The following is a 53,272-nucleotide window of genomic DNA, read 5'->3' on the forward strand; positions in this document are numbered from 1 at the left end:
TTCTTTGCGCAGGGCACCCAAGACTTCCCCGGTCGGGATGTAGGTGTAACGCTCGGATCGGCTCTGGTGCTTCGCCTCCGCATAGATGGAGGGAGCTACCCGGTAAATCTGGTCATCCGATAACGGATGGTCAGCACGTAAGAGAGGGGTCGCATTTGCGAAACGGGAACTGAGTTGCATGGTATTTCTCCAAAAGTTACAAGTTGTGGTTCAAAGCTGACCGGATTCCAAGATTCGGAGCCCGGTGTGGCTTCGGTGGGTTCGGCGCAACGACCTGGGCTGGTCGCTGTTGCCGCCGTCTTTCCTGAGTTCATCGCCCGCGAAGACACCGGCCAGCGAGGGACTGGCTGTCAAGGAAGCGAGCGCAGGGTGGGTGCGGCCCGCAGCCAAAGGCGAGGACACGGCCCTGCGCGCCTTGACGGCCAGGCACTGCGGGCTACGGTCGCGGGTTCAGTGATGAAGGAAGGGAAAGACGGACAACCGGTCAACGGCCATAGATCACCGAGGATGCGACGAACCCACGCCGCGCGGCGAGCGCCACTGCGTGCCGAAGGCACGCCTGGCTGGAGGTGAGCAAAGCGCACAGCGCGAAATCGGCACCATGAACAAGCCGATCAGGCATCGCCTGTTCGGCGGTATTGCGGGGCGCCAAGCCTGCGCGGCGGGGTGGGCTGCAAGCCGACCCCTGGAGGCAAACGCAGTGCGCAGTCTTTCCCCAACACCAAGGGCGAAGCAAAAGGGGGCGATACCCCCTTGGGTCACATCAGCCCGCGCTCCGCCATCGACAGGATGTCGTTGCCCGCCACGATCAGGTGGTCCAGTACCCGCACATCCACCAGCGCCAGTGCAGCCTTGAGCGTCTGCGTCAGCATCTCGTCGGCCCGCGACGGTTGGGTCGAACCGCTCGGGTGGTTGTGCACCAGCAACAAGGCGGCCGAATTGTGTTTCATGGATTCCTTGACTACCTCACGCGGATAAACCGATGTCTGGCTCACCGTACCGCGAAACATTTCGACGTACTCGATGACGCGGTTCTGCGAATCCAGATGCACCACCGCGAACACCTCATGCTCCAGCGCCCCCAGCTTGACCCGCAGGAAGTCGCGCACCGCCTGCGGCGAGGCCAGCACGTCACTGCCCCGCACCCGGCTCAGCAACACCTGCTGCGCGGCCTGCAGCACCTCGTCTGCATCAACCTGACGGTAGTCGCCCGCAACGTCACGAACGAGAAGGACAGAAGAATTGGAAGAATCGAAGGAAGCGAAAGAAGAAAAGAGATCGTGTGACATGGTCAGCTCCGTGCATCGGGCGGGATTGCCCGAGACCGGCAGCAGCACGGCGCAGCGCAGTTGTCACAGGTTCAAAGACGGCCGCCAGGACGCAAGCGCACAAGGTGCGCGCAGACCTTGACAGCGAGAACGCCGTGGTACGGTAAAGGGAACAGCAAGCCAGCCCCCCCCCCCCCCGCCAATCTCCCCCGGCAAGCGCAGCGCGCAGGCCCATCGGGCCGGAGGCGTGAGGGATCAAAGCCGGATGGCCGCGACTCGATACGAGGCGCGGGGCAACGCCCAAGAGCCCGACGGCGCTATCGCGCCGGGACGCATAATGTTTCTATCTGCAACCACGAACATTGCTATAAGCAAATTCGGCGGTCAGATATTGAGCACGTTCGGAAGAAATAAAACAATGCCAACAAGTGGAGGAGCCTCATGTCGATACTGCAGGAAATACTGGTTTGGACACAGGGGTTGCCCCTGTGGCAAAGTGATGCCGTGGCGCGCTTGCTGGCCAAGCAGACTTTGACGGCGGAAGACCAAGACGATCTTTTCGCGCTGCTCAAGGCCACGCATGGCATTTCCGATCCCAAGGACCGCAAGCCCAAACCGCTAACGGCAGACCAAATCCCGGCGCCAGTCAAGGTAGCGACGCACGTCGAGCTGCGCGCCATGAAGAACATGCTGCACGTCAACGCGATTGCCGAAAACCAGCGCCTGCCGTTCGGCGCTTCCGGAATAACCGTCATCTACGGCGACAACGGCTCGGGCAAGTCGGGATACTCGCGTGTGCTCAAGCGCGCTTGCCGTGCTCGCGACCAGATGGAAGCAATCCATCCCAACGCCAACCTGCCGACAGGCAAGGCAGGCGTTCCAGAGGCCTCCTTCGAGATTGCCGTCAACGGTGTAGCGCGGGACGTGCATTGGACCAACGGCAAGGCGGCACCACCCGAGCTGTCGTCCCTTGCGATCTTCGACTCGCGCTGTGCTCGTGCCTATCTTGACAGTGAGGACGATTTTTCCTACGTACCCTACGGGCTCGATGTGTTTGAGGGACTGGCGAAGGTCTGCAAGCAGTTGAAGGCTCTGATCGACACCGAGTATGCGCAGTCTGCACCAGACCTCACGGCGTTTGCACTGTTGCAGGGCGATACACCCGTCGGCAAATTGATTCAAACCCTGTCTGCCAGGACGACAAAGGTCCAGATAGAGGAGCTGGCCACGCTGACGCCGGAAGGTCTGGTTAATCATGCCGAACTGGGCCAGAGCCTGAAAGAGAACAACCCGAAGGAGAAAGCCACACAATTGCGTCTGCGCGCCCGCCGTGTCGCTGCCGTCGCGACGAATGCAACCAACAAAGAAGCGCTGGTGGATCAGGCAGTAGTCGCCAAGCTGCGTGGCCTGGCAGATGCCTATCGTACGGCGAAGGCTGCGGCCGCGCTCGCAGCCGAACAGTTCAAGGAATGCGAGAACCTGCTGCCCGGTACTGGCGGCGAGGCATGGCGTGATCTGTTCGATGCCGCCCGCAAATTCGCAGTCGAATCCCACCCGGACAAGGTATTTCCCGAATTGGGCGCGGACGTGCCTTGCCCCCTGTGCCAGCAGCCACTCGACGAAGGCGCCGCTCGCCTGCTGCGCTTCGAGGCGTTCATCCAGCAGGAAGCGGAGAAAACTTCCCAAGCGCGTCGTGCCGCCCTGTACGCCGAGTACAAGCCGTTCATTGCACAGGTCCTGACGCTAAATCTCGACGATGTGACCCACGGAGAGATAGAGGTTCTGGATTCACAACTCGCCGCCGATGTCAAGGCCTTCGAGCTGGCGCTGGCCGCCCGCCAGGAAGCCCTCAAGGCGGCGGTTATTTCACACCAGTGGGACGGCACCGATCAGGCCTTAATTAGCCCGGCGGCGCGGCTCCAAGCGCTGGCCGACAAGCTGAATGCAGAGGCTACGACCCTCGAAAAAGCGTCAGATGAGAAAGCCCGCGCCGCACTTCAAAAGCAGTTCGATGAACTTGATGCGCGGGTGCGACTGAGTCAGGTCAAGGATGCGGTGGTCACAGCGGTGAGACGACTTATCCGTCAGGCCAGGCTCTCGCAATGCATGTCGGCTATCAAAACCAACTCCATTTCGCTGAAGGCATCAGAGCTTGCCGAAAAAGTGGTCTCCAAGGAACTGGCCGACGCGCTCAATCGCGAATTCAAGGCACTGGGCGTTGGTACGCTTCGCGTTTCACTCCAGAGCCGCTCTGACAGGGGCAAGGCCTTGCACAAACTGAAGTTGGAACTGCCGCAGAGCCGCAGTCCTGTCGAAATCCTGAGCGAGGGCGAGCAGCGCGCGGTCGCTATTGGCTCTTTCCTGGCAGAAGTCGGGCTGAACGGCGGCAAGGACGGCATCGTGTTCGACGACCCGGTGTCGTCGCTCGATCATCGCCGCCGCGAACGCGTGGCGAAGCGCCTGGCGGTCGAAGCTGCACAGCGTCAAGTCGTCGTGTTCACCCATGACATTTATTTCCTTTGTCTCCTGGCAGAGGAGGCAAAGCTGGCTGGCGTGCCGGTTGCCACGCAGAGCCTGACCCGCCGTGCCGAAGGGTTCGGGGTTGCAGATCCAGACCTGCCGTTCGAAGGTAAAAATGCTAGCAAGCGAATCGGCGCCTTGAAGGCCCAGCACCAAGCCATCGCCAAGCTACACAAGGATGGCGAAGAACAGGAGCACCGCAAGCAAACCGTCGAGGCCTATTTTCGATTGCGCATGACGTGGGAGCGCGCTGTCGAGGAGGTGCTGCTGCGTGAGGTCATTCTGCGATTCCGTAAAGGCGTGGAAACACAGCGACTTGCCGGAGTCGTGGTCGAAGACGACGACTATGCCCAAGTAAACGCGGGCATGACGAAATGCTCGAACTACGCGCACGACAAGGCGTTCGTAGGTGGTGTCGCAGTCCCCGAACCCGACGAACTGCTCGCCGACATCATGGCGTTGGAAACCTGGCGTGCGCAGATCGACAAGCGCAGCGGGGAGACAGCCAAGAAGCGCAAGGCTGGGCCGACCGTTGCGGCATCTGCCGCGATGGCGGCACCTTAAATCGCTCGCCTCAGCGAGGCTCCGGACACGCTCATAGCACCGTGGTGTCCGTCCTTTGCGTGCGGTCCAGTTTTCGATGAATGAGCGACACCAGCGTCAGGATGTCGAGGGCATCCTGCTCGGACATTGGCCAGTTATTTTAGGGCGCGTGAGCAAGCGGATTGCGCACGGCACCGAAAAGGCCCGTGAGTAGATGGGCGAAGCCCTTTTGCTCGCTCTTTTCAGATTCGGTAGCGAGTGAGCCAAGAACCAGGATTGGGTTCTGCGTCGAGAAGGCCCGGTTCACCAGTTCAGAGCCATCCGTGGTGAGGCCCGGCAACGAGCGGATGCGTTCGGCAACACCTTTGGTCGATTCGAAGACGGCGTGAAAGTAGTTTTCGTCCAACAGTTCGGCGCGACAGTAGTGGAGCACTTCGGCGTGGACGTTGCGATTTTCCAGTGCGGCCTTCAGCCGACCGGCACGGGCGCGGGCTTCGTCCAACGTCGTGGCCTTGTCGGCATAGCCCACTCTGCCATCGTCCCGCACGAAAAATCCGGAAAAGGCGAGCACCACATTCAGCTCATCGCGCCGCCACCGGAAGGCGCCAGGATCACGGGCGTAGTTGACCGGCTCCATTGCGAGGTTGATGAGCAGGATCAGGTGGTTGCCGATCTGGTGCTTGTTCTGCGCTTCGGCCAGCGCGTTGAACAGGCGTTTCCATTTGGTAATGCCAGGAGACACATCGACGATCTTGATTTCCTGCAGCAATCGCTCGATTTGCGTTCCCGTCAGACCTCGGTCGGTATCCGCAAGCACGCGACAGGCGGCCTCCTGAAGGGAGTTGAGATAAACAAACCCAAAACGGCGCGATAAATTGGGATTTAGTGGCCCGTATCGGCCTACAGTGGGATACGCCGGTGTAACGGCGTTGCAATGGGTGAAATTAAGAAACCGCCTCTGCTTGGCGGATAAGTGACTCAATCAGCGAAGCGGGGACCGCCGTTTTGATGACCACCACTTCACCTGTGATCCGGTCCACCACAGTCACCACAGTGTGCTCTTCGGCGCTAGCGAGCATCTGATCTCGGGCGTTGAGCTTCGACAGCATCCTATGGACAGCGGAGCGAGAGATGTCCAAGTCCTCAGAATCAATTAGCGCCGCCCGGATATCGTCGATGGATTTGTGGCGGTGGGCCCGCATCAACGCTAGGGCCTTGGCCTGTTTCTCCGGTTCGAGTGACTTAAATGCAGATTTGCGGCCCATCGCCTATACCTCTTCAACTTCGGCGTGGCCGAACGCATCCATCTGACCAGGCGCAGCTTCTGCAGCGCGTTGTGCCTTGATTCTCGCATTGATGCGGTTGACGAGCTTGCGCATGCCACGAGGGGTCATACCAAATTGGCGAGCAAGCTGGTCGTAGTTGTCGCCCTGGAACAGGCTCAGGACCTCCAGTTCCTTGAGGGTCAGCTTGTAGAAGGCGTCCTTGGGGAACGACACCACCTGGCCTGCCCAGTAGGTGCTGAGGTAGTCCACCAAGAAAGCCGCCACCAACGCTGCAGTGTCTGCGGCCACGCCCATGTCCGACAGCTGGCGGGCGACCACGTCTTGCAGCTCGGCGAGCAGCTCGTGCCGCTTGAGCAGAGCGCGTGCGCTTTCAGTGGCCATTGGTTTCCTCCGCAGGCTTTAAAGCGGCCAAGTCGGCCAACACCGGCCGCCCAAGGACCTGCATCAGGGCTTCCCATGCCCACCAGTGCATGTCGAAGCCCTGGCCACGGTGTAGGCATAGCTGGGCGTACTCCACACGCTCGATCTGTACCGCTGAAAGCGGATTGGCCTGGTGCAACTGCACTACCTCCCGGCGCAACGCCATCACTGCGTCCGGCAGGAAGCGCATAGCCCACTTCTTGAGGGTCTCGATCAAGGTGTCCGTGACGCTGCCACGCACCCAGCGAAGGTCATCTACCTTGGCAATCCGCTTGACGTAAGCAGCCAAGGCCCGTTCGGACGGATCGTTCACCACGCCAAGCGCATGCAGGAACAACCACAGCGCCCGCACCTTGCTGGCGTCAGGGTTGATGGTCTGCGACCGGTCGCCAGCCTTTGGACGCACTTGGAAGCCCTTGGTCTTGAGGTGCTCCAGCACATCCACCATCCCTGGAACGCCCATAGTCGTCAGTGACGCGGACTTTCCAACAGACAGCAGGATGGACCGATAAGTCGGCTCATCCAGGCCGTGCTTCTGGCCGAGTTCGCGCTTCGCCACATGGATCAGCTTGATCAGCGTGGCGCGGCGATTGTTGGCGGGGATTTTGGCGGTGGTCATAAACGGTGCTCCAGGTGGCTCACCAGAGCCCCCAGGACGGGGACTCCAGAAAGCCGACTGGATCAGTTCAGTGCATCCTTGAACGCCTTGCCGGCCGAGAACTTGGGTGCCTTGCTCGCCTGGATTTGCACCGGGTCGCCCGTGCGCGGGTTGCGGCCGGTGCGCGCCGCGCGCTTGGTGACGGTGAACGAGCCAAAGCCCACCAGCGTCACAGCGCCACCCTTCTTCAGGGTGGACTTGATGGCCTCGGTGGCCGCGTCCAGGGCAGTGCCTGCGGCGGTCTTGGAAATGCCGGCCTGGTTGGCCATACGTTCGATCAATTCGGACTTGTTCATGGTTTCTTGCTAGTGTTCTGTCCTGCAAATAAATGGCATTAGTCTTGCATGCCGGTGCAGTATCTTTGGAACGGAGATACCGCGATGAGAACAGGCAGACCGAAATCTGAATTGGTACTGAGTGACGACGAGCGATCTCAATTGCAGTCGTTTGCGCGCAGCCGCTCGTTGCCGGCGGCATTGAGCAGCCGGGCGCGCATTGTTCTTAGCAGCGCAGAGGGCGAGCCCAACAACGCGATCGCCGCGCGGTTGCAATTGACTAACGCCACCGTGGGAAAGTGGCGCTCGCGCTTCATTGAGCGGCGCATCGCCGGTCTGTACGATGACATTCGCCCCGGTGCTCCACGCACCATCGACGATGAGCGGATCGCGGAGTTGATCAACACCACGCTGCACACCAAGCCGGTAAATGGCTCGTCGCACTGGAGCGTGCGCGGCGTGGCCGCAGAGACGGGCATCTCCAAGTCCAGCGTGCAACGCTACTTCCAGCTTTTTGGACTGCAGCCGCATCGCACCGAGGGCTTCAAACTGTCCAATGATCCGTTCTTCGTGGAGAAGTTGCGCGACGTGGTGGGTCTGTACCTGAGCCCCCCGGACAACGCCTTGGTCATCTGCGTGGACGAGAAAAGCCAATGCCAGGCGCTGGAGCGCACGCAGCCGATGCTGCCCATGGGCTTTGGCTACGCCGAAGGTGTCACACACGACTACAAGCGCCATGGCACCACAACGCTGTTTGCCGCGTTGAACGTACTCAACGGCGCGGTGCTGGCCAGTTGCAAACCGCGCCATCGGCATCAGGAGTTCCTGTCGTTTCTGCGCGAGATCGAGACCGCTGTGCCGCCCGAGCTCGACATCCATTGCATCGTAGATAACTACGCCACGCACAGTCACCCGAAGATCAAGGCTTGGCTGGCCACCCGGCCGCGCTGGCACATGCACTTCATTCCGACCTACAGCTCCTGGCTGAATCAGGTTGAGCGCTTCTTTGCACTGATCACCGACAAGGCCATCCGGCGCGGATCGTTCACCAGCGTCAAGCAGCTCGTGCAGTGCATCGATCAGTTCGTCGCTCACCACAACGCCAACAGCCAGCCGTTCAAATGGACGGCCACCGCAGATTCGATTCTTGAGAAGTTGCATCGACTTTGCTCACGTATCAGCGGGACAGGACACTAGTGTGGTGTCTCAAAAGTAATCATCAAATAATGGTACTCGCTGCCCGCGCCACAGATGCCAAGATGGTGTCCGCACTTTTATGCCACACGAACGGCTTGGGATCCTCGTTGTGACGATCAATGTATTCCCGTATGGATTGCTCCAGCTGAGCAACGCTGGTGTGGGCGCTGCGCTTGATCCACTGCTCGCTGATCTGGCTAAAGAAACGCTCGACCAGATTGAGCCAGGACGCTGAGGTGGGCGTGAAGTGAACGTGGTAGCGAGGATGGGCTGCTAGCCAGGCCCGCACTGCCTGCGTCTTGTGCGTGCCGTAGTTGTCCATGATCAGGTGGATGTCTTGTTCGCCAGGCACCGCTGCATCGATGGCTTTGAGGAACTGCAGGAATTCCACACTGCGGTGACGGCGCTTGAGCTGTCCTATGACTTTGCCAGTGGCCACATCCAGCGCTGCAAACAGCGACGTTGTGCCATGGCGCTTGTAATCGTGCGTGCGCGTGCTGGGTTTGCCAAACGTCAGTGGTAACCCTGGTTGGGTGCGATCCAGAGCCTGGATCTGGCTCTTCTCGTCCACGCACAGCACCAAGGCGCGATCGGGTGGTGCCATATACAGCCCCACCACATCCCGTACCTTGTCCACGAAATGGGGATCCGTCGATAGCTTGAAGGTTTCTTGCAGGTGCGGCTTCAGCCCAAAGGCATGCCAGATGCGCTGCACCGTCGCGGGCGATACGCCAGCGTGCCGACTCATCTGGCGCACGCTCCAGTGCGTGGCGTTGTCAGGCTTGCTCTGGCGAACCTTGTCCACAATGAGCTGAACCTGCTCGTCGCCCACACTGCGCGGGCGGCCAGCGCGCGGGGCATCGGTCAAACCCGCCAGACGATACGCCCGGTAGCGCCGCCGCCACTTGGAGACAGTTTGCACCGTCGTGCCCAAGCGTTGGGCAATCATGGTGCCCGACTCCCCATCTGCGCAGCCCAGCACGATTCGCATGCGCAGCTTCTCGTCCTCGGGCGCTTTGCGTACGCGCAGTCGCGCATGCAGCTCTGCGCGCTCGGCATCGGTGATCTGCAGCTTCGTGGCGGGGCGTCCAGGGTGGGCCATCAGCGTAGTCTCCTATAAGGAAGCTGATTCGACCAACACCGGTCAAAATAGTTCTATCTATTTTTGAGACACCACACTAGATTGAGATTGAGAAATTCCGGTGATAACGGTCACCGGGGCCGGGGATTTATCGAGCGCTGGCTCACTTTCTTGACTGTTTTTGAGTCAGCTGCGCCGTGCAAAGCAAACACATAGTTCCCGTGGCTATCAATGCCGTTGGGCCTCAACGTGCCATTGCTGGCCAGCTTCAGGGCCTCTGCCTGGTTGATCGCCAGGTCCTGGCTGCGTTGAACAATGAAAAACCGGTGAGTGCGCGGGCTGCACTTGAGCGCGCCACCTGCCTTCAGTGTGGGAACAATGGGGACGCAACTGCTCATGCCGCACCGCCTTCCTCGTCGCTGTCATCGTTGACCGTCACTTTGAAAGGCAAGGTGCCCAACTCCATCAACGTGACTTCAATCCCGATTTTGAAGAACTTGGCTTCGCGATCAGTAAGAGGAAAACCCTCGTCGTCGTCGCCCAGCTTGAGCAAGGTTCCTTCCTTGGAAGCCTCTTGGACGTCACGCAAATTGCTCACCTTCTTGCTATGCCACGCGGTGAGCATTTCAACGAAATCACCCAATTCGTCGTTCATGCTGCGCTCCCTTCCTTACGCTCCACCAGAGCCAGGGGATAGCGGATGTTGTCTACCGAGGTGGAATCGCCCATGGAGCGGTAGTGCACCGTGTCGCCAGCGCGCAGCCGGTCGTAGCCCAACACGTACTTGCCTTTCCAGACAAAACCTTGGAACGGCTCACAGCCAATCACCTTGCCCTTGGCGTCCAGTTCCCAGCGCAGGAAATCCTGGCCGAAGTCGGTGAAGTGCAGCACGGTAGCGACCTTGTCGAAATAGCGCAGGCGGCGCTGCACCGCTGCCGCGACGGTCTTCTGCAGGCCGGGTAGCTTGAGGGCTGCCTCGCACTGCGCGCGGTCGAACCATGCAACAGCCCGAATACGGTCCTCGGCCACGCCGTAGTAGGTCTGGGTGCCACCGTGAACTCCGGCCTTGAACGGGTTGATTTCTTCCACGCTCATACCGCCACCATGTCCAGCGAGATAGGCGCATAGCGGTCTGAGTCACCCACGCGCTCGTAGAACCGCACGTACTGCTTGGTGCCGATCACCTGCACAGATTCGCCGATGGCCTTCATGGCGTTCTGCCAGCGCTCGTCGGTGATCTCCAGGCGACGCAGCGCCAGAATGCGGCCCACGTTGACGTTGCCCTCCTTGTCGGTCTGGAACGCCTGCTGTACCAACACCATGATCTCGGGGCGACTGCCCTGGGACCATTCGGTGATGCACTCGTCCACCAGGGCCTTGGCGGCTTGCAGACGCTCGTCGAATGTCACGTTCTCTGCCGTGGCGATCTGCAGCTTGAAGGCGCCGTCGTAGGTGTGCAGCGTGATGTTGCCTTTGGCCCCGCCGCGCTTTACACCGTACTGCTCGGCACTCAGTTCGGCGAATGCGGCCACGTCCCCGAAGATCTTGGTCTTGCTCGCCACCAGGCGGGCATTCAGGTCCTTGGCAATGGCCACCAGCTCGCGCACCAGGCGGTCGCGTTCCTGGTCCACGGGCTTGACCAGGTCGAGGGGGACAAGATGGCCTTGCGCGTTGCGCATGTAGCCATCGGGAACTTTGGGTTGATCCATGAGGATCTCCTTTCAGTGAACGGCGGAAGATCCGCCAAGGGTGGGAGGGTTGGACAAGGCGGCGGACTTCTGCATCAGCTCACCCGCGTACGCAGCCATTGCCACGGCCACTTGACCTACCGCATCGGGCGGCAACTGCAAAGCCGTGAATCGATGGACTCGGCAGAGCGCCTCCAGGAGCACAAACGGGTATTGAGGCCCTTCAAGGGCCTTGACGATCTGGCTGGCCAGATCGTTGGCCTGCTGGTGAAACTGCGCCCGCTGTTCAGGCGTCGGTTCAGTGGTTTTAGGCATGGGCTTCTCCTGATCAGCACCGAAAGCCACGGCTCTCAATGCTCATGTGGTTGAGGGCACCGGCCCGAACGGGCGCGGCAGGTATCGCGGTCCAGACCGGTGCTCGCATCCGGTCGTACTGAGCAGCGGGCACCACATTGGTGGGCCGTGCATGGGGCTTGGGCTTGTTGAGCGAGCCCAAGGGGCGGCCAATTGGCGCGCGGGTAGCGTGGTTGCTCATGGACGGCCCCTCTTTCCCAGCAGCTCAGCCACCTTGGCGCGCACGTCCGAGGGCATCGGTGCGGCCTTCTGGCTGCGCGCGTCGATCTCGGCCAAGGCAGGCTCCTTGCCCGCATATGCCACCTGCAGGGCCTCGCCAATGGGCAGCGTCTGCCCGCGCACCTGCACCGTGTCGCGTTGCGGAACAACGCGGCGGTCCTGCTCGCGCTGCGCCTCCTGCTCGGCCTCGGTCCTGTCGGACTTGCGCAGCAGCACGCTATATAGATAGGCATTGCCGTTCTTCAAAGGCACTTCAAGCGATCCCTTGTCCACGGCGGCAAACACCGCCGCAAAGGCACCCTTCCAGTCCTCCGCGCTGACCATCCAGTTGCGCCCGCTGCGCTCAATGGCACTGCGCTGCATATCCGGCACCAGCTCCGCGAGCAGCGCAGCAACCTTCTCCATGCGCAGGCGCTGCTTGGCAGGCTTGTGCAAGCGCAGGTAACGCACCACAAGGCCACCAAGCGGGAGCGACATGGTCACCACATCGGCGATCAGCCGGCGCACCGTGTCGTCATCGATCATGCGGTGCAGAACGGAGTCCAGCGACTCCTCCGCACCACAGGTCTGGCATGCGTTGACAAACTCAGCCATCAGAGCAGCCCTCCGGATTGGCGCGCGGCGGGCTTGGGCGCTGGTGCACGCTGCAACTCGCTGCGAAAGCCCAGGCACATCTGCTGCCCTAGCTCCATACCGGCCATGTGCACGCGGTCCAGCTGCACATCGGCAACGTCGCGCTGCGAAACCACAAAAACCAGGGCGAACACCCGTGACCGCAGCGCCTTCATGCGCTGGGTGCTGCTGCTGGCCATGAACATCAACCGGCCCACGCATTCCACCCTGCGCTTCCTGCTGCAGGTGGTGCGCGGCGAATACGATGACGCCACCGAAATGCAGGTGCGCCGTGAGCTGGACTATCTGGAAAGCCGCGACCTGGTCAAGGTGTTCACCGACCCGTTGGGCCAGGTCAGCGCAGACCTCACGCGCCATGGCATCGACATCGCTGAATACACGGTGGACGTGGAGCCGGGCATTGCCCGCCCACCGAAGGTGTGACGTCCATGGGCCGAAAAAGCAGCATTGACCGGCTGGACGCGGAGATCAAGGCCTACATCCAGGCCATGCTCGCCCTGGGCAGCATGACACTCGATGAACTGATCGCCGACCTGCAGGCCCGCTACCCAGCCGCAGCCACGGCGGGAGACCTGCCGAGCCGCTCGGCGGTGGGGCGCTATGGCCAGAAGCTGGAGCGGCGCCTTTCCGCCATCCGCGCCAGCACCGAAGCCGCCAAGATGATCCAGGCCCACGCGGGCGACGACAAGGACGCCCGCAGCGAGGCTCTCACGGCCATGGTGCAGACCGAGCTATTCGAGGCCATCCTGGCGTTGCAAGAGGCCGACGAGATCGGTGAGGACGGCGAAAAGCCCGACCCTGGCGAGCGCGTGGCCCTGCTCAGCAAGGCCGCCAAGAACATTGCCACCCTGACCAGGTCGAGCATCAACCTCAAAGAATTCCAGGCCAAGGTCGAAGAGGCCACGCGGAAGAAGCTGCTGGCCGAGCAGCAGGCCAACCTGGAGCAGATCGCCAAAGCCCAGGGCATGGGGCAAGAGCAGCTTGATTTCTGGATGAAAAACTTCCTGGGCATCAAGTAAATGGCCTCCGTCATCCAGCCCCTTGCCTCAACGCTGCGCGTCCTTGAGTGGGACGACCTGCCCGCCACCGTGCGCAGCATCCCGGCCAACCTCAATCTGTTAACCTCCTGGGCCTGGCCAGCAATGCCAGCAGCCTGTACTCCGCAGCCACGGGCAACGGCATTTTGGGCAATGCGGTCAGCACGGTGGGCGGCTGGCTGGGCTTTGGCGGTGCTGCGGCCAGCGGCCTTGGCCTGACGGCCGCAGCTGGTGCCGGCACCACGCTGGCCGCCGCAGGCACCGGCCTGGGCCTCACGGGCGGGCTGGGCGCCGGGTACGGCCTGGCCGCTGGCGGCGGCCTGGGTATCACCGCAGGCAGCGCCGGCGCCGGTGCCATCGGCGCCGGCCTTGGCACGAGCGCGGCCGCAGGCGGCACCGCTGCCGCAGCTGGCACGGGCCTGAGCGGCGCGCTGGCGGCGATCCCCGGCTGGGGCTGGGCGCTCGCCGGTGTCGCTGTGCTGGGCTCCATGCTCAGCAAGCCTTCCACGCCGCACATGGGGGCGCTTGCCGAATACAGCGCGAGCACGGGCCTGAAGACCGGCGACGGCTACCAGTCCGGTAGTTATGGGACGGGCTTTGGCGGCGTTGCAATGAACGCCGAGACCGAAAAGCTCACGGCCGGCATGGCCCAAAGCATCGTCGGCATCCTCGATGGCACGGCCGCCGCGTTTGGCAAGCAGGTCGGGTTCTCCGCCGCAACAGCGTTCGCGGACGATACGTCCAAGGACGGCGCCTGGGGCGGCCTGCGCATCGCGCTGGGCGGCCTGGACATCGTCAACTGGAACGACGACCGCACCAGCCGCTGGGCGCCGAAAGAGTTCGCAGACGGCGAAGCCGGCATGAAGCAGTACCAAGCCACTGCGGCTCTGGGCGTGCGCGATGCGCTGTATGCGATTGACCTGCCCGGCTGGGCCGACAACGCACTGGCCGCCCTGGGCGAGGCGCCCTCGGTCGAGGGGCTTGCCGCGGCTGTCACGCAGATCAATGCGGTGCAGGCTGCATTGCAGCGCATTGGCATGGCCATGCCGCAGATCGCCGCCATGTCCGACGCGGCCATCACCGCGCTGATCAACGCAGCGGGCGGCGCCGACGTCCTGGCCGGAGGCCTGGCCAGCTTCTACGCGAACTATTTTTCAGAAGCCGAGAAGACAACGGTGGCCACGCGCATGGTCACAGACGAGCTGGCCACGCTTGGCTACGCCATGCCCAGCTCGCGCGACGAGTTCCGCGCCTGGGTCGAGAGCGCCATCGATGCGGGCGAATCGGGTGCCAAGAGCGCTGCGGGCCTGTTGCGCCTCGAAGGCGCAGTCGCTGCCGTCCTGCCTGCGACCGAAAATGCGGCCGATGCGATAGACAGCCTTGCCGGTGCACTGGAGCGCGAGCAGCAAGAGCGCAAGACGCTGGCCAGCCTGGCGCAAGACCAGCACGGCCTGTGGGCCGACCTGGCTGAAGCCCAGGGCGACCACGCCACCGCTGCGCAGCGCCGGTACTGGATCGAGACCGCAGGCATGACAGCGGCAGAGCAGGCGGCATACGATTACAACCAAAGCATCCGCGAACAGATCGCAGCTGCAAACGACGCTGCCGCTGCGGTGCAACGCGCATCGAGCGCGATGTCGAGCCTTGGCGACACCCGCTTTGACCTCGAAAACGAATTGCTGACTCTCTCGGGCAACACCAGCAAAGTCGCCCGCCGGCAGCGCGAGCGCGATCTCGCCGAGATGAGCGCTGGTCTGGATGCCGAGCAGGCCGCAAAGATCACCGCTGCATACGACTACAACGTGGCTCTGCGCGAGCAGATCAAGGCCCAGCAAGATGCCCAGGCAGCGGCCGAGGCCGCAGCCCAGGCGCAGGCCCAGGCATCGCAGCAAGCGGCCCAGGCCGCCCAGCAGCTCACGGCCGCCTGGCAGGGCATCACCGACTCAATCTTCGACGAGGTCAAGCGCATCCGGGGCATCACGTCCGGCAACACCGCAGCGAGCCTGGCCGGCGCGCAGTCCGAATTCGCCATTGCGACGGCCCAGGCCAGAGCGGGCGACCAGGAAGCCGCCAAGCGCCTGCCCGAGCTGAGCCGCGCCATGCTGTCGCTGGCCGAGTCCAGCGCGGCCAGCCTGCTCGACCTACGCCGCATCCAGGGCCGAACCGCAGCCAGCCTGGCGCAGACGGGCGGCGGCCTGGCTCAGTCCTACGGGCTCAAGGTGCCGGCGTTCGACGTGGGGACGAACTATGTCCCGCACGACATGCTGGCAATGATCCACAAGGGCGAGGCCATCGTGCCCGAGCGCTTCAACCCTGCGGCCTTCGGTCTGCAGCAGGCCGCGCTCGATCCGCGCGCCGTGCAACTGCTGGGGCAAATCTTCGACGTCCTGCAGAGCATGCAGGCCGAAACCCGGTCCACAGCCGTCAGCAGCGCCTCCGTCGCCAAGGCACTGACGCGGGTCATGACCCCGGCGCGCGATGCGCTGCGCACCCAAGAAAAGGTCTCGGCATGAAGGTGCTCAAGCCCATTGCGCTCACCGACGCGATGATCGTCTCCAACTCGATCCCGCCCGACACGCGGCCTGCCTGGGTGTCCGGTGCCAACTATGCCCAAGGCGCCGAATGCGTGTACCAGCACCGCGCATACGAGCGCCTGGGCGCCGGCGCGGGCGTCAAGACGCCCGACATCGATGTCGACTACTGGCTCGACCTGGGGCCGACCAACGACCGGGCGATGTTCGACAACGTGATCGGCACCGTGAGCCACGGCGACTCGCCGCTCACGCTGGTGCTGCAGCCCGGCGGCGTGGGAGGCGTGGGCTTCGTCGAGGTCTCGGGACGCGAGATCGAAGTGACGCTGACCGACCGACCCGGCCCCGGTGCCACCCAGGTCTACCACCGCAAGATCGATCTGGACGGCACGCCGATTTTCAGCGTCTACGACTGGTTTTTTGCCGAATACGAACCCCTGCGCGACGTGGTGCTGACGGACCTGCCAGAGCACTGGCGCAGCGGCGAGCTGACGATCAAGGTCACGGCCACCAGCGGCCAGGCGAGCATTGGCGTGTGCAAGCCCTGCCGGGTGCTCGACGTGGGCGGCACGCGCTGGGGCGCGCGGGTCTCCATCCTCGACTTCGGGGAAAAAACCCGCGACAAATGGGGCAACTACAGCTACCGCCCCGGCGAGTGAGCCAAGACGGGCTCGTTCGAGGTCGAGTTGCCAACGGCCCGGTTTTCTGCGGTGTACCGCGCCCTCGCGCAGCTGCGCGGCCAGCCTATTTTTGTAGTCGGCGCCGACGGGCTGCGCGGCTACGAGCCCCTCATTGGCTACGGCATCTACAAGGACTTCTCCATCGCCGTGCCGTATGCCAAAACTGTTCTCTGCTCGCTTGACTATGAAGGACTCACCTGATGGCCGCCATCGCCCCATTGCCGTCGATTGACCGCACCTCACCGGATTTCCGGGACGATCTCGATGCGTACTTTTTAACGGAGCTGCCGCGCTTCGGCGTACAGCTCGAAAGCGCGCGCCTGGAGGTGCTGGACGCCGAGCGGTCGGCCGATGAAAGCGCCGGCACCGCCACCGATGCTGCAGCCATAGCCAGCGCCGCCGCCCAGGCCGCCACCGGCAATGCCGCCACCATAGCCGCGCTGGCCGGTGCCGCGCTGTGGACGCCCGGCACCTACGCCGCAGGCAGTGCGCGCTACAGCCCGGTCACCCAGCGCGTCTACCGCGCCCGCGTCGACCACACCGGGGCCATCGACCCCAGCGCCGACCCGGTGCACTGGGCCGTGGTCTACGCCGGCATGCCACTCGTGCCCGCGGCCGACACGCTGGTGCCCGCCCAGGCCGGGCTGCACTACGTGCTGCTGGCCGAGGCCGCGACCACGCTCGTGCTGCCCGCCGAGCCTGGCGCGGGCGATGTGGTCGCCGTCACCACCACCAACGGCCTGGAGACCAACGTGATCGCCTGCGCGGGCCAACCTGTCATGGGCGTGGCCGAAGACATGGTGCTCGACATCGCGATGCAGACCCTGCGTCTGCAGTGGATCGAGGCGCCCGGAATTTCAACCTGGAGGATCGTTTAAATGAGCGCGCTGTCTGACTTTCAACCCTCGGGGCGCCTGCCCGCTGGCGCCTTGCTGCCGGCGATGGCCGCCGACCCCAAGCTGCTGGCCAAGGGCTGGGCGACCTTGGACGGTTCGCTGGTCTCGCGCGCCTTGTACCCCGATGCCAAGAGCGTGGTGGGCGATGTGCGGTTTTTCGACGGTACGCCGCTGGTGGCGGACACCGCGATGGCGCCGCCAGCGGGCGCCACCACATCCGCTGGCTCTTCCAAGACCGTTGCGATCGGCAGCACGTTCATCGTTGCGCCGATCATCAGCTATACCGCAAGCGGCACCACGATGCGCCTGTGGCGCTCTACCGATGCCGGCGCCAACTGGTCCACGGTGGACGTCAATGCAGGCGCTGGTACTCAGGTCAGTGCCGTGGCACTGGAATGGTTTGGCGCTGGCCGCTTGCTGATGGTTGTGCGCGCATGGAACTCAAGCACAGGTTCCTTCTCGCATGCGATTGTTTTTTCCAACGATCTGGGGGCAACCTGGAGCGCGCCGCAGATAGTGGGAAATGGCTACGATCTGAGCAGCATCACCGTGACTGCCGACGCGCAGATGCTGGCCTCTGGCACAGGCTACTACTACGTTGGCGCGACGATGAGCTCGACGCCTGGCCAAGGCGTGCTCTACGCGCTCAACCCGCTGACCAACACGGTCAAGACCTATAACATGGGGCCCGATGGCGCCAGCTTTGGCAACTGCATCGTGCTCGGCGGCCGGGTCACGGGTGCCGGCACCAGCGAGATCCTGCTGGCAAGGTATGTCAGCAGTGTGCTCACGCCGCTCAAGCTGACGTTCGACGGCGCGGCGTTCACCACGGGCGTGGCTGGCGTGGCCTACAGCGCCAGCTACTTCCCGCCGGTGGCTGGCGGGCGCAGCTACCTGACCCGGGGTGGCGACGGCAATGACTATCTGGCCATGGCCACGGGCGCGGTCTACCGCATGCCGGCCAGCTGGAGCGGCACTCCCGTGCAGATCCACACCGGGCTGACCGACGCAGGCACGCGCCTCATCAGCAACACGCTGAGCAACCCGCTGACCGGCCTGGGCTTCGACCTCGCGACCGGCGCCGAGACCCGGCTGTCTGGTGCCAACGCCGGCGCATCGAAGATCGGCGCGCAATACGGCTTGGCGGCAAAAGACTGGACCATCGCCCCGGCCACAGACAAGGTGCCCAGCGCAAACCGGCACTTCATGCAGATCGCCAGCCAGGCTGGGTCTTTCGCGGTGCGCAGCACGCGCTGCGCGAGCAACTTCATGGGCGGCTTTGCGGGCACGGCAGACGCCGGTCGATTCATGACCTACTCCGCAGGCCCGGATATCCGCTGGTACGACCCGGACACGGGTGTCTGCAAGACCGTGCAAATGGTCAACACGGCCGGCAGCAACTACAGCCTGCGCGTCTCAAGCTACGCCCCCGCCCAGGACTACGCCAACTACGTGCACATGCCCTACCTGCCGGGCCTGGTTTGCCGCATCAAGTAAGGAGCCGACCGCATGCCCACCCTCTACCAAATCGGCGCCGCAGGCTACTGGACCGGCGCCACGCAAACCGTCGCCAGCGCGGCCAACGTGCCCTCGGGCTGGACGGCCCGGCCCGTGCCCCAGGACGTGCCGGAAGGCCACTATGTGCGCCTCACGCTGGCAGGCTGGGAGACCACTGCGGAGCCGGCGCCCGAGGCCCTGATCGCCGAGCCCCAGGCTGTGCCCGAGCTGCGGCGCATCACCAAGCGGGCCTTCCGCAGCCGCTTCACCAAGCCCGAGCGCACAGCCATCGAATGGGCTGCCGTGGACCGCCCAGAGCTGACCACCGAGCAGCGCATGCAGGCCGCCGCGCTGCGCTCCGACCTCAAGGACCAGGAGCAGGCGACCTACATTGACTTGGACGATCCAGACGTCGAGTTGGGCGTGCAGACCCTGGAGGCCATCGGTTTGCTGGATGCGGGACGCACCCTGGAAATCATCAATGCCCCGGTGCAGTCCGAGGAGCTGCCATGAGCTGGGCCCTGAACATCGCCATCGCGCTCGACCAGTTGGCCAACGTGCTGCTGGCAGGCGCGCCCGACGAAACGCTGTCGTCGCGCGCACACCGCATGCGCGTCAAGGGGCACCGCTATTGGGGCTGGACCGCCAACGCCATCGACCGGCTGTTCTTCTGGCAGCCGGGCCACTGCGAGCGGGCCTGGCGTTCCGAGCTGCTGCGCCTGCAGCAGCCACCAAGCCTTCGGGTGGATGAGCACTAAATAAAAGACGGGCGACCTGACCAGGCGCGCGAACGCCTGGCCAAACCCCAACCTGCAGATCGAGCCTGCAAGCCGACAAGGCCCGCCACCCTGTACAGAGTGCGGCGAGTCTAGCGGAAGTTACAACCAGCGTAACGGGCTTGCAAATGGAAGAAATACGGTGCGGCGCCTGCCGCCGCAAACTGGGTGAGGGTGAATACACCCGCCTGGTCATCAAGTGCCCCCGCTGTGGGGCCATCAATTCGCTGAGGGCCGAGAGCTCCATCCCAGAGCGCCATGGAGCGTCAAACACCACTGGACCCCACCATGGCTCCCATCATTCCCTGGATCGGCGGCAAACGCCGCCTCGCCGAGCTGCTCCTGAGCCGCTTCCCGCCCCATAGCTGCTACGTCGAGGTCTTCGCGGGCGGTGCGGCCGTGTTCTTTGCCCGCCACCCGGCCGAGGTCGAGGTGCTGAACGACGTCAACGGCGACCTGGTCAACCTCTACCGGGTCGTCACGCATCACCTGGAAGAGTTCGTGCGCCAGTTCAAATGGGCGATCTCTTCGCGCCAGGTGTTCAAGTGGCTGCAGGAGACCCGACCCGAGACGCTGACCGACGTGCAGCGCGCGGCGCGCTTCTTCTACCTGCAGCAGGAGTCGTTCGGCGGCCGCGTGTCTGGCCAGACCTGGGGCACCGCCACCACAGCCCCGTCGATCAACCTCTTGCGGATCGAAGAAAACCTGAGTGCCGCCCACCTGCGCCTGGCTGGCGGTACCTATATAGAGCAGCTCGACTGGGTGGCCTGCGTCGACCGCTACGACCGCCCGCACACCTTGTTCTATTTGGACCCGCCTTACTGGGAGACCGAGGGCTATGGTGTTCCGTTCCCCTGGGAGCAGTACGAGCTGATGGCCGCCAAGCTCAAGACGATCAAGGGCAAGGCCGTCATCAGCATCAACGACCACCCGGCGATCCGGGAGTGCTTTGCAGGCTACGACATGGAGTCGCTCAAGATCGACTACACGGTCGGCGGTGGTGCAAACCGGGTCGAGCGCGGCGAGCTGGTGATCTACAACTGGGACCGCCAAGCCGAACCGGCCGGGTTGTTCTGATATCTGTAATTCGCTTGCGCCTGCTGAAACGGCGCAGCATCTGCTTTATCGCACCGATTCAGGCCAAGTTATCGCGGCGCGCTTCAGCCTCCATGTGCTGCGAACTAAAGGGAGTGATGTGAGCCATGTGCGGGAAGCCGATGGATAAGCGCGTGATCGACCGTACTCACCACGCACCGGCCACCGCGGCATTGCCCAGTCTTATCCTGGTGATTTCTCCCAGGTCGTTTTGCATCTGTAGTTCGGGGAGAATCGATTTCGGTGGCCGTCTGTACCAGTGCAAGCAGACGTTAACGAGATCTGCCCCGGCGGGCTTTTTCAGAAACGACTGCCGCAAGTCGATTGTCAGTCCCGGATTGGGCACCAGGTGAAAGTCGCCCTCTCGATCCAGATGCTCGTGGCTCGGAGCCATGTCAACCCACTTCTTCTGGAACATGCGCCGCGGTGCGATAAACGGATGACCGGCAGCCGCGCACGTCTCCGGAAATATCGGCGCCATAAAGTCGATCACGTATCCATCGCAATGGACCCAGGCGTGAAACGCCGTGTCCGAGCTTTGAACCTGTCCTTCCTCCAACGTTGCGAAAGATATGACATTCCGCTGTTGTTCGTTGACGAGGTAGAACGCGGCCCCGGCGACCTGCACGGCCTCCTTCTTATAGAACTCTTGAAGAATGGCCGCGCCCGCAACGCTGAAGAACATACACGCATGCGCTGTATGCGCATCGACGCTGTCCAGAACCGACCTGATAACCCCGTGAATACGCAGGTAGTCCAACAAAGGAATGAGCGGCTTGGTCTTCATTGCATGTCTTGCCGTGTCCTGATGATCCGTGCCACGCAATGTCACCAAGCTTTCATTTTGAATAGGCGGCCTTGCTCGTTTTCGTCATGCAGGCTCACCACGATTTCATCCTTGCTGAATACCGGCTCATCCTTCTCTGTGCGCACGGGCAAGTCGGAATCGATCAAGGTGATGGTGGGTTGAAGACCAAGGTCGGCATACCGACGAATGACGGCCAAGAGGTTTTCCTTCTTTCGATCATCCAACGACTCGAACACGCCGTCGTGATAGACGAAGCGCGGGAACTTGTCCTCGATATGGGCACGCAGGATTGCCATGTCGAAGGCGATGCACAGCAGCTTGCGGTAGGTGTGCCCGAGGTCAGCGCTCGTCGCATTACCGGATTCGTCCAGAATCTCGGCCTTGAACTCCAGATGCCCTTCTTTATTGGGTGATACGCTGAGCAAAGCCTTGCGGTTGATCACCTCTTCGACGATCTCGCTGAAGAACAGGCGGATGACCGAGAACAGGCTGCTCTTGTCCGAGTTCTGCCTTTCAACGTCTGCCTCGATCTGCGTTTGCAGATGACCGCGCTCTTCCGTCAATGCGCGGATGTCCGTGCGCAATTCTTGCAGTCGGTGCAGGAAACCCCGCTGACGCTCCAGGGACGTGATGTCGGCACGCAGCGTCACCATGTCATCGGACACCTGCTTGTATTTGGTGAACACGTCGGTGCAGCTAAGGAACGACAACATGTCCGAACGTTTCTTGCCCAATGCATTCAGTTCGGCATTGATGCGCTTCAGTTCAGCTTCGACCTCCGTACGCTCCTCTTGGAGATAACCGCGACGCTCGTCCGTAATGGCCTTGTTGAAAGCAATCAACTGCTGGAAGTCCTTCTTGATCTGCCCTTTGAACAGTACGCCCGCTTCCTCAAACATCCGCTGCGCTTCGTCGGGATTGAACAGGATCTGATCCTCCTCCAGTGACGCCAGGATTTTCTTCCTATTCTGGTTCAGCGAGTAGCGCTCGGCGTTGAGTGCTGCGATGCGCTCATCAACGTCGTCGACCACTTGCTTGGTGCGATCCTTGTCCTGAGCCCGGAAGTCGAAGGCGTCGAGCAGCTTCTGCTTCTTCTCAGCTTCCTTCTGCTTAAGCAGCAACAGGCCTTCAATCTTGCTAATGTCCTCGATGGACCCACCCAGTTCATCCTTGATGGTCTGTGCGGTAGTCTGCTTCTGCGTGAGTTCCGTTTCCTTGTCGTAGTGCTGCACGATCAAGGGTGCATCGAAGCCCAGGATATGAGCGAGGAACGGCTTCCAGTCGGCATGTGCGGCCTGGAACTTACGCAGATGGAACACATCGCGGAAATCGTCTTGTGATCGCAACAGGTAGCCCAGCCCCTTGCGGAAAGACCAGGGCTTTAGCGCGCGCAAATCCAGCAGGCCATCGAGCAGATCGCGTGCGCGATCAAACGGCACGTCCTGATGATCCCATTCTGACATCGGTAGGGCCGAGAAGTCCTGATGGCCAGCCTGGTGCTTCTTGAAGCTGATCTTGCTCGCCTCTTCCACACTGCGACGCACGGTCACGTACGAGGCATCCTGCAGCTCGATTTCGAGGAAGAAAACGAAGTCTTTGAAAAGGTCGAGATGCTTAAAGAGAAAAAACTTTGGGTCGCGGCCCGCGAGAAAACCAAAGTCGAGCAGCCGCCCCAGCGTGGTCTTGCCTAGATTGTGAGTGTCCTTGTCGCGGTTCTCCGGCAGGCGTATCTCCGCCATGACGACGTTCAAGCCCGCGACGAAGTCCACGGGCTCGAACTGTTCTGGTTTGTTCGAATAGAGTCTAGAAAGCTTCATTGGGCCCAACGTATTCCACAGCGTCAGTCTTGGGACGATAGTCGATCAGTCCCATCAGATAAAGAAAGTTCAGCGCTGGCAGGAACAGCACATCGCCGCCGCTGACGGTCTTCTTCGCATACTTGCGCAAGTTGTCGTAGTCGTCCAACCGGCGCGATTTGAGGCGTGCCAACAGCAATAGCGACACGTTGATGACCGTGCGGTCCGGATGCGAGTGCTTAGTCGGCCGCAGCATCGCCCACCTCCCCGATATCGCAGTTCCAGTACATGTAGAACAGCACGGCACGGGTCAGGCGCTTGTGGGCATGCTGCCGCAAGACGGGATCACGGTTAAACAACAGATCCACCAGGTACTCCATCACTTCGTCAAAAGTCTGATCGTCCTTGCGTTTAGCAATGATTTTGAGTTCAAACTCATCGACCACCGATTCGTATACGTGCAGCAGTTCAAGGTTTTCCGGGGCGGCCAGAAATGCACGAATCTGAGCCGTCTCTTTCAGGTACTTTCTGCGCTGCGCCTTTGCATACTCGGCGCTTATGTTATTAAGCAGGTTTTTCTGCTCATATGTCACCCGCGTGGTCGGCGGATCGTCAAGCAGTGCCGACACCCCGTCTTTCTGCCGCGCCAACGCCTGCACGACTTCAGCAAGGTCATCGGGACTGACAATCAACGGCGAATCGACTGGATCGAGGTCAGCCTTTCCCACCACATCTGGGAAGGTCTTCAACCAGACTTCCAACTGCTCCAGGCCACACAAGTAGATCGACGAAGAGGGAATGCCGCACTGCGCTGCGAGGTACTCACATATCTCGCTTTGGGCGTTGCCAGCCAAGCGGCGGTTGGCAAACAGCATGTAATGGTCGAGCTGCTTGCTGTCACGCAACTTCTTGATGCGCGGAATTTCCTTGCCGAGTACCGTGTTCTGCGCCGTAGTGCTAAAGAAATCAGACTCCGAAAAATTTCGGTTATAGCCGTTGGTGTGCTTGGCCTGGACGATGGTCGTACCAACCCAGGGGGCAGCCTTGCTCGGATGGAGTTCAGCCGTCCCGACGAACTTCGCATCACGCCCGCCATCAGGCCCTTTGGCGAACCCCTGCACAGAGATGCCAAGCAGGCGCTGGCACAAGAACACGACCAGCTTCTCAAACTGGTCGTCGCTCAAGTCTTCGTAAGCAAACTTCATCGCACCGCCACGCCTGGCGTTTGTTCACGCCTGAACATCAAGCCGCCACCGTAATGCCTGCGCCGTGTGCGCGGCGAGCAGGACGAACGACGATCTCCACCTGCTGATCAAGCGACACGAGCGCCTGCATCAGGCGTTCGAGTGAGATGTTCTGGAGTTTGTACTGACGCACCTGTGACACCTTAGGCTGCGTCATGCCGGTGATGCCCGCCGCCTGGGTTTGGCTCAAGCTCCGCTTTTCGATTAGTTCATTGAGCTTCACGGCGAGCACGGCCTTCGCCGACAACTCCTCCGCGTCCTCGAACCCGAGATCAGTCAAAACGTTGTCCGTGCCCTTGTGGCTGTCTTTGCTTCGCATCGTCATCTCCCGCTGAGCCCGTACCGGGCAAGAACTGCCTTCAACCGTTTTTCAACCAGGTCCACATCCGGCTGCGGCGTCGCAATACCGGATTTGGACTTCTTCTGAAACGCATGCAGCACATGAACGGCATCACCTACCCGCACAGTGTAGACCGCGCGAAAAGTATCGCCCCGATGGTCTTCCACCAGTTCGTACACGCCTGACCCCAGCCCTTTCCAGGGCTTCGAAGAATCCGGCATGCGACCCAACTGCACCACAAACAGCGCAACGCCCATATCCTTCTGGGCTGGAATGGGAAACTCTTTGAAATCCTTCTTCGAGGAGCCTTCCCAGAACAATGGTCGTCGCTTTTCAGTCATGAATTATATCCGTTCGGGAATAGATCGGGCAACCTGAATTTGTACGCCCGCGAATGGAGACGCCTTGCCAGGCACCTTGTGTGATGGGGCAAGGCATTTCAAGCTCCCTCTGTGCCTGCCTGGGCCTCTGTGCGCTTTGTCCCAGGCGGCACTGCCCGCTCCTCGGTGCGCCGATGGCGAAACGGACGATAGGCTCCCGCCGACGCTTTCGATACAACGCCAGTTGCTGCTACCGGAACCTCAATACCGCCATAAGACGGTGTGGGCACTGTCGCCGCAGTTCGACCATCCTCCACCAGGCCTTTGCGTCTGGCGGCCACCAGATCGGCGGCGTTGCGCACCGGGTCGTCCTCCGTGTGTACGTACCGCATGAACATTGTGACCGTCTTGTGCGCTGTCAACGCCATCCCGACCTTTACCGGCACCCCGGAATTGGCGATGTCTGTGGCCGCCCGATGCCGGATGCCGTGCGTTCCGATGTGCGGAACACCGGCTCGGTCGAGGATGCGCTTCCAGCCCTGGTAGTAGGTGTGCTTCGGCAGTGGGCGCGAGGGCTTGAAAATCGCCGGGCAGACAAACGGCGACTCTCCGAAGCGCGGCGCATTCGTCAGCAGGCGCACTGCCTCCTCGCTCATAGGCTTGGAGATGCCCCCGGTCTTGCTGTCGGGCCAGACAATCCGCCGATTCTGGAAATCGACCCACTCCCAGCGAAGCGTCAGGATCTCGGACATGCGCGCGGCACACTCAAACTGCAACCGGATCGCAAGGGTCAGGGTCGGGTGCTCCAAGCCTTCAGCGTCAGATCGCTCCAGGTATGCATACAGCTGAGACAGCTGCACGTCGGTAATAAGCCGGGTTTTGCCCTTCTCCGGGTACTTCTGGACATGCTTGCAAGGGTTAGAGCCGTCCGGCCGGTAGCCCCATACCTCGGCCATATTGAACATCTTGCGCAGGCAGGCGAGCACGCGATTTGCCCCCGTCGGCCCCTTTTCCCGCTTCTTCATCAGAGCGACAACATCCTGGCGCGTGACATCCGGGACCTTCATGCTGCCCAAGGCGGGGCCAATATGCAGCGAGATGTATTTTCGATTGCTGGCAACTGTGCTCGGCTTATTGTGCGGCTTTGAATAGTCTTCAATGAAGCGCACGCACAGTTCTTTCACGGTCGGCGCTTGCCGCGCCGCCGCCTTGAGTGCGCTCGGGTCTTGGCCGCGCCGCACCTCGGCCAACCAATCCTGAGCGATTGATCGGGCCTGTTCCACAGTCAACTCCCCGAACAGCCCGATAGCGGGTTTCCGGCGTTCTCCTGCATTCGTCCGATACTGGACCATGAACACCTTGCGCCCGGTCGGCGTCACCTTGCATAGGAAACCGGGCACCAGCGTGTCACGCAGTTCAATATCCTGCACGCCAGCCTTCGCTGCGTCTACGGTAGTCTTGGTAAGCTTGATTTTGGCCATCTGATCTCCTTGGGTTGCGACCTGAACGCAGGAGCCAGCTAGGAGCCGGGCAAAAGTCAATCAGGTCGAATGCGGTACTAGGCCAAGGTATGATCAGCGCTAAGGCCCATTCGGGGGAACTGAGCGCAAAGCACTGTATCGTGCCCTGGCAAAGGCCAGCGTATCGGAAAAGTCAGCACTCAAAATCCCCCGCCGCAAGGCGTGCCGGTTCGATTCCGGCCCCGGGCACCAGAATTCAAAAAGCCGTTGACGTTTGTCGTCAACGGCTTTTTTCATGTCCGACTTAGGCACGGGCTGCTCTAAACAATCTTGGGGTACAGACAGTCCTGTGCCTAGTTTCCCGCGAGACGGTCAATTCACGGTCACTCCCGCCTCGCGCACCACATCGCCCCACAAAGAAATCTCCTTCACGATCTGATCGCGAAAATCCTGCGGGCTACCCGGCGCGGCCTCTTCCCCGGTAGCCTTCAGACGATTAGCCATCTCGGGCATGACAACCGCGGCATTGATCGCGGCGTTGAGCTTGGCCTGCACCTGCGGCGGCACGCCCTTGGGCGCGATGATGCCGTACCACACCGTCACGTCATACGGCACGCCAGCCTCGCGCACCGTCGGGATATCGGGCGCCGAGGACACGCGCTGCGGCAAGGTCACGGCCAGCACCTTCAGGCGCTTGTCCTCGCGGTAAGGCAGCGTCGAACCCGCCGTGGTCAGCATTACGTTGACCTGGCCTGATACCGTGTCCGTCAGAGCCGGCGCGGACCCCTTGTAGGGGATGTGGACCATGGTGATACCGGCCGTCTTCAAGAAGGCCTCCATCGCCAGATGCGATATGCCGCCCGTGCCGGACGAGGCATAGGTCAATCCGCCCGGCTTCTTCTTGGCCAGGGCCACCAGATCGCCCAGGCTGTCCGCCGGCACGCCGGGATTGACCGACACGAAGAAGGGGGCACGCGCGATCATGCCGATCGGGGTCATGTCTTCCACCGGATCGAATGGCAGCTTGTACAGGCTGGGGTTGACGGAATAGCTATTGGAAATCAAGGTGAGGGTGTAGCCATCGGGCGTTGCCTTCAGGCCCTGCTCCACGCCCAGCTTGCCGCCCGCGCCTGGGCGGTTCTCCACCACCACGGGCTGCTTCAGGCCATCGGACAGCAGCTGCCCCAGAAGACGCGCGATCCCGTCATTGCCGCCTCCGGCGGCAAAGGGCACGATCAGCTTGATCGGCTGTGAAGGGTAGTCGTCCGCGTGCGCATTGGAAACCGATGCGGCAAACGCCACGGCAGCCAGCGTCATCCCCAATACCGCCCTGCCCAGCTTGGCGCCGGATAGCATCGTCATAGTTATCTCCTCTCTTATCGGCCGCTGCGCGGCCACGTTTATTGGCGAAAAGGCGCAAGACTACAACTTAACGAGTGAAGTTGCAGTCTTGCGCCCTGCTTTCCGCGACGCTCGGTTGCGTTGGCCGGCCTTTTTTATGTTGCGTGCGTGGTCTGAAACGCATGATCCCGAAACCGCTCCACCAGGGTTGCCACGGCGGATTTGTCCAGCGCTTGCACCGCATAGCAAAGCCCGATGCGCCGCGACATCTCCAGCCCTTCCAGCGGCCTGGTCTTCACGCCGGCCTGACTGCGAGCAAGGGACTCCGGCGCCACGCATATGCCTGCGCCAGCCGCCGTCAATGCCAATGCCAGGCGCAGCGATCCTGCGTGGGCGGCCGGCGTGTTTGCCCCGGCGCCATAGTAGGGAAGCAGACGCTGATGCGTCGGATGATCCGGGCACACGATCCAGGGCAATGCGGCTTCGGCGCCGCTGCCTGCCGGTCTGGCCAGCACGTAAGGATCGACGGATAGCGGCAGGAACAGCTCGTCCTCGCAGCGCTCGTCCTCGGTCGCCAGCCGGGCATCGCCCTGACACCCCTCAAGCAGGCTCACGAAAAGCGTCGGCACGGCCTCCCGCGCCGCGCGCATGAAGGCGGCAATGTCCTGTCCCGCAATGTCCGCCTCCACGCCGATTTCGATGCGCGACGCAGACGAACCCTGGCGGAACTGATGCGTCATCGAGTCCGTTTGCGACAGGATGCGGCGCGCCTGCGGATACAAGATGCGGGCGTCCTCCGTCACGGCCACGCCGCGCGCCTGGCGCGCGAACAATTGCGTGCCCAGCAAGTCCTCCAGGCTCTTGATCGTGCCGGACAGCGCGGGCTGGCTCAGGTGCAAACGGCGGGCAGCGGCCGTGATGTTGCGCTCTTCGAAGACGGCGACAAAGGCCTTGAGCTGACGGCTATCCATAAGTTTTTCCGATTTCTTCCAAAGGAATAAACCATTTCTCAGGGAAAACCCCTGGGAATAGAATGATTCCCGACACTCAAGCATACATAAAACCGATATCAGGAGTCCGCCATGTCTACCTTGAAAAAGCCCCTCGTCATCATCACGGGCGCCAGTTCCGGCATAGGCCTGGCCACCGCCCGCCTGTTCTCGGCCCACGGCCACCCGCTGCTGCTGCTGGCGCGCCGGCTGGAAAAAATGCAGGCGCTGAACCTGCCCGACACCCTGGCGCTATCCGTGGACGTGACCGACCGCGCCGCGCTGGCCGCCGCTGTGCAGGAAGGCGAGGCGCGCTTCGGTCCGGCCGATGCGCTCATCAACAATGCGGGCGTCATGCTGTTGGGCGACATTACGCGCCAGGACCCGGATCAATGGGACCGGATGCTGGACGTGAACGTCAAAGGCGTGCTGAACGGCGTGCATGCGGTCGCGGCGGGCATGGTGCAGCGCAAGCGCGGCAGCATCATCAACATCAGTTCAGTCGCCGGGCGCAAGACCTTCCCCAATCACGTGGCTTACGTGGGCACCAAGTTCGCCGTGCACGGCCTCTCGGAAAACCTGCGCGAGGAACTGTCGGCGCACAACGTGCGCGTGACCACCATCGCGCCGGGCGCCGTGGAAACCGAACTGCTGGGCCATACCACCGACGCGGACATCAAGACGGGCTACGAAGCCTGGAAGGCCGGGATGGGCGGCAAGGTGCTGGCCGCCGAGGACGTAGCCAACGCCATCCACTACGCCTATGCACAGCCTGACGGCGTGTGCGTGCGGGAAATCGTGCTGGCGGCCACGCGCCAGCAGGCGTGAGGCATCCGTTGCCGTGACCGTATGACGTTCAGCCCTGCGCCTCCGCGCGCAGCGCGGCCTGCACCGCGGGGCGCTCTCCGATGCGCGCGGCGTATGCCGCCAGGGATGGCCAGCGATCCAGGTCGATCGCGAAGAACCTGCACCACCCCAGCACGGTAAACAGATAGGCATCGGCCACGCTGAACTGCTCGCCCATCAAGTAGGTGCTTTCGGCCAGGATGCCGTCCAGGTAGTCGAAGCGCTTGAAGAGCCGTTCGCGGAAATGCGCCTTGGCGGCTTCGGGCAAGGCAGTCTGGAACAAGGGCGCCGAGCCCGCGTGGATCTCGCTGCTCACGAAATTGAGCCATTCCTGCAGGCGTGTACGCTCGCGCGTGCCGTTGGGCGGCGCTAGCTGCATGACGGGCCGCAGGTCGGCAAGGTACTGAACGATGGCCGGCCCTTCCGTCAGCACGTCGCCCTGGCCCAGTTCCAGCGCGGCGACATAGCCTTTGGGATTGATGGTGCGGAAATCGCGGCCGTCCGCGGTCTGCTTGGTCTGGTTGTTTACCTTGACCAGTTCGAATGGCAGCTCCAGTTCGCGCAAGACGATATGCGGCGACAGCGAGCAGGTATGCGGGGCGTAGTAAAGCTTCATGACATCTCCAGGGAACAACAGGGGAGCAGTCTCTCGCGCCGCTACACACAGGTAAAATTAATGCTCCATTCTCTTATCATTAGCTCAGCTACTTAATATGTTGAACCTGGGGCATTGGCGCCTGCTCGTCGCGACGGCCGACACGGCCAACATCTCGCGCGCCGCCGAGCGCGTGGGCATTACCCAGTCCGGCGCCAGCCAGGCCATTGCGCAACTGGAAGCGTCGCTGGGGCTCCAGGTTTTCACCCGTTCGCGCAAGGAAGTGGCGGTAACCGCCCTGGGCGAACAGGTCATCGATCACGCCCGCGCGATGCTGTCTCACCTGGAGTCCATCCGCGCGCTTGCCGACGACAGCCAGGGACTGAGCCAGGGCCGCATCCGCCTGGGCAGCTTTCCTTCGGTCATCTCGACGCTGCTGCCCTCCCTGCTGCATAGCTTCCGGCAGCGCCACCCCGGCATCGAGGTGGTGGCCTTGGAAGGTACGGATGAAGAGGTCGAAGATTGGCTGTCGCGCGGCGCCATCGATCTGGGCGTGGTGATGAACCCTACAGCGCCAAGGCAAGCCCTGATCCTGGGCCGCGACCGCTGGATGGCGCTGCTGCCCGGCGCACACCCATTCAGCCGCCGCGCGTCGTCGCGAGGTATTGCGCTGGCCGACTTGGCCGATGAGCCGTTCATTCTGGCGACCGGCGGCTGTGCCGTGAATGGCCTGAGCCTTGCGCGCAAGGCCGGGCTGGAGCTCAACGACATCCGCGTTACGGTCCGCGATTGGGCCAGCGCCTGCGCGTTGGTGCGCGAGGGCATGGGGGCCGCGGTGGTTCCCGAGTCCACCCTGCCCTCGGACATGCGCCAGCTCCGGGCCTTGCCGCTGACGCCGGCGGCGCGCAGGGAGTTCGGCCTGGTGCGTTCCGCGGCCAGCCGGAAATCCGCGGCGGTGGACGCGCTTTGGAAGCATGCAGCCCTCGCCTTCAGTCCAAAGGCTTCGGCCAAAGTACGTACCCGCTGAGACGAACCGCACGCGCATCCCCCTCCCCCCCGGCAGTGGAAACTCCGCGCTACGATCTGGTTGTCGTTCCATCTGGATTCGCGAAGCGCTGCCCTAGGGAAACAACGCGCCATGACACCCCGCCTGTACGCGCTTACCCTGCTCTCCATGCTCGCCTTCGCCGGCAACTCGCTGCTGTGCCGCCTTGCGCTCAAGCACACCGCCATCGATCCCGCCACCTTCGTGGCCATCCGCATCGCTTCCGGCGCATTGGTGCTGTGGCTGGTGTTGCGCCTTCGCAAACCGGCGAAACAGCTGGAAGGCAATTGGCGTGGTGCGTCGGCGCTGCTGGCCTATGCCGTGGCCTTCGCCTATGCGTACACCCAGATCTCGGCTGGCACGGGCGCCTTGCTGCTGTTCGCGTCGATCCAGATCAGCATGATCCTGTATGGATTCTTCATCGGCGAGAGGCTGAGCGCCACGCAGGGGCTGGGCATAGGACTGGCGGTGGCCGGTCTAGTGATCCTGATGCTGCCCAGCGTCAGCGCGCCGCCGTTGTTCCACGCCTTGCTGATGATAGTGGCCGGCATCGCGTGGGGCGCCTATTCGTTGCTGGGCCGCGGCGCCAAGGACGCGGCGTCGGCGACGGCGGGCAACTTCATCCGCGCCACGCCTGTCGCGTTGCTGCTATTCCTGCTGCATGGGCTGAGTTCACGCGTGAGCTACGATGCCGCGGGCGTGGCATATGCCGTGGCTTCCGGTGCGGTGACCTCAGGCCTGGGCTATGTCTTCTGGTACGCGGCGCTCAAAGGCCTGAAAGTGACTCACGCCGCCACCGTGCAGCTCAGCGTGCCGGTGTTGACGGCATTTGGCGGGACCCTGTTCCTGGATGAGCCTGTGACCGGCATCCTGGTAACGGCGTCGGTACTGATCCTGCTCGGCATCGCGTTGGTGGTGCTGGTCAAGAAGCAGCCCCCCTGACAGCCCGCTTCAATTCACCCGCTTGGGCAGCACCGCCCGCATCCAGCGCGACAGGCGCGGCCGGATGCGCTGGTTGTGCAGCAGCACCGCGCCCACGGCGCCGATGAATGCGCCGACCACCGTATCCAGGAAGCGCGCCTCGATGACGGCCGCGGGATAGCCCTGGCCCAGGTGCGGCGCCTCGGCCAGGAAGATCGTCAGGGGCGTGATCAACACCACGGCGCTGGCGTAGTGGCGCACCACCAGCGTTTCGATGCCGAACGACAGCGCCATCATCACCAGGCTCAGCGTCCACACGTTCAGCGGCAGGCTCAACAAGGCCCATGCCGCGCACAAGCCCACGGCGGTACCCAGGATGCGATGCAGCTGACGGTTCCACGCCGCCATCAAGGTCGCGCCCTGGATAATGGCCAGGCAGCTGACGGGCACCCAGTACGGGCGCGGCAATTGCAGCAGCTCGGCCACCAGCAGCGACACGCCCACGAAAAGGCCGATGATCACGGAGTCGTAGACCACGAAATCGAGGGTGGGCCTGGGCAGCGCGGTTTCGGGCGGCGGCGGCGCGACCCGCGTCATGTGCAGGGAATACACAAACGCCACCAGGCACGCGACCAGGCTACCCAGGGCCACCATGCCGACGCGTGTGGGAATTTCTTCCACGCGCCCCGGCGTGTAGGCCGCGATCGCGGTCGCCATGATGTAGAACAGGCTGCCCGGCGGGCCCAGCCGGTAGCAGCGGCAGACCATGTTCACCACCATGGCAATGAAGGTCAGCGCCACCAGCATGACCGCGGGCCAGAACTGCGTCAGCGCGCCCACGGCATAGCAGGCCACCATGCCGAAGGACGCCGCCAGCAGCATCATCATGCGGTGCTGCAGCGAAGAATTGGGCAGGCTCAGGAACACCATGCCGCCCAGGCTGGACATCAGGCCGTAATCCATGCGTCCGAAATAGGCGCCCACCAACAAGGGCAGCCCTGAGGACAGGGCCGCGGCCAGGGGCATTTCCCAGGGCCGGTCGCTGGCGTTGACCCGGATCAGTTCGCGCCACACGCCCAATAGGCGCGCCTTGGCCCAGCTGTACCCGCGCCATGCGGCGGAGCCGCGCTCGGAGGGTTCTTCGTTCTTGTTCATGGACAGGCCTGTAGAAAATTCCGCCGGACGGATTTAACGGGAATTCCCTGATTCTCCCCCCTTATGCCGCTGGCTACCATTCGCCGCACCTCAGCCTTCGGCTGATCGCTACAAATGCGCCGGATGGCGCGGAGACACCCATGAAAGCACTCAAACTGGCCGCGGCAGGCACCGCCTTACTCATTTCGTCCTTGACCGCCCACGCCGGCGCGACTTTCGAGGCGGTCAAGAACAAGGGCTTCGTCCAATGCGGCGTGTCCACCGGCGTCGCCGGCTTCTCGGTGAACGACAGCAAGGGCGGCTGGATCGGCCTGGACGTGGACCTGTGCCGCGCGCTGGCCATCACCATGTTCGGCGACGCTTCCAAGGCCAAGATCATGGCCGTCAGCGCGCTGCAGCGCTTCACCGCCCTGCAATCCGGTGAAGTCGACGTGCTGCCCCGCAATACCACGCTCTCGTTGACCCGCGACACCACGCTGGGCCTGATCGGCGTGGGCGTGAACTACTACGACAGCCAGGGCATCATGGTGAACAAGTCCCTGAACGTGAAGAGCGCCAAGGAGCTGGACGGCGCCACGGTCTGCGTGCAGCCCGGCACCACCACCGAACTCAACCTGGCCGACTGGTTCCGCTCGCAGAACATCGTCTTCAAGCCCGTGGTCGTCGAGCGCCTGGACGAGATCATCCGCGCCTTCGCGGTGGGCCGTTGCGATGCCTTCACCGGCGACAAGTCGCAGCTGGCCGCGGCACGCAGCAACCTCGAAAACCCGGAAAAGTACGACATCCTGCCGGAGAACTTCTCCAAGGAGCCGCTGGGTCCGATGGTCCGCCAGGGCGACGAGCAATGGTTCAACGTCGTGCGCTGGACCCTGTTCGCCATGCTGGAAGCCGAGGAATACGGCATCACGTCCAAGAACGTCGACGAAATGCTCAAGAGCACCAACCCCAACGTGCAGCGCCTTTTGGGCGTGACGCCGGGCATGGGCAAGAACCTGGGCGTGGACGACAAGTGGGCCTACAACATCATCAAGAACATCGGCAACTACGGCGAGAGCTTTGAGAAGAACCTTGGCCCCAGCAGCCCGCTGAAGCTGCCGCGCGGCCTGAACGCTTCTTACCGCGACGGCGGCCTGATGTACGGCTGGCCCGTGCGCTAAAGGCACGGCAGGCCCGCGCCAGGCATCGCCCGCTACGGCTTCGCGCCGTGGAACAGCGGCGATGCCTGGATTTTTTCCAGCATGCCTCTTGCCGCGCTGGTCAGCGGCCGGTTGGCCCGCACGATCAGCCGCGTCTGCGCCGCTTCGAAGATGGGATTGGTGGTGCGCAGCGCCACAAGCTCGCCCCGCGCGACCTCCTTCACCACCGAGTTCGCCGACGTGAAGGTCAGCCCCAGACGGCTTTCCACATAGCGCTTGAGCGTCACCACCGAGTTGGCGATGAAGTTGGGCGACAGCACGATGTTCTCGGACAGCTCAGCCATCTCGATCAGCTGGCGTAAACCGAAGCCCGGCCCCATCAGCGCGATCGGATAGCGCGCCACGTCCTTCAGCGTCGGCCGCTTGCGCTGCCGGGCCAGCGGATGATCCGGCCACGCGATCACGCACAGCGGATGGTTGCGCGTGTGCACCACGCGTATGCCGGGGTCCGCCGGCGCGCCGAACACCACGCCAATATGCGCGTCGTCGTGCACCACAGCGCGCACCGCGTCGGAAGCGCCGGCCACTTTCAACGAAACCCGCACGCCAGGATGCTGCCGGCAGAACGCATCCACCACGCCGCTCATCAGGATATCGACGAAGCCCTCGCTGGTAACGATCTGGATGTCGCCGCGTTGCAACCCGTTGACCTCGTCCAGCCGGGCGCGCAAGGCCTGCTCGCTGGCCTGCCGGTCGCGGCAGTGATCCATCACAATCGCGGCCATGTCGGTGGGCACGATGCCGCGGCCCTTGCGCTCCAGCAGCGCCACGCCCAATTCCGTCTCCAGCAGCTGGATCTGGCGGCTGACGATGGAAGGCTCCACGCCCAGGCGTTCCGCCGCCCCGCGCACCGATCCGGTGGTGACCGCCTCGAAGAAATACTGCAGGCGCCGCGCGCTCAAACCTCCGTCCATACTTGTCCCCATTTCTATGATTTCTTCAAATCGTTGCCTTTTTAGCAACAAACTTCCCCTCAGCTTACATTGATTTACAGGGCGGCGATTGCGAATAATGCGCGTACTTTCAAATCCGCTCGGTTGCGAGCCGCAAGCTGGAAGCCAGCAGCGGCGGCAATGCGAGGTAACGCCCATTTCGAGCCTTAAAGCATGAAACTCTTCGCTTCGATCCTCGCTGCCGCAACCCTGAGCGTATTCAGTCAGCAAGCCGCGGTCGCTTCCCCGGAGGCCGCCTACCCGAGCAAGCCCGTCAAGCTCGTGGTCGGCTACGCGCCGGGCGGCTCGTCCGACGCCGTGGCGCGGCTGATCGCCGGCCGCCTGTCGGACAAGCTGGGCCAGACCTTCGTGGTCGAAAACCGTCCCGGCGCCGCCAGCAACATCGCCGCCGCCACCGTGGCGCGCTCGCCCAACGACGGCTACACCATCCTGCTGGGCTCGAACGCCAGCACCATCAACGTGTCTCTGTACAAGGAACTGTCCTTCGACTTCCAGAAGGACTTCGCGCCGGTGGCGCTACTGACGCGCTTCCCCAACATCATGGTGGTGAACAACACCGTGCCGGCCAAGACGGTGCAGGAGTTCATCGACTACGCCAAGGCCAACCCCAAGAACATCTTCTTCGCCTCGTCCGGCGCGGGCTCGTCCACGCGCCTGTCGGCGGAACTGTTCAAGATGATGACCGGCGTGCAGATGGAGCACGTGCAGTACAAGGGCAGCGCGCCTGCCCTCACCGACCTGATGGCCGGCCGCATCCAGGTGATGTTCGACACCGCGCCTTCCGTCATGCAGCTCATCCAGGGCGGCAAGCTGCGCGCACTGGGCGTCACCAGCGCTACCGTGCAGCCCTTCGCGCCCGAGATCCCCACCATCGACGCCACCGTCAAGGGCTACGAGATGACGTCCTGGTACGCGCTGTTCGCGCCCACCGGCACGCCCGCGGGCATCGTGGAAAAGCTGAACAAGGAAGTCAACGCGATCCTGGCAGAGAAGGAAATCCAGGAAAAGCTCGCCGGCATGGTCGCCACGCCCGGCGGCGGTACGACCGAAGAACTGCGCCAGCACGTCGCTTCCGAAATCGCCAAGTACGCCGACGTGGTCAAGGCCTCCGGCGCCACCGCGGACTAAGCACTCTTACCATGCGCGTTTTCACCGGTTCGCTGTCCACGGAAACCAATACATTCGCTCCGCTGCCCACCTCGCTGGATGACTTCGCCGACCGGGGCTACTACCCCGCCGGCACCCATCCTCCCGAGATGACCATATTCAGCGGACCCCTGTGGGCAGCGCGCCAGCGCGGCGCGCAACACGGCTGGACCGTGATCGAAGGCATGGCCGCCGGCGCCCAGCCCGGCGGCATCACCACCCGCCACGCTTACGAAACGCTGCGCGATGAACTGCTGCGCGACCTACGGCAAGCGCTGCCCGTCGACATGGTGGTGCTGGGCCTGCACGGCGCCATGGTGGCCGACGGCTACGAAGACTGCGAAGGCGATCTGCTGGCACGCATACGCGAAATCGTCGGCCCCGAGGTCGTGGTGGGCGCGGAGCTGGATCCGCACTGCCACCTGTCGGACGCCATGGTCGCCAACGCCGACATGCTGGTCGCCTACAAGGAATATCCCCACACCGACATCCGCGAACGCGCGTTGGAATTGGTGGACTTCTGCGCGGCGATCGTCGATCGGCGCATTGTTCCTGTGGCCGCCGTGATCGACTGCGAGATGGTCGTCACCATCCGCACGCCACAGGAACCGGCGCGCAGCTACATCGACCGCATCAGCGCGCTGGAAGGCCGCGACGGCATACTCTCCATTTCCTTGGTGCACAGCTTCGCCTGGGGCGATGTGCCAGACATGGGGACCAAGCTGCTGGTCTATGCCGATGGCGATGCCCGAGCCGCCCAGCAACTGGCGCGGCGCCTGGCTGACGAGCTGATAGGCATGCGCGAAGCATTGACGCCCGTCTACCCCAAACCGGACGAAGCCATCGACCAGGCTTTGGCATACGGCGCAATGCCGGTCGTCATCGCCGATGCGGCCGATAATCCGGGCGGGGGTGGTGCGGGCGACTCCACCTTCCTGCTGCGGCGCCTGCTGGAAAGGGGTGTGCGCAATGTGGCTATCGGCCCCATGTGGGATCCCATCGCCGTCCGCATCGCTTTCAGCGCCGGCGTAGGCGCGCGCTTGCCCTTGCGCATCGGGGGCAAGATCAGCCCCCTGTCCGGGGACCCGCTGGACCTGATGTGCACCGTCAAGGCACTGGTGCCGGACATGGTCATGACGGGACTGTCCGGATCGCCGGCTGTCGTAGGGAATTCCGCCCTGGTCGAGGCTGATGGCATCGAAATCGTGCTGATCACGGTACGGGCCCAGGCCATGGATACCGATGTCTTCACCCAGCTGGGCTGCCGGTTGGAGGAGAAGACGCTGATCGTGGTGAAGTCGGCGCAGCATTTCCAGGCGTCGTTCGCCAAGGTGGCGCGGGCTGTGGTGTTTGCGGATGCGCCGGGGTCGGCGACGTTGGATCAGAGCAAGCTGCCGTATAAGCATATTCATAGGCCAAAGTGGCCGATCGATATGTGACAAAGTTCCCTGCGCTCAGGCGGCCGGGCGTCTTGTATTGAAGGGATACACAACAGTCGTCAGCGGTTCATCATCCGCGAGTTACCCTAGCCTATCCAGCGCCCGTCCGCTGAATGCGTTACTCTCCCCCTCCCCAATTCAAGTCCGCAAGGAGCCCCAAATGGCACAAGCCTCCGCCCGCCACATCCTCGTCTCCACCGAAGCCAAGGCCAACGAACTGAAGACCGCCATCGAGAACGGCGGCGACTTCGCTCAGCTGGCCAAGGAAAACTCCAGCTGCCCGTCCTCGCGCGACGGCGGCAACCTGGGTACGTTCGGTCCGGGCCAGATGGTCAAGGAATTCGACACCGTGGTGTTCAGCGCCCCGGTCGGCGTGGTCCAGGGTCCCGTGAAGACCCAGTTCGGCTACCACCTGGTTGAAGTGACCAGCCGCAAGGACTAAGTCCCGCTGCTGCACGCGAAAAGGCCGCCGCCAGAAGAATCTGGCGGCGGCCTTTTTTTGTCTGCTCGAAAGAGCGCGCCAGGAATCTATTCCTTGCCCGTCATCACCATGTGCGCCAGCGCATCCGCGTCCAGCCCGGCCACGTCGCGCTCGATGACCTTGGTCCCGCTCTTCAGGATCGCAACCCTGTCCGCCAACGCCACCACGTCGGCCATGTTGTGGCTGATGAGGATCACGGTGCGCCCTTCCTCGCGCAGCTTGCGCACCAGGTTCAGCACCAGCGCGGTCTCCTTGACGCCCAGCGCGGCGGTGGGTTCGTCCATGATGACGACGCGGGCGTCCCAGCGCAGGGCGCGGGCGATGGCGACGGCCTGGCGCTGGCCGCCGGACATGCGTTCCACGGGACGGTCCATGTCATCGATGGGCACGGACAGGCGCTGCAGGTAGCCGCGCGCATCCTGCGCCATGCGGCGCTTGTCCAGGACGCTGAACGGACCCACGCGCCGCACCAGTTCGGCGCCCATGAAGATGTTCTCCCAGATCGACAGCCGCGGGGCCAGCGCCAGGTCCTGGTAGATGGTGGCGATGCCTTGCACCAGGGCATCGTGGGGCGAGCCGAACATGACCTGCTGGCCGTTCAAGCTCATCGCGCCGCCGCTGGGTTCCTGCGCGCCGGAGATGATGCGGATGAGCGTGGACTTGCCCGCGCCGTTGTCGCCGCAGATGGCCATGACCTTGCCTTGCGGCACGTCCAGGTCCACGCCCTTCAGGGCTTCGACGGCGCCATACGACTTCTTGATCTGGCGTAGCGACAACGCGGCGGTCATGGCTGCTGGCTCTTACTTGGCGGGTTGCAGGAATTTCTGGACGTTGCTGGCGTCGACCAGGACGGAGTCCATGAACAGGTAGGGGCCGGCGGCGATGGTTTCCCTGGGTTCCTTCTTCACGACGATGCGGTCGATGGCGTAGATGGCCTTGGTGCCCATCTGCTCGAAGGGAATCATCATGGTGGCGGTGACGAGGCTGTTGGGATCGGCGATGCGGCGATAGGTTTCCGGGCTGCCGTCGACGGACACGAGCGTGATGTCGCCCTTCTTCATGCCCTGGGCCTGCAGCAGATCGTCGATGACATAGGCCTGGCCGTCGAACGAGGCCCAGATGCCCTTGAACTGGCCCTGATGGCGCAGCAGCAGCGCCTGCATGCCGTTGCGCACATCGTCGCGCCAGCTCTGGGTGCGGGCCATGCTGAACTTGGCCAGGTCCTTGACGGCGGTGTTCTCGGTCAGGACGGCATCCAGCATCTTGCCGCGGATGCGGGTGCCGGAGTTGCCGTCGAAGCGGGCGGACAGGATATTGCCCTGGTAGCCCATCTTGCCCAGCATGTAGAGCACGGACTGGGCGCCAGTGGCGTATTCGTTGACCTCGACGTCGAACAGCATGTGGGGGCTGGCGCCGGACATCACGCCGACGACGGGTATGCCCTTCTCTTTGGCGGCCTGCAGCTGCGCATCGGTTTCAACGGGCTTGCCCATGGCGATGACGATGGCGTCGACCTTTTTGTTGACCAGGGTGTCGAGCTGTTCGGCCAGCTTGGGCAGCGACCCTTCGGCGTTCAGCTGGGTCACGGTCCAGCCCTTGGAGCGGGCGGCTTCGGCAGCGGCGTTGGCGACGCGCGCGTGGGTTTCCGAAGACATCTGGAATGCGACGATACCCACATCGAAGGCGTGCGCGGCCGCGCCCATGGCCAGGGCCTGCACCGAAAACGCGGCCAACAGCAGATTGCGCATCAAGGATTTACGCATGGTTCTCTTCCCCTTCCGATCAGAATTTGAAGGCCGCTTTCTTCAGCACGGCCGATGACACCGCGACGGACGCGATGATGATGAAGCCCAGAACGATGTCCTGCACGTAATACGGCGCGCCCATGAGGACCAGGCCGTTGCCCAGCACCTTGAGGATCAGCGCGGCCACCAGCGTGCCAGGTATGTTGGCGTGGCCGGGGTTGAACATGGTCATGCCCAGCAGCACCGCGGCGATGGCGTACAGGAAGTAGTCACCGGCCATGTTGGGCGCGGCCGAAGACAGGCTGGACGTGAGCAGCACGGCCGCCAGCCCCGCGCACAGGCCGGACAGCGCCAGGCCTATGCTTTTCATGGCGCGGATGTTGATGCCGGCCAGCCGCGCGGACTCACCGGCCTCGCCGGTGGCGGTCATGCGGGCGCCGGTGCGGGTCCATTTCACCAAAAAGTAGGCAAGCAGCACGGCGCCCAGCATCCACAACACCAGGGCGGGAACGCCGAAGGGCTTGCCGCGCGCGAGGTCCGTGAAGACGGCGGGCCAGCGGCCGACATAGGACACGCCATCGGTCAACATGAAGGCGAAGCCGCGCGCCATGGCCGCCATGCCCAGCGTCGCGATCAGTGAGGGCACGCGCAGCCGCGTGACGGCGATGCCGTTCACGAGGCCGCACAAAAGGCCTACGCCCAGGCCCGCGCCTATCGCCAGAAGCACCGGCTGACCGGTATGCACCAGGGCGCCCGTGACGACCGCCGCGAGGCTGGCGACGTCGGCCACGGACAGGTCCAGTTCGGCCGTGACCAGCGCCAGCGTGAAGCCGATGGCGATGATGGCCAGGAAGCTGGTTTCCTTGGCGATGTTCAAGAGATTATTGGGTGCCGCGAAATTCGGGGCCGCCAATGCGAAGAAAACCACCAGGACCAATCCCGCGATTGCCGTGCCGTACTTTTCCAGGATGCCGCGCATCGACTCAACCCTTGCTGCGTTTTGCTTGTTATGTGGGCGCGTCGCTGCGCCCCGCTGATGGCGAGGTAGTTTATACCTGGGCCATCAGCCCATGTCGATGCCGGCCAGCGCGCGCGACACGGGCGCCAGCGCGGCTTCCGCGGCGCGGAACTGGCGGTACATGCGGCGATAGGCATGCGCCCGCTCGGCCTGGGGCTCGTAGCGTTGCGCCACGCGCACCAGCGCGTCCTGGGCGGACGCGAAGCTGCCGTAGCGGCCCAGGCCGGTCCAGGCGGCGACCGCCGCGCCCAGCACGCCGGGCTGCTCGGCCTGGCCGACCACCAGCGGACGTTCGCAGATGTCGGCCTTGACCTGGCACCATTGGGCATTGGACGCCGCGCCGCCGCCAAAGCGGATTTCTTCCACGGGACTGCCCAGCGCGCTTTCGGCGCGTTCCAGCACGATGCGGTTGAGGAAGGCCACCCCTTCCAGCACCGCCCAGGCCAAGTCGCCGGGGCCGTGGCGGCGATTCAAGCCCAGGAAGGCGCCGCGCAGATGCGGATCCCAATACGGCACCCGTTCGCCTTGCAGATACGGCAGGAACAGCGCCGGCTGCGGATCGCGCGGCGCGTCGAGCAAGGCGTCCATGGCCTCGCCCACGCCGGCCATGCCTTCGTCGCCCAGGCGGCCCAACAGCGGTAGAAGCCACGCCACCGTATCCGCGCCATTCTGGCCTGGTCCGCCAATCTGGTGATGCCCGCCGCCCCAGTCCACCGTCATTAGGCCTTGGGCCTGCACCGGCTCCGCGCCCACGGCGCCAAAAACTTCGGTGGTGCCGGAGATGTTGTAGGCGTAACCCGGGCGCAATGCGCCCAGGCCAGCCACGGCCGCCCAGGTGTCGTTGGCGCAAGCGACGACAGGACGTCCCGACAGACGCGCCAACGCGCCCGGCAGGCCCGCTTGCACGACACCAACGACCTCCAGCGGGTCGAGCAGGCGCGGCACCCAGGTCGGATCGGCTCCCGCCGCCGTCAACAGGTCGGCGCAGTCGGGCCCGGCCGTCGCCGCTGCCGCCAGCCGCGCCATCGACACGGTGTCGCTCACGGCACGTCCGGTCAGGCGGAAATTCAGGTAATCCTTGGGTTCCAGCACCAGCCGCACTCGCGCCGCGTGTTCGGGTTCGGCGTGCAACAGCCAGGCCACGCGCGCCCACGGATGGAAGGCGTTGATCTGTCCATGTTCGGGATGCGACGACGGCACAGACGCGAGCCATGCTTCCACATCCGCCGCCGCGCGCGTATCGCGCCAGGTGATCGCCGGCCGGATGGCGGCGCCATGCGCATCGATGAAGACCTGCGTGCGCGTGACGCCGCAGATCGCAATGGCCTCCACCGCATTGAAAGCGGCGTCCGCCTGCGCCGCCAGCGCATCGGCCAGGGCTTGCAGCCCGCGCCACCAGTCATCGGCGTCGATCTCGTCCCAGCCCGGATGGGCGGCAGGACTGGCACGCGCCGGACTTTCGATGAAACACGAATGCGCGATGCCGCCGCGATCGTCCACCAACGCGGCGCGAAAGCGCGTGCCACCCAGATCCACCGCCAGGACGTAGCTCATGCCGGCACCTGCATCAGGCGGATCTGGCCGCACCCGGGCTGCATGGCCCGCAGCGGGCGGAGGGTCTGGATATCAAGCATGGGAAGCGACTTCTGCGTGATCGGATAGCTGTCGGAACGGGCGTTCCGGCATAGGTAAATTGTAGTCCTGTCAGGGCTCGCGCGCAGCGTTCGCGTCGGGCGTCGCTGCACCGCAGCACCGGAAATCCTATCAATTGATTATTTCTGTTCAGGTGACATGGGCGGCGAGCGTGGGACAGAATGGCCCACACCCGGAGGAGACAGCCGGGGCCATGAAAACCATCAAGAACGCATGCGCAAGCGCGCAGCCCGAGGCCCATGAAAAAGTCCAGGAACAAGGTCATCATCACCTGCGCCATTACCGGATCGGTCCACACGCCGTCGATGTCGCCCCATCTGCCCGTCACGCCCGACGAGATCGCGCAATCCGCGCTGGATGCCGCCCAGGCTGGCGCCGCCATCGTGCATCTGCACGCGCGCCAGCCCGATACCGGGCAGCCGACCCAGGATCCCGCGCTGTATGCGCAGTTCCTGCCCCGCATCAAGAACGCTTCGGACGTGGTGATCAACATCACCACGGGCGGCTCGCCCGTGTTGCCGCTGGCCGACCGCATGGCGCCGGCGCTGCAATTCAAGCCCGAGGTCGCCTCGCTGAACATGGGGTCGATGAACTTCGGCATGTACGAACTGCTGGAGCGCTTCAAGGAGTTCAAGCACGCCTGGGAACGTCCCTATCTCGAAGGCAGCAATGACCTGATCTTCAAGAACACCTTCAAGGACATCGAGCGCATCCTGACCTCGTGCGGCGACAACGGCACGCGCTTCGAGATCGAGTGCTACGACATCGGGCACCTGTACACCGCCGCGCACTTCGTCGACCGTAAGCTGCTCAAGCCTCCATTCCTGATCCAGTCCGTATTCGGCATACGCGGCGGCATCGGCACGCATCCCGAAGACGTGATGATGATGAAGCGCACCGCGGACCGGCTGTTCGGCGACGACTACATCTGGTCGGTGCTGGCCGCGGGACGCAAGCAGACGCCGCTGGCGACGATGGCAGCGACCCTGGGCGGCAACGTGCGCGTGGGCCTGGAGGACTCGCTGTGGGACGGGCCGGGAGAACTGGCGCGCTCGAACGCGGACCAGGTGCGGCGGATCCGCCGCATCCTGGAAGACCTTTCACTACAGATTGCCACGCCCGACGAGGCGCGCGAAACGCTGCAATTGAAGGGCCGCGACAACGTCGCGTTCTGAACCAGATCCATTCAGTGGGGAGACCAGACATGAAAAAGACATTGTGCGCAGCCGCGCTCGCGACGCTGTTGGGGACTGCCGGCATGGCGCAAGCCGACGACGGCGTGATCCGCATCGGCTTCATCACCGACATGTCCGGCCTGTCGGCGGACGCCGACGGCCCGGGCGGCGCCGAGGCGATCAAGATGGCGGTGGCGGACCTGGGCGGCGTGGTTGCCGGGAAGAAGGTCGAGGTGCTGGTGGCAGATCACCAGAACCGGGCCGACATCGCCTCGTCCCGGGCGCGTGAATGGCTGGACCAGAAAGGCGTGAACATGCTGATTGCGGGCGCCAATTCGGCGGCGGCGCTGGCGATGGCGAAAGTGGCCGAAGAAAAGAAGACGCCGTTCTTCGTGGTGAGCGCGGGCGCCTCCGAGCTGACGAATTCGCAATGCACGCCCTACACCGTGCACTATGTGTACGACACGGTTTCGCTGGCGCGCGGCACGGCCCGGGCGATGATGAAGGAAGGCAACAAGGATTGGTACTTCCTGACGGTGGACCATGCCTTCGGACACGCGCTGGAGCGCGATGCGTCAGCGGTGGTGCAGGCCGACGGCGGCAACGTCAAGGGGCGGGTCCGGCATCCGCTGAACGCGGCGGATTTCTCTTCCTTCATCCTGCAGGCGCAAGCATCCGGCGCATCGGTACTGGGGCTGGCGAACTCGGCCAGCGACACCAGCAATGCCGTCAAGGCCGCCAATGAATTCGGCCTGACGCCGAAGATGAAGATCGCGGGCCTGCTGGTATTGATCACGGACGTGCACGCGCTGGGGCTGCAAGCCGCGCAGAACATGTACCTGACCACGGCCTGGTACTGGGACCAGGATGATGCCTCGCGCAAGTGGGCCGCGCGCTTCGAAACCACCATGAAGAAAAAGCCGTCGATGCTGCAGGCCGGCGACTATTCCGCCGCCACCACCTATCTGAAGGCGGTGGAAGCCACCAAGAGCACCGATGGCGACACCATCATGAAATGGCTGAAGGCGAATCCGGTCAACGACTTCTTCGTGAAGGACGGCAAGATCCGCGCCGATGGCCTGATGGTGCACGACATGTTCCTGATGCAGGTAAAGAGCCCGGCGGAGTCGAAGGCGCCCTGGGATTACTACAAGCTGGTGGCCCGGGTGCCGGGCGACCAGGTCTATACCTCGCCGGCGGAATCGACCTGCCGTTTGATGAAGCCCTGAGGCGTAACGACAAGGATCTGGCATGACTGTGAAGAACGCTGTTCCCGGGGACATTTCCGCGTTGCCCGTGGACCTATCGGGCAAGCGCGTCATCGTGACCGCGGGCGCCGCCGGCATCGGCGCGGCAATCGCCGGCGCATTCGCGGACCGCGGCGCCAGCGTACACATCTGCGATGTGGATGAGCAGGCGCTGGCGGCCAGCCCTCACCCCTGGTCGCGCGCCGACGTGAGCCGGCGCGAAGAGATCGATCGCTACATGCAGGAAGCGCTGGCGCAGCTGGGCGGCCTGGACGTGCTGGTCAACAACGCGGGCATCGCCGGCCCCACGGCGGGCATCGCGGACATCCAGCCACAGGAGCTGGATGCAACGCTGGACATCAATCTGGCATCGCAATTCCACACGGTGCGCCATGCGCTGCCGGCGCTGCGCGCGTCGGGCGGCGGCAGCATCATCAACATCAGTTCGGTGGCTGGCCGCATGGGCATCCCCATGCGCACGCCCTACGCCGCGACCAAGTGGGGCGTGGTGGGCTTGACGCGTTCGCTCGCGGTCGAGCTCGGCAGCTATGGCATCCGCGTCAACGCGTTGCTGCCGGGTTTGGTGGCCGGGCCACGGATCGACCGCGTGATCGAGGCGCGCGCCAGGAACATGGGCCTGACCGTGGAAGAAGAGACCCGGCTGGAGTTGGCTGGCGTCAGCCTGCGGCAGTTCGTGCGGGCCGCCGACATCGCCAACATGGCGCTGTTCCTGGCCAGCCCCTTCGGGGCGATGATCAGCGGGCAGGCGATCAGCATAGACGGCGACCTGCAATCGCTGCCCTGGCAGCCGCCGGCAGAGTAAGGCCGCGGCCTACTCCAGCAACTGGACCGTATGGGCATAGACGCCCTGGCGGCGGTCCTGCGCCGTGGCGCGCAGGGCGTCCAGCAGCCGCGCGGCCAGGTCCTGGCCGCGCTCTTCCTTGCGGGTGATGAGGTAGAAATCGAACCACTGCCGCGACGCCAGAGGCCGGGCCACCAGATCGGGATACGCCATCACGATGTCCCAGGCGGACAGCGCATTGACCAGGCTGATGCCCCGGACCGCCCGCACCGTGCCCGGCAGCAGAGACATGTGCGCTCGCATGCCGGAGCTCAGCAACAGCGTATCCGCGATGTCGCCCTGGGCCACTACATAGTCGGACCACAAGGGTTTCACGTAGGTGTCTGGCGGAATATCCGCCGCCGCGATGGTGTCGCGCGCCGCCAAGGGATGATCGCGATGCGCGATGGCCATGACGTCGGCTCGCAGGAACGGCGTGAACGCCAGGCGGGCGCTGTCGCGTTCCACCGCGCCCAGGCCGAAGTCCGCGCGCATGGTTTCGACCGCGCTGATGGCCTGCACGGATGATTCGATATCTATGGAAAAAGGCCGGGTGCCGTTGGCGTCCAGGTAGCGCCGCACCGCGTCGGGCGCGTAACCCAGCGCCAGCGCGGGCGAAGACGCGATGCGCAGGCCGCGCCCGCCGAATTGTTCAATGCTGTGCAGGGCCTCGTCGATGCGGACCAGTTCATCCAGCACGAATTTGGCCTCGCTGTAGAGGTACTGGCCGGCCTCGGTGGGGCGCAAGGTCTTGTGGGACCGGTCGAACAGCTGCACGCCGGTCGCGCCTTCCAGGCGGGATATCGCGTGACTGACCGCCGGCTGCGTCAGGTGCATGGACTGCGCAGCCTGCCGGGTCGATCCGGTCATGACCACCGCGTAGAAAATGCGCAGGTCGTGAATATTGAAATTGCGCTTCATGCGGCGCGAGCCTCCCTGGGTGGTCGGTTGCCCGACTGCGCCCGGCCGGGCGTCGATGGCCGGCCTGCGCGAGGCCTTCTTGTAGCCCAGACCGCCGCTAGTGTCGAACCTGGAGCGGGGACAGCGCGGGCCTGGCCTGCGGCGCCTGCCGGACCCGTTCAATCTGCGGCGAAGTCCATTTGCCTTCCAGCAGCGCGGGCTTGGGCCAGTAGTACCGCAACGTGACCATGAAGGGCCCGGCCGGCGCGGGCAGCCAGTTGGACTCCTTGCCCTTGCCTGGCGACTCCGGCTGGATGTAGATCGTGATGCCGCCATCGCGGTCGCGCTTGAGCGACGGCAGCATGGACGAATTGATCAGGTAACGCTTGAGCGGATTGGATGCCAACAACTGTTCGGGCAGGCGATACATGGTCATGGACCAGAATGCATTGACGGGCGGCAGGCTGCGCGGGGCGAAGCGCAAGGTGTATTGGTTGCGGCCGTCCAGCGGCTGGCCTGTGCTGTCGTTCTCCAGCACGGGATAGAGCGCTTCCTCGCGGCTGTTGCCGCCGATGCCGACCTGCGTGCCGGTGGCGCGCGCGAGGTAATCGTTCTTCAGTGTGTTGCGGTCGCCGAACAACCGGTCGGTCTTGCCGTTCAGGGCCTCGCGGTTCTTGTCGATGTCGTTCTGGCCGTCGTGCATGCCTTCCTGCAAGGCGCGGCGCAATGCGGGATTCATGCTATTGAAGTCGAACTCCTGGCCCGGTTCCAGGCCGATGCTGGAAAAACGTTCGCGCAACGATTGTTCCGAAGGATGGGCCGGCGCGAACTGCAGCAGGAAGGCAAGCTGGTTGTAGAACTCCAGCGAACTGCGCATCTGCGCCGAAGGCTCGGGCGCTATCCAGTCCACCGCCGGCGCCGGCTCGGGCGCGCGCTGCTTGCGGTAGGCGGACAGCGTCTGGATCTTGTAGCGCGACTGGATGCGCTTGACGTTGGGCAGGTCGCCCGCGTTAAAGAGTTGCGTGCGCCCGACCAGATTGACCAGGTCGGTCTCCGACCTGATCACCTTGGTTATGCCGGCCGGCGCCTTGCCCTTCCAGCGCGGGCCGGCCACCAGGAACCGGCCGCCGCCATTGCCCGTGCTGCGGCTGCCGATGTAGGCGAAGTTGTAGGTGTACAGGTCCATCAGCTGCAGCACGAAGTAGCGGCGCGGCTCCATGGCGGGCACGGTGATGACCACGGGCTCGGTCCGCAGGTCCAGCACCGCGAAGGTGTACGGCGTGTCGGCGTTGGGTGTAACGAAGGCGGTGTCGTCGGGCGTGAAGACGCGCGCAACGTTGTTGACCGTATTGAACGGGCCCTTGTACTGGGGGTTGTTCTTGTCAATGCTGAAGGCATGCATGGTCTGGTAGCTTGCGACCATGGGCGTGCCGTAGAGATAGGCCTCGCGGGCGATGCCGCGCGCCTGCTGCGCCGTGACGCCGTCGATGCCGACCGATTGCGAGCCGCTCGCATCGTGGGAGTTGAATACGCATCCCGCCAGTCCGCCCGCCAGCGCGGCCGCAACGGCCAGGCGCGCCAACATCAGCGCCGGACCGACGCTGCGGCCCTTGGTGGAAAATCCAGTGCTACTCTGGCTATCGCGCATCCGGTGCTCCAACACAACACTGCGTGAGGTTGGCGACGCCCATGCGGCCGGCATCGCATTCAAAGCGTAAATTCCGGGGAATTCTGGCATATTTCCCGGCGATGTAGAAGAAACGGCGAGCCCGAACAGGAACAGCACCAGCCCATGCATACGCTAGATACGGCCGCGGAATACCCGCAGATGAACATACGCGCGTCCTCTTACTTCGTGCTGCAGGCGGCGCATACGTGCACGCGATGCGGCGAAGAAACGCCGGCGCACGCCCTGGCCGTGCCGCCCGGCCACCAATGCACCGAAGCCGACATCGAGCTGGATGAAGCCGATGCCGACAGCCCCGGGCTGAGCCCCACTGCATTCAGCACATGGCTGTTCAGCCCGCCGCAATGGCTGGATATTGCCGACCCCGCGCTGATTTCCCAGACCTGGCTACTGTCGCCCACAGTGACGCAGACCATGCAGGCGCTGTCTCCCGGCTACCGCCAGAACCCCGACAACCAGGGGCAATGGACCAACTTTTGCGCCCATTGCGGCAGGCCGATATGGGAGGGCGATCTGTATCCGAAACCGGGCCAGGCTTTCAGCCCCGCGGACGCCGAGGCCGCCGCGCGGATCCAGGTCCGCACGGTGGACGAACCATTCGAGGCCTACTACGGCATGTGCTGGACAGCCAACTACCGCAACAAGTGGCCGCTGTTCGCCCGCCTGGGCTACGAATACAGCGAGGCGGACTGACGACGGGCACGGCCCGCCCTGCCTAGCGGGACGCCTTGCCCGCCACGAACTCCAGCCCCTGTCTGGCCACGTCGAACACAGGGTAGGCCAAGGACTGCATCTTGATCATGGTGTCCAGCACCGCCGTCAGCACGGGTTGCCCGCCACCGGCCTGCGTCCAAGCCTGATAGGTGGGATGCGAGGTCAGCGGCGTGCTGATGGCCGCGCGCGCCAGCAGGCAGACCAGCAGCACCGCGGCCAGCAGCGCCCCCGCCTTGAGCAGCGGACTCCTGAAGCGCCAGCCGCTCGCAAGCTGCGCGAGCAGCAGGCCGGTCTTGCCGATGTGGACCAGCGCGCCCAGCAGCGACAGCGTCAGGGCGAACACGGGTGCGATCATGGCTTCATAGGCCTTCCTGCCTTCGGCCTCGCGCTTGCCGCCGGCGCCGTAGTCGCGGGCCTGGCTGCGGTAGTCCTGCAAGCGGTCCATGGTGCGGCCGGCCAGCACCGGCTGGTAGTAGCGCTTGTTGAATTCATCCGCCGAGATCACGGCCAGCGTCAGGCGCGCCACCTTGTCCGGATAGCCCAACCCCGCGCGCCATTTCTTCTGCACGACCGGATGCGCGGCAAACGCCTCCAGCCCCAGGTTGAGCGGCATGCCTTCCAGTTCGCGTTGCAGCGCCTCGTTCATCTGCTTGCGGTACTTCTGCTGAGCCAGGCGCACGAAGTAGGCCTTATCGCCGGTGCGCCAGGAGTCTGGCACGTCCAGTCCCATCTTGCGCACTTCGTCCCGCACGCGCGGCGCCACGAAGCCGGGCACCAGCTCGCCGCTGCGGTCGCGCAGGCGGGCGCGACCCCACTTGCGGTTCTTGGCGTCCAGCCGGTCCAGGTAGCGTTCCCAATCGCGCTCGGCGCGCGCCGGAATTTGCGCCAGTTCTTTCTGGTGGTTCTGGATGCCGCGCTCGTAGAAGTATTTGTGGCGGCCGCGGATATCTTCCTGGCTATCGACGAAACGCTGGTACTCCGCGTCCCGCCCGCCCACGTTCTGTTCGATCACGGCGCGCACCACCTCGGGCGCGATCGCCATGGTCTGCCGGCGCGCCGCGTCGGATTGCGCGGCCATGTAGGACACTACGCCCACGAAAGCCTTGCCGGCCACCGACTGCGCGTTCTCGTCGGCCCAAAGCCCATCGAGCATGCTGGCGCTGACGGTGCCGGTCGCCAGCCCTTGGCGCAGCAAGGCGCCGGTGACGGCGGCGGCACGGCTTTCGGCGGTGGAGCTGTCCACCAGGGCGTCGATCAGCTTGCGCTCCCCCTGATACACCGCGGTGATGATGGCCAGCGACACGACGATCAACAACGGCACTGTGACCCGCCATCGGCGGATGCGCGCGAAGATGACGGGCCAGAACAGCAGGGCCACCGCAAAGCCGGAAATCAGGCGTCCCCATGCCTCGGCCGTGTCCACGCGGTTGCTGGCGTTTTCGGACATCACGTCCAGCAGCCAGGCGCTGAAGCTGAATTCGATGTAGAGATACAGCAGCGTGACCACGGTCAGGACGCGCAGGCCGCGGGCCTTGGGATCGCGCGTCAGGAAGCGCTGGCGCAGGCGCTGCCAGCGGGTGGGCGGTGGACTGGGGGTTTGGGTGGCCTGCTTTATCTTGGCTGCGAGATTTCGTCTCAGCGCCTCGATCGACACTTCACTCATGGGGGAATTCTTGGGTTGCTATGACCGGAGACGGCAGTCTGCCATCCCGCCTGCCTGCCGGTAAGCGGGAATACGCCGCGACTCGCGGCGAAGATCAGCGTTTAGGCGGCCTGAGCCTGAGCTTCGAGCCGTTGGACCGGAATCGCCACGATGGCGCTTTCGCTGGCGGAAGCATCCGTGGTCAAGTGCTGGATCAGGTCCACGGTGGTGGACCGGCGGGTCAGCATCAGGCAGGTGACTTCCTCGTCCATGACGCGCGTGGCGTGCCAGCAGCCCGGACGCATGCAGACGCCCTGCCCCTGCGGCACGCGGAATGCCGCCAGCGTGGCCAGGTCCGGACTGCCGTCAGCCGCGCTGCGCGCCACGACCTGGATGATCTCGCCCGTCAGCGGCACAATGGCCTGCTGCGTCAGCAGATGCTTTTCCAGGCTGGAGATTTCAAAGGACTGGCTGCGATAGTTGACCCACAGCAGCTCGGCGTCGCCGCCGGCGCCGGTATTGAACTGGTGCTCCTGCCAGAAGTCGGTGTCCTGGTTGGAGAACAGGGGTACGCCGTTGCCGTCCGGCATGGGCTTGCCCAACATCCAGCCGTAGGCCTTGAAGGCGTCCGGTGTCAGATCGTTGATGTCCAGCTGTTTTTCGCTCGTCATGCGGAACCCTGTGATGGCTTGGTCGCGCCGCCGCGCTTGGGAAACTCGGCGTCGTAGTCGAATTCGCCGCGCGCGATGGCCTCGAGTATGGCGGCCCGCCGGTCGGCGGCGCGCTTGAGGTTGGCAGCGGTGGGCTTGACGCGGATGCGTTCGACGCAATGCCGGCCTTCATAGAAGAAGCCGATCTCGATGGAAGACTCGGACGCGGGCCTGACCCCGTCGAATCCCTGGCGCATCGCCCTCTCCTGTTATAGCCGATGAAGATGCACATGATATCGCTTTACACTGGCCCGACCTCCCTCACCCCAGGAAGCGCAACATGACTACCAATCTGTCGTCGCACTATCTCCTGCTGGACGCCTCGGGCACTTGCTCCGCCGTCGAAGGCGGAAACGCCTTCTGGTCGCAACCCGAAAAGGAACTGGAACGGTTCGGCCTCGGCTGGCTGGTGTCCGAGTACGCCTTCGAGAGAGACTGGCCGCAATGGGAAATGCACCCGCAGGCCGACGAGGTCGTGCGCCTGATCGAAGGCGCCGCGGAATTGCGGCTGGAATGGCCGACGGGCGAGCAAGCCGTGCGGATGCAGGCGGGCGACGCCTATGTGATCCCCAAGGGCATCTGGCACACGCTCAAGGTGGCCGGTCCCTGTCGCATGCTGCACATCACCATGGGCGCGGGCACGCAGCACCGGCCGCTGTAGGCCGCCCGTCGTAGGCTGCCCTCTATCCGGCCGCGCCCGCGGCGCGCACGCGGGAAATCTCGCGGTCGTCTATCGGCCAATGCAGCGCCGCCGACAACACGCCCAGCGCCATCGCACCCAGCCAGATCAGGTCATAGGACCCGGTGGCCTCGAACACCACGCCGCCCAGCCACACGCCCAGGAAGGAGCCGAGCTGGTGGCCGAAGAACACGAAGCCGAACAGGGTCGTGATGTAGCGCACGCCAAACACCTGCGAGATCAGGCCATTGGTCAGCGGCACCGTGCCCAGCCAGACAAAGCCCATGACCGCCGCAAACACGTATACGGTCCATGACGACAGCGGCAGCAGCACGAACAGTGCGATGGCGGCCGTGCGCAGCAGGTAGATGCCGGCCAGCAGGTACTTGCGGCGGTGGCGTCCGCCCAGGACGCCGCAGACATAGGTACCCATGACGTTGGTCAGCGCGATGATGGCCAGCGCCGCCACCGCGTCGGACGCGCGCAGGCCCTTGTCCATCAAGTAGGCGGGCAGGTGCGTGCCGATGAAGGC

62 protein-coding genes (2 of these 62 only partly in view) are annotated in these 53,272 nt (G+C 63.7%); 25 read left to right on the forward strand and 37 right to left on the reverse strand.

Translation table 11 applies throughout. The features are described from left to right. On the reverse strand, positions 1-180 hold the start of the coding sequence (locus ACZ5YA_RS19005; protein WP_086911686.1) for a DUF932 domain-containing protein. 648 nt of this gene lie to the left of the window's left edge; 180 of the gene's 828 nt are visible here — the first part of the coding sequence; the start codon lies at positions 178-180; its stop codon lies off the left edge, out of view. 578 nt (positions 181-758) lie between these two features. After that, positions 759-1,289: a RadC family protein gene (radC, locus tag ACZ5YA_RS19010; RefSeq protein WP_086913970.1), complete on the reverse strand. Its 531-nt coding sequence runs from the start codon at positions 1,287-1,289 to the stop codon at positions 759-761. Between the two features lie 420 nt (positions 1,290-1,709). Here radC and ACZ5YA_RS19015 point away from each other — a divergent pair, with 420 nt between their 5' ends. Beyond that, positions 1,710-4,352 carry an AAA family ATPase gene (locus tag ACZ5YA_RS19015; protein WP_086911685.1) on the forward strand — a complete coding sequence of 881 codons (2,643 nt, stop codon included), beginning with the start codon at positions 1,710-1,712 and terminating at the stop codon, positions 4,350-4,352. Positions 4,353-4,491: 139 nt separating this feature from the next. On the opposite strand, the gene ACZ5YA_RS19020 is transcribed toward ACZ5YA_RS19015, so the two are convergent. From ACZ5YA_RS19020 to ACZ5YA_RS19040, 5 genes are all read right to left on the reverse strand, one after another. After that, positions 4,492-5,148 (reverse strand): TIGR02391 family protein, encoded by a 657-nt coding sequence (locus ACZ5YA_RS19020; protein WP_236748654.1) that lies wholly within the window; start codon positions 5,146-5,148, stop codon positions 4,492-4,494. 127 nt (positions 5,149-5,275) lie between these two features. Then, the gene (locus tag ACZ5YA_RS19025) at positions 5,276-5,596 is read right to left on the reverse strand and encodes a DUF3486 family protein (RefSeq protein ID WP_086911684.1); all 321 of its coding nucleotides are present in this window, start codon (positions 5,594-5,596) and stop codon (positions 5,276-5,278) included. 3 nt (positions 5,597-5,599) lie between these two features. Further along, the gene (locus tag ACZ5YA_RS19030) at positions 5,600-5,998 is read right to left on the reverse strand and encodes a Mor transcription activator family protein (RefSeq protein ID WP_086911683.1); all 399 of its coding nucleotides are present in this window, start codon (positions 5,996-5,998) and stop codon (positions 5,600-5,602) included. Beyond that, a complete protein-coding gene (locus ACZ5YA_RS19035; protein ID WP_086911682.1) occupies positions 5,988-6,656 on the reverse strand; it encodes a gp16 family protein in 669 nt (222 codons plus the stop codon). Before ACZ5YA_RS19035 ends, ACZ5YA_RS19030 begins: the two co-directional genes overlap by 11 nt. Before the next feature lie 62 nt (positions 6,657-6,718). Then, positions 6,719-6,991, reverse strand: coding sequence for an HU family DNA-binding protein (locus tag ACZ5YA_RS19040; protein WP_086911681.1), 273 nt, complete (start codon positions 6,989-6,991; stop codon positions 6,719-6,721). 84 nt (positions 6,992-7,075) lie between these two features. Between ACZ5YA_RS19040 and ACZ5YA_RS19045 the strand changes: the two genes are divergently transcribed. Next, positions 7,076-8,167 carry an IS630 family transposase gene (locus ACZ5YA_RS19045; RefSeq protein ID WP_464091079.1) on the forward strand — a complete coding sequence of 364 codons (1,092 nt, stop codon included), beginning with the start codon at positions 7,076-7,078 and terminating at the stop codon, positions 8,165-8,167. 22 nt (positions 8,168-8,189) lie between these two features. On the opposite strand, the gene ACZ5YA_RS19050 is transcribed toward ACZ5YA_RS19045, so the two are convergent. The 8 genes from ACZ5YA_RS19050 to ACZ5YA_RS19085 form a co-directional block, all read right to left on the reverse strand. Beyond that, positions 8,190-9,269 (reverse strand): IS630 family transposase, encoded by a 1,080-nt coding sequence (locus tag ACZ5YA_RS19050; protein WP_005801445.1) that lies wholly within the window; start codon positions 9,267-9,269, stop codon positions 8,190-8,192. 110 nt (positions 9,270-9,379) lie between these two features. After that, the gene (locus ACZ5YA_RS19055; RefSeq protein ID WP_464091080.1) at positions 9,380-9,646 is read right to left on the reverse strand and encodes a hypothetical protein; all 267 of its coding nucleotides are present in this window, start codon (positions 9,644-9,646) and stop codon (positions 9,380-9,382) included. Next, a complete protein-coding gene (locus tag ACZ5YA_RS19060; protein ID WP_086911680.1) occupies positions 9,643-9,903 on the reverse strand; it encodes a hypothetical protein in 261 nt (86 codons plus the stop codon). The genes ACZ5YA_RS19055 and ACZ5YA_RS19060 overlap by 4 nt, the downstream gene beginning before the upstream one ends. Continuing rightward, positions 9,900-10,343, reverse strand: a complete 444-nt coding sequence (locus tag ACZ5YA_RS19065) for a hypothetical protein (RefSeq protein ID WP_086911679.1) — start codon at positions 10,341-10,343, stop codon at positions 9,900-9,902. Before ACZ5YA_RS19065 ends, ACZ5YA_RS19060 begins: the two co-directional genes overlap by 4 nt. Beyond that, complete coding sequence (locus ACZ5YA_RS19070) at positions 10,340-10,957, reverse strand: DUF3164 family protein (protein ID WP_086911678.1); 618 nt, start codon at positions 10,955-10,957, stop codon at positions 10,340-10,342. Before ACZ5YA_RS19070 ends, ACZ5YA_RS19065 begins: the two co-directional genes overlap by 4 nt. A gap of 12 nt (positions 10,958-10,969) precedes the next feature. Further along, entirely contained in the window at positions 10,970-11,251 is a 282-nt protein-coding gene (locus tag ACZ5YA_RS19075) for a hypothetical protein (protein WP_086911677.1), read from the reverse strand. A gap of 216 nt (positions 11,252-11,467) precedes the next feature. After that, positions 11,468-12,103, reverse strand: coding sequence for a hypothetical protein (locus ACZ5YA_RS19080; RefSeq protein ID WP_086911676.1), 636 nt, complete (start codon positions 12,101-12,103; stop codon positions 11,468-11,470). Then, on the reverse strand, positions 12,103-12,297 hold the full coding sequence (locus ACZ5YA_RS19085) for a hypothetical protein (RefSeq protein ID WP_094122659.1): 195 nt from the start codon (positions 12,295-12,297) through the stop codon (positions 12,103-12,105). The genes ACZ5YA_RS19080 and ACZ5YA_RS19085 overlap by 1 nt, the downstream gene beginning before the upstream one ends. Here ACZ5YA_RS19085 and ACZ5YA_RS19090 point away from each other — a divergent pair. The 11 genes from ACZ5YA_RS19090 (at position 12,296) to ACZ5YA_RS19140 (ending at position 20,636) form a co-directional block, all read left to right on the forward strand. Then, positions 12,296-12,565 carry a hypothetical protein gene (locus tag ACZ5YA_RS19090; RefSeq protein WP_086911674.1) on the forward strand — a complete coding sequence of 90 codons (270 nt, stop codon included), beginning with the start codon at positions 12,296-12,298 and terminating at the stop codon, positions 12,563-12,565. The genes ACZ5YA_RS19085 and ACZ5YA_RS19090 overlap by 2 nt on opposite strands. A gap of 5 nt (positions 12,566-12,570) precedes the next feature. Beyond that, positions 12,571-13,161, forward strand: coding sequence for a phage protein Gp27 family protein (locus ACZ5YA_RS19095; RefSeq protein ID WP_086911673.1), 591 nt, complete (start codon positions 12,571-12,573; stop codon positions 13,159-13,161). 47 nt (positions 13,162-13,208) lie between these two features. After that, positions 13,209-15,692, forward strand: coding sequence for a hypothetical protein (locus ACZ5YA_RS19100; protein ID WP_464091081.1), 2,484 nt, complete (start codon positions 13,209-13,211; stop codon positions 15,690-15,692). Beyond that, complete coding sequence (locus ACZ5YA_RS19105) at positions 15,689-16,369, forward strand: hypothetical protein (RefSeq protein WP_086911671.1); 681 nt, start codon at positions 15,689-15,691, stop codon at positions 16,367-16,369. The genes ACZ5YA_RS19100 and ACZ5YA_RS19105 overlap by 4 nt, the downstream gene beginning before the upstream one ends. Positions 16,370-16,420: 51 nt before the next feature. Next, a complete protein-coding gene (locus ACZ5YA_RS19110; protein WP_157896543.1) occupies positions 16,421-16,591 on the forward strand; it encodes a hypothetical protein in 171 nt (56 codons plus the stop codon). Further along, complete coding sequence (locus tag ACZ5YA_RS19115) at positions 16,591-17,268, forward strand: hypothetical protein (RefSeq protein WP_086911670.1); 678 nt, start codon at positions 16,591-16,593, stop codon at positions 17,266-17,268. The genes ACZ5YA_RS19110 and ACZ5YA_RS19115 overlap by 1 nt, the downstream gene beginning before the upstream one ends. Then, complete coding sequence (locus ACZ5YA_RS19120) at positions 17,269-18,783, forward strand: sialidase family protein (protein ID WP_086911669.1); 1,515 nt, start codon at positions 17,269-17,271, stop codon at positions 18,781-18,783. Positions 18,784-18,795: 12 nt separating this feature from the next. Then, positions 18,796-19,296, forward strand: coding sequence for a hypothetical protein (locus ACZ5YA_RS19125; protein ID WP_086911668.1), 501 nt, complete (start codon positions 18,796-18,798; stop codon positions 19,294-19,296). Beyond that, entirely contained in the window at positions 19,293-19,541 is a 249-nt protein-coding gene (locus ACZ5YA_RS19130) for a hypothetical protein (RefSeq protein ID WP_086911667.1), read from the forward strand. The genes ACZ5YA_RS19125 and ACZ5YA_RS19130 overlap by 4 nt, the downstream gene beginning before the upstream one ends. A gap of 146 nt (positions 19,542-19,687) precedes the next feature. Then, positions 19,688-19,924, forward strand: a complete 237-nt coding sequence (locus ACZ5YA_RS19135; RefSeq protein ID WP_086911666.1) for a Com family DNA-binding transcriptional regulator — start codon at positions 19,688-19,690, stop codon at positions 19,922-19,924. Beyond that, positions 19,848-20,636, forward strand: a complete 789-nt coding sequence (locus ACZ5YA_RS19140) for a DNA adenine methylase (protein WP_086911665.1) — start codon at positions 19,848-19,850, stop codon at positions 20,634-20,636. Before ACZ5YA_RS19135 ends, ACZ5YA_RS19140 begins: the two co-directional genes overlap by 77 nt. A gap of 166 nt (positions 20,637-20,802) precedes the next feature. On the opposite strand, the gene ACZ5YA_RS19145 is transcribed toward ACZ5YA_RS19140, so the two are convergent. The 9 genes from ACZ5YA_RS19145 to ACZ5YA_RS19185 all read right to left on the reverse strand — a co-directional run bounded on the left by ACZ5YA_RS19145 (position 20,803) and on the right by ACZ5YA_RS19185 (position 28,934). Next, on the reverse strand, positions 20,803-21,441 hold the full coding sequence (locus ACZ5YA_RS19145; RefSeq protein WP_086911664.1) for a DUF2026 family protein: 639 nt from the start codon (positions 21,439-21,441) through the stop codon (positions 20,803-20,805). Between the two features lie 41 nt (positions 21,442-21,482). Continuing rightward, positions 21,483-23,279: a DUF2326 domain-containing protein gene (locus tag ACZ5YA_RS19150; protein ID WP_086911663.1), complete on the reverse strand. Its 1,797-nt coding sequence runs from the start codon at positions 23,277-23,279 to the stop codon at positions 21,483-21,485. Then, on the reverse strand, positions 23,266-23,514 hold the full coding sequence (locus tag ACZ5YA_RS19155; RefSeq protein ID WP_086911662.1) for an ABC-three component system middle component 8: 249 nt from the start codon (positions 23,512-23,514) through the stop codon (positions 23,266-23,268). The genes ACZ5YA_RS19150 and ACZ5YA_RS19155 overlap by 14 nt, the downstream gene beginning before the upstream one ends. Next, the gene (locus ACZ5YA_RS19160) at positions 23,498-24,463 is read right to left on the reverse strand and encodes an ABC-three component system protein (protein ID WP_086911661.1); all 966 of its coding nucleotides are present in this window, start codon (positions 24,461-24,463) and stop codon (positions 23,498-23,500) included. The genes ACZ5YA_RS19155 and ACZ5YA_RS19160 overlap by 17 nt, the downstream gene beginning before the upstream one ends. Positions 24,464-24,500: 37 nt before the next feature. Then, the gene (locus ACZ5YA_RS19165) at positions 24,501-24,821 is read right to left on the reverse strand and encodes a helix-turn-helix domain-containing protein (protein ID WP_086913969.1); all 321 of its coding nucleotides are present in this window, start codon (positions 24,819-24,821) and stop codon (positions 24,501-24,503) included. Between the two features lie 2 nt (positions 24,822-24,823). Next, on the reverse strand, positions 24,824-25,183 hold the full coding sequence (locus ACZ5YA_RS19170; RefSeq protein WP_086911660.1) for a type II toxin-antitoxin system RelE/ParE family toxin: 360 nt from the start codon (positions 25,181-25,183) through the stop codon (positions 24,824-24,826). A 98-nt stretch (positions 25,184-25,281) separates the two neighbouring features. After that, positions 25,282-26,643 carry a tyrosine-type recombinase/integrase gene (locus ACZ5YA_RS19175; protein WP_086913968.1) on the reverse strand — a complete coding sequence of 454 codons (1,362 nt, stop codon included), beginning with the start codon at positions 26,641-26,643 and terminating at the stop codon, positions 25,282-25,284. 351 nt (positions 26,644-26,994) lie between these two features. Beyond that, the gene (locus tag ACZ5YA_RS19180; protein WP_464091082.1) at positions 26,995-27,984 is read right to left on the reverse strand and encodes a tripartite tricarboxylate transporter substrate binding protein; all 990 of its coding nucleotides are present in this window, start codon (positions 27,982-27,984) and stop codon (positions 26,995-26,997) included. A 134-nt stretch (positions 27,985-28,118) separates the two neighbouring features. After that, positions 28,119-28,934 carry a LysR family transcriptional regulator gene (locus tag ACZ5YA_RS19185; protein WP_251878879.1) on the reverse strand — a complete coding sequence of 272 codons (816 nt, stop codon included), beginning with the start codon at positions 28,932-28,934 and terminating at the stop codon, positions 28,119-28,121. Between the two features lie 111 nt (positions 28,935-29,045). Between ACZ5YA_RS19185 and ACZ5YA_RS19190 the strand changes: the two genes are divergently transcribed. Continuing rightward, complete coding sequence (locus ACZ5YA_RS19190) at positions 29,046-29,780, forward strand: SDR family oxidoreductase (protein WP_464091083.1); 735 nt, start codon at positions 29,046-29,048, stop codon at positions 29,778-29,780. 28 nt (positions 29,781-29,808) lie between these two features. Here ACZ5YA_RS19190 and gstA read toward each other — a convergent pair whose 3' ends face one another. Further along, on the reverse strand, positions 29,809-30,414 hold the full coding sequence (gene gstA, locus ACZ5YA_RS19195) for a glutathione transferase GstA (protein WP_464091084.1): 606 nt from the start codon (positions 30,412-30,414) through the stop codon (positions 29,809-29,811). Positions 30,415-30,511: 97 nt separating this feature from the next. Here gstA and ACZ5YA_RS19200 point away from each other — a divergent pair, with 97 nt between their 5' ends. After that, positions 30,512-31,420, forward strand: coding sequence for a LysR family transcriptional regulator (locus tag ACZ5YA_RS19200; RefSeq protein ID WP_251878873.1), 909 nt, complete (start codon positions 30,512-30,514; stop codon positions 31,418-31,420). A 111-nt stretch (positions 31,421-31,531) separates the two neighbouring features. Then, entirely contained in the window at positions 31,532-32,380 is an 849-nt protein-coding gene (locus ACZ5YA_RS19205; RefSeq protein ID WP_464091085.1) for a DMT family transporter, read from the forward strand. A 9-nt stretch (positions 32,381-32,389) separates the two neighbouring features. Here ACZ5YA_RS19205 and ACZ5YA_RS19210 read toward each other — a convergent pair whose 3' ends face one another. Then, positions 32,390-33,514: an FUSC family protein gene (locus ACZ5YA_RS19210; RefSeq protein WP_464091086.1), complete on the reverse strand. Its 1,125-nt coding sequence runs from the start codon at positions 33,512-33,514 to the stop codon at positions 32,390-32,392. A 140-nt stretch (positions 33,515-33,654) separates the two neighbouring features. On the opposite strand from ACZ5YA_RS19210, the gene ACZ5YA_RS19215 reads away from it, so the two are divergent. Continuing rightward, entirely contained in the window at positions 33,655-34,671 is a 1,017-nt protein-coding gene (locus tag ACZ5YA_RS19215; RefSeq protein ID WP_059373945.1) for an amino acid ABC transporter substrate-binding protein, read from the forward strand. A 32-nt stretch (positions 34,672-34,703) separates the two neighbouring features. On the opposite strand, the gene ACZ5YA_RS19220 is transcribed toward ACZ5YA_RS19215, so the two are convergent. After that, the gene (locus tag ACZ5YA_RS19220) at positions 34,704-35,624 is read right to left on the reverse strand and encodes a LysR family transcriptional regulator (RefSeq protein WP_059373946.1); all 921 of its coding nucleotides are present in this window, start codon (positions 35,622-35,624) and stop codon (positions 34,704-34,706) included. A gap of 192 nt (positions 35,625-35,816) precedes the next feature. On the opposite strand from ACZ5YA_RS19220, the gene ACZ5YA_RS19225 reads away from it, so the two are divergent. From ACZ5YA_RS19225 to ACZ5YA_RS19235, 3 genes are all read left to right on the forward strand, one after another. Beyond that, a complete protein-coding gene (locus tag ACZ5YA_RS19225) occupies positions 35,817-36,791 on the forward strand; it encodes a Bug family tripartite tricarboxylate transporter substrate binding protein (RefSeq protein ID WP_059373947.1) in 975 nt (324 codons plus the stop codon). 11 nt (positions 36,792-36,802) lie between these two features. After that, on the forward strand, positions 36,803-38,248 hold the full coding sequence (locus tag ACZ5YA_RS19230; protein ID WP_464091087.1) for a M81 family metallopeptidase: 1,446 nt from the start codon (positions 36,803-36,805) through the stop codon (positions 38,246-38,248). 160 nt (positions 38,249-38,408) lie between these two features. Further along, positions 38,409-38,690 (forward strand): peptidylprolyl isomerase, encoded by a 282-nt coding sequence (locus tag ACZ5YA_RS19235; RefSeq protein WP_059373949.1) that lies wholly within the window; start codon positions 38,409-38,411, stop codon positions 38,688-38,690. Between the two features lie 86 nt (positions 38,691-38,776). Here ACZ5YA_RS19235 and ACZ5YA_RS19240 read toward each other — a convergent pair whose 3' ends face one another. The 4 genes from ACZ5YA_RS19240 to ACZ5YA_RS19255 all read right to left on the reverse strand — a co-directional run bounded on the left by ACZ5YA_RS19240 (position 38,777) and on the right by ACZ5YA_RS19255 (position 43,046). Then, positions 38,777-39,517 carry an ATP-binding cassette domain-containing protein gene (locus ACZ5YA_RS19240; RefSeq protein ID WP_059373950.1) on the reverse strand — a complete coding sequence of 247 codons (741 nt, stop codon included), beginning with the start codon at positions 39,515-39,517 and terminating at the stop codon, positions 38,777-38,779. A 12-nt stretch (positions 39,518-39,529) separates the two neighbouring features. Next, a complete protein-coding gene (locus ACZ5YA_RS19245) occupies positions 39,530-40,492 on the reverse strand; it encodes a sugar ABC transporter substrate-binding protein (RefSeq protein WP_118931473.1) in 963 nt (320 codons plus the stop codon). 19 nt (positions 40,493-40,511) lie between these two features. Continuing rightward, positions 40,512-41,453, reverse strand: coding sequence for an ABC transporter permease (locus ACZ5YA_RS19250; RefSeq protein WP_059373952.1), 942 nt, complete (start codon positions 41,451-41,453; stop codon positions 40,512-40,514). Positions 41,454-41,537: 84 nt separating this feature from the next. Then, positions 41,538-43,046 carry a xylulokinase gene (locus ACZ5YA_RS19255; protein WP_464091088.1) on the reverse strand — a complete coding sequence of 503 codons (1,509 nt, stop codon included), beginning with the start codon at positions 43,044-43,046 and terminating at the stop codon, positions 41,538-41,540. A 338-nt stretch (positions 43,047-43,384) separates the two neighbouring features. Between ACZ5YA_RS19255 and kce the strand changes: the two genes are divergently transcribed. From kce to ACZ5YA_RS19270, 3 genes are read left to right on the forward strand one after another with little or no spacing between them, the layout of a single operon-like run. Continuing rightward, positions 43,385-44,320, forward strand: coding sequence for a 3,5-dioxohexanoate:acetyl-CoA acetone transferase (kce, locus tag ACZ5YA_RS19260; protein ID WP_059373954.1), 936 nt, complete (start codon positions 43,385-43,387; stop codon positions 44,318-44,320). A gap of 29 nt (positions 44,321-44,349) precedes the next feature. Continuing rightward, complete coding sequence (locus ACZ5YA_RS19265; RefSeq protein ID WP_280015962.1) at positions 44,350-45,549, forward strand: ABC transporter substrate-binding protein; 1,200 nt, start codon at positions 44,350-44,352, stop codon at positions 45,547-45,549. A gap of 22 nt (positions 45,550-45,571) precedes the next feature. Further along, positions 45,572-46,390 (forward strand): SDR family oxidoreductase, encoded by an 819-nt coding sequence (locus tag ACZ5YA_RS19270; protein WP_464091089.1) that lies wholly within the window; start codon positions 45,572-45,574, stop codon positions 46,388-46,390. Positions 46,391-46,399: 9 nt separating this feature from the next. On the opposite strand, the gene ACZ5YA_RS19275 is transcribed toward ACZ5YA_RS19270, so the two are convergent. After that, the gene (locus ACZ5YA_RS19275) at positions 46,400-47,329 is read right to left on the reverse strand and encodes a LysR family transcriptional regulator (protein WP_118931467.1); all 930 of its coding nucleotides are present in this window, start codon (positions 47,327-47,329) and stop codon (positions 46,400-46,402) included. A 97-nt stretch (positions 47,330-47,426) separates the two neighbouring features. Further along, the gene (locus ACZ5YA_RS19280; protein WP_464091090.1) at positions 47,427-48,956 is read right to left on the reverse strand and encodes a DUF1254 domain-containing protein; all 1,530 of its coding nucleotides are present in this window, start codon (positions 48,954-48,956) and stop codon (positions 47,427-47,429) included. A gap of 144 nt (positions 48,957-49,100) precedes the next feature. On the opposite strand from ACZ5YA_RS19280, the gene ACZ5YA_RS19285 reads away from it, so the two are divergent. Then, entirely contained in the window at positions 49,101-49,688 is a 588-nt protein-coding gene (locus tag ACZ5YA_RS19285; RefSeq protein ID WP_464091091.1) for a hypothetical protein, read from the forward strand. A gap of 22 nt (positions 49,689-49,710) precedes the next feature. Here ACZ5YA_RS19285 and ACZ5YA_RS19290 read toward each other — a convergent pair whose 3' ends face one another. The 3 genes from ACZ5YA_RS19290 to ACZ5YA_RS19300 form a co-directional block, all read right to left on the reverse strand. Beyond that, positions 49,711-51,372, reverse strand: coding sequence for a hypothetical protein (locus ACZ5YA_RS19290; protein ID WP_464091092.1), 1,662 nt, complete (start codon positions 51,370-51,372; stop codon positions 49,711-49,713). Between the two features lie 101 nt (positions 51,373-51,473). Further along, the gene (locus tag ACZ5YA_RS19295; protein ID WP_464091093.1) at positions 51,474-52,022 is read right to left on the reverse strand and encodes an ureidoglycolate lyase; all 549 of its coding nucleotides are present in this window, start codon (positions 52,020-52,022) and stop codon (positions 51,474-51,476) included. Continuing rightward, positions 52,019-52,258, reverse strand: coding sequence for an Arm DNA-binding domain-containing protein (locus tag ACZ5YA_RS19300; RefSeq protein ID WP_059373961.1), 240 nt, complete (start codon positions 52,256-52,258; stop codon positions 52,019-52,021). The genes ACZ5YA_RS19295 and ACZ5YA_RS19300 overlap by 4 nt, the downstream gene beginning before the upstream one ends. An 83-nt stretch (positions 52,259-52,341) precedes the next feature. Between ACZ5YA_RS19300 and ACZ5YA_RS19305 the strand changes: the two genes are divergently transcribed. Next, entirely contained in the window at positions 52,342-52,722 is a 381-nt protein-coding gene (locus tag ACZ5YA_RS19305; RefSeq protein ID WP_059373962.1) for a cupin domain-containing protein, read from the forward strand. A 22-nt stretch (positions 52,723-52,744) separates the two neighbouring features. Here ACZ5YA_RS19305 and ACZ5YA_RS19310 read toward each other — a convergent pair whose 3' ends face one another. Next, a protein-coding gene (locus ACZ5YA_RS19310) for an MFS transporter (RefSeq protein WP_464091094.1) crosses the window boundary here: on the reverse strand, positions 52,745-53,272 show its 3' portion. Its footprint extends 714 nt past the window's final position; 528 of the gene's 1,242 nt are visible here — the last part of the coding sequence; its start codon lies beyond the right edge, outside the window — the gene reads right to left on this strand; it ends in the stop codon at positions 52,745-52,747.

The organism is Achromobacter sp. JCM 18799, from assembly GCF_055395645.1.

Excerpts from the sequence above, each read along its gene's own strand:
- ACZ5YA_RS19170 (WP_086911660.1), bottom strand. The coding sequence starts at position 25,183 with ATGACTGAAAAGCGACGACCATTGTTCTGGGAAGGCTCCTCGAAGAAG.
- ACZ5YA_RS19210 (WP_464091086.1), bottom strand. The coding sequence starts at position 33,514 with ATGAACAAGAACGAAGAACCCTCCGAGCGCGGCTCCGCCGCATGGCGC.
- ACZ5YA_RS19240 (WP_059373950.1), bottom strand. The coding sequence starts at position 39,517 with ATGACCGCCGCGTTGTCGCTACGCCAGATCAAGAAGTCGTATGGCGCC.
- ACZ5YA_RS19280 (WP_464091090.1), bottom strand. The coding sequence starts at position 48,956 with ATGCGCGATAGCCAGAGTAGCACTGGATTTTCCACCAAGGGCCGCAGC.
- gstA (WP_464091084.1), bottom strand. The coding sequence starts at position 30,414 with ATGAAGCTTTACTACGCCCCGCATACCTGCTCGCTGTCGCCGCATATC.
- ACZ5YA_RS19220 (WP_059373946.1), bottom strand. The coding sequence starts at position 35,624 with ATGGACGGAGGTTTGAGCGCGCGGCGCCTGCAGTATTTCTTCGAGGCG.
- ACZ5YA_RS19115 (WP_086911670.1), top strand. The coding sequence starts at position 16,591 with ATGGCCGCCATCGCCCCATTGCCGTCGATTGACCGCACCTCACCGGAT.
- radC (WP_086913970.1), bottom strand. The coding sequence starts at position 1,289 with ATGTCACACGATCTCTTTTCTTCTTTCGCTTCCTTCGATTCTTCCAAT.
- ACZ5YA_RS19300 (WP_059373961.1), bottom strand. The coding sequence starts at position 52,258 with ATGCGCCAGGGATTCGACGGGGTCAGGCCCGCGTCCGAGTCTTCCATC.
- ACZ5YA_RS19070 (WP_086911678.1), bottom strand. The coding sequence starts at position 10,957 with ATGGATCAACCCAAAGTTCCCGATGGCTACATGCGCAACGCGCAAGGC.
- ACZ5YA_RS19285 (WP_464091091.1), top strand. The coding sequence starts at position 49,101 with ATGCATACGCTAGATACGGCCGCGGAATACCCGCAGATGAACATACGC.
- ACZ5YA_RS19040 (WP_086911681.1), bottom strand. The coding sequence starts at position 6,991 with ATGAACAAGTCCGAATTGATCGAACGTATGGCCAACCAGGCCGGCATT.
- ACZ5YA_RS19135 (WP_086911666.1), top strand. The coding sequence starts at position 19,688 with ATGGAAGAAATACGGTGCGGCGCCTGCCGCCGCAAACTGGGTGAGGGT.
- ACZ5YA_RS19175 (WP_086913968.1), bottom strand. The coding sequence starts at position 26,643 with ATGGCCAAAATCAAGCTTACCAAGACTACCGTAGACGCAGCGAAGGCT.
- ACZ5YA_RS19045 (WP_464091079.1), top strand. The coding sequence starts at position 7,076 with ATGAGAACAGGCAGACCGAAATCTGAATTGGTACTGAGTGACGACGAG.
- ACZ5YA_RS19105 (WP_086911671.1), top strand. The coding sequence starts at position 15,689 with ATGAAGGTGCTCAAGCCCATTGCGCTCACCGACGCGATGATCGTCTCC.
- ACZ5YA_RS19215 (WP_059373945.1), top strand. The coding sequence starts at position 33,655 with ATGAAAGCACTCAAACTGGCCGCGGCAGGCACCGCCTTACTCATTTCG.
- ACZ5YA_RS19085 (WP_094122659.1), bottom strand. The coding sequence starts at position 12,297 with ATGAAGGCGCTGCGGTCACGGGTGTTCGCCCTGGTTTTTGTGGTTTCG.
- ACZ5YA_RS19230 (WP_464091087.1), top strand. The coding sequence starts at position 36,803 with ATGCGCGTTTTCACCGGTTCGCTGTCCACGGAAACCAATACATTCGCT.
- ACZ5YA_RS19095 (WP_086911673.1), top strand. The coding sequence starts at position 12,571 with ATGGGCCGAAAAAGCAGCATTGACCGGCTGGACGCGGAGATCAAGGCC.
- ACZ5YA_RS19165 (WP_086913969.1), bottom strand. The coding sequence starts at position 24,821 with ATGCGAAGCAAAGACAGCCACAAGGGCACGGACAACGTTTTGACTGAT.
- ACZ5YA_RS19065 (WP_086911679.1), bottom strand. The coding sequence starts at position 10,343 with ATGAGCGTGGAAGAAATCAACCCGTTCAAGGCCGGAGTTCACGGTGGC.
- ACZ5YA_RS19255 (WP_464091088.1), bottom strand. The coding sequence starts at position 43,046 with ATGAGCTACGTCCTGGCGGTGGATCTGGGTGGCACGCGCTTTCGCGCC.
- ACZ5YA_RS19265 (WP_280015962.1), top strand. The coding sequence starts at position 44,350 with ATGAAAAAGACATTGTGCGCAGCCGCGCTCGCGACGCTGTTGGGGACT.
- ACZ5YA_RS19275 (WP_118931467.1), bottom strand. The coding sequence starts at position 47,329 with ATGAAGCGCAATTTCAATATTCACGACCTGCGCATTTTCTACGCGGTG.
- ACZ5YA_RS19120 (WP_086911669.1), top strand. The coding sequence starts at position 17,269 with ATGAGCGCGCTGTCTGACTTTCAACCCTCGGGGCGCCTGCCCGCTGGC.
- kce (WP_059373954.1), top strand. The coding sequence starts at position 43,385 with ATGAAAAAGTCCAGGAACAAGGTCATCATCACCTGCGCCATTACCGGA.
- ACZ5YA_RS19050 (WP_005801445.1), bottom strand. The coding sequence starts at position 9,269 with ATGGCCCACCCTGGACGCCCCGCCACGAAGCTGCAGATCACCGATGCC.
- ACZ5YA_RS19080 (WP_086911676.1), bottom strand. The coding sequence starts at position 12,103 with ATGGCTGAGTTTGTCAACGCATGCCAGACCTGTGGTGCGGAGGAGTCG.
- ACZ5YA_RS19025 (WP_086911684.1), bottom strand. The coding sequence starts at position 5,596 with ATGGGCCGCAAATCTGCATTTAAGTCACTCGAACCGGAGAAACAGGCC.
- ACZ5YA_RS19185 (WP_251878879.1), bottom strand. The coding sequence starts at position 28,934 with ATGGATAGCCGTCAGCTCAAGGCCTTTGTCGCCGTCTTCGAAGAGCGC.
- ACZ5YA_RS19155 (WP_086911662.1), bottom strand. The coding sequence starts at position 23,514 with ATGCTGCGGCCGACTAAGCACTCGCATCCGGACCGCACGGTCATCAAC.
- ACZ5YA_RS19235 (WP_059373949.1), top strand. The coding sequence starts at position 38,409 with ATGGCACAAGCCTCCGCCCGCCACATCCTCGTCTCCACCGAAGCCAAG.
- ACZ5YA_RS19090 (WP_086911674.1), top strand. The coding sequence starts at position 12,296 with ATGCGCTGGGTGCTGCTGCTGGCCATGAACATCAACCGGCCCACGCAT.
- ACZ5YA_RS19180 (WP_464091082.1), bottom strand. The coding sequence starts at position 27,984 with ATGACGATGCTATCCGGCGCCAAGCTGGGCAGGGCGGTATTGGGGATG.
- ACZ5YA_RS19035 (WP_086911682.1), bottom strand. The coding sequence starts at position 6,656 with ATGACCACCGCCAAAATCCCCGCCAACAATCGCCGCGCCACGCTGATC.
- ACZ5YA_RS19250 (WP_059373952.1), bottom strand. The coding sequence starts at position 41,453 with ATGCGCGGCATCCTGGAAAAGTACGGCACGGCAATCGCGGGATTGGTC.
- ACZ5YA_RS19055 (WP_464091080.1), bottom strand. The coding sequence starts at position 9,646 with ATGAGCAGTTGCGTCCCCATTGTTCCCACACTGAAGGCAGGTGGCGCG.
- ACZ5YA_RS19295 (WP_464091093.1), bottom strand. The coding sequence starts at position 52,022 with ATGACGAGCGAAAAACAGCTGGACATCAACGATCTGACACCGGACGCC.
- ACZ5YA_RS19130 (WP_086911667.1), top strand. The coding sequence starts at position 19,293 with ATGAGCTGGGCCCTGAACATCGCCATCGCGCTCGACCAGTTGGCCAAC.
- ACZ5YA_RS19075 (WP_086911677.1), bottom strand. The coding sequence starts at position 11,251 with ATGCCTAAAACCACTGAACCGACGCCTGAACAGCGGGCGCAGTTTCAC.
- ACZ5YA_RS19245 (WP_118931473.1), bottom strand. The coding sequence starts at position 40,492 with ATGCGTAAATCCTTGATGCGCAATCTGCTGTTGGCCGCGTTTTCGGTG.
- ACZ5YA_RS19190 (WP_464091083.1), top strand. The coding sequence starts at position 29,046 with ATGTCTACCTTGAAAAAGCCCCTCGTCATCATCACGGGCGCCAGTTCC.
- ACZ5YA_RS19160 (WP_086911661.1), bottom strand. The coding sequence starts at position 24,463 with ATGAAGTTTGCTTACGAAGACTTGAGCGACGACCAGTTTGAGAAGCTG.
- ACZ5YA_RS19305 (WP_059373962.1), top strand. The coding sequence starts at position 52,342 with ATGACTACCAATCTGTCGTCGCACTATCTCCTGCTGGACGCCTCGGGC.
- ACZ5YA_RS19270 (WP_464091089.1), top strand. The coding sequence starts at position 45,572 with ATGACTGTGAAGAACGCTGTTCCCGGGGACATTTCCGCGTTGCCCGTG.
- ACZ5YA_RS19125 (WP_086911668.1), top strand. The coding sequence starts at position 18,796 with ATGCCCACCCTCTACCAAATCGGCGCCGCAGGCTACTGGACCGGCGCC.
- ACZ5YA_RS19015 (WP_086911685.1), top strand. The coding sequence starts at position 1,710 with ATGTCGATACTGCAGGAAATACTGGTTTGGACACAGGGGTTGCCCCTG.
- ACZ5YA_RS19225 (WP_059373947.1), top strand. The coding sequence starts at position 35,817 with ATGAAACTCTTCGCTTCGATCCTCGCTGCCGCAACCCTGAGCGTATTC.
- ACZ5YA_RS19030 (WP_086911683.1), bottom strand. The coding sequence starts at position 5,998 with ATGGCCACTGAAAGCGCACGCGCTCTGCTCAAGCGGCACGAGCTGCTC.
- ACZ5YA_RS19290 (WP_464091092.1), bottom strand. The coding sequence starts at position 51,372 with ATGAGTGAAGTGTCGATCGAGGCGCTGAGACGAAATCTCGCAGCCAAG.
- ACZ5YA_RS19140 (WP_086911665.1), top strand. The coding sequence starts at position 19,848 with ATGGCTCCCATCATTCCCTGGATCGGCGGCAAACGCCGCCTCGCCGAG.
- ACZ5YA_RS19060 (WP_086911680.1), bottom strand. The coding sequence starts at position 9,903 with ATGAACGACGAATTGGGTGATTTCGTTGAAATGCTCACCGCGTGGCAT.
- ACZ5YA_RS19200 (WP_251878873.1), top strand. The coding sequence starts at position 30,512 with ATGTTGAACCTGGGGCATTGGCGCCTGCTCGTCGCGACGGCCGACACG.
- ACZ5YA_RS19145 (WP_086911664.1), bottom strand. The coding sequence starts at position 21,441 with ATGAAGACCAAGCCGCTCATTCCTTTGTTGGACTACCTGCGTATTCAC.
- ACZ5YA_RS19205 (WP_464091085.1), top strand. The coding sequence starts at position 31,532 with ATGACACCCCGCCTGTACGCGCTTACCCTGCTCTCCATGCTCGCCTTC.
- ACZ5YA_RS19150 (WP_086911663.1), bottom strand. The coding sequence starts at position 23,279 with ATGAAGCTTTCTAGACTCTATTCGAACAAACCAGAACAGTTCGAGCCC.